This window comes from Haloimpatiens massiliensis (assembly GCF_900184255.1).
Taxonomy (GTDB): Bacteria; Bacillota; Clostridia; order Clostridiales; family Clostridiaceae; genus Haloimpatiens; species Haloimpatiens massiliensis.
On sequence record NZ_LT854640.1, the window covers coordinates 979,878 to 1,037,548 of the forward strand.

At 30.0% G+C, this 57,671-nt stretch carries 54 protein-coding genes (2 of these 54 cut by a window edge); 3 read left to right on the plus strand and 51 right to left on the minus strand.

Annotated features, from left to right (window positions below):
- The 13 genes from C1715_RS12935 to mraZ form a co-directional block, all read right to left on the minus strand.
- Nucleotides 1-308 carry the beginning of a YggS family pyridoxal phosphate-dependent enzyme gene (locus C1715_RS12935; protein WP_102400892.1) on the minus strand. 352 nt of this gene lie to the left of the window's left edge, so the window shows 308 of its 660 coding nt (coding positions 1-308); its start codon is at nt 306-308; its stop codon lies off the left edge, out of view.
- 113 nt (nt 309-421) lie between these two features.
- Complete coding sequence (locus C1715_RS12940; protein ID WP_102400893.1) at nt 422-1,141, minus strand: DUF881 domain-containing protein; 720 nt, start codon at nt 1,139-1,141, stop codon at nt 422-424.
- 10 nt (nt 1,142-1,151) lie between these two features.
- Nucleotides 1,152-1,493, minus strand: coding sequence for a small basic family protein (locus C1715_RS12945; protein WP_102400894.1), 342 nt, complete (start codon nt 1,491-1,493; stop codon nt 1,152-1,154).
- Nucleotides 1,494-1,504: 11 nt separating this feature from the next.
- Nucleotides 1,505-2,224, minus strand: coding sequence for a DUF881 domain-containing protein (locus C1715_RS12950; RefSeq protein WP_102400895.1), 720 nt, complete (start codon nt 2,222-2,224; stop codon nt 1,505-1,507).
- Between the two features lie 11 nt (nt 2,225-2,235).
- Nucleotides 2,236-3,048, minus strand: a complete 813-nt coding sequence (locus C1715_RS12955; RefSeq protein ID WP_102400896.1) for a cell division protein FtsQ/DivIB — start codon at nt 3,046-3,048, stop codon at nt 2,236-2,238.
- Nucleotides 3,049-3,403: 355 nt separating this feature from the next.
- Nucleotides 3,404-4,504, minus strand: coding sequence for a stage V sporulation protein E (gene spoVE, locus C1715_RS12960; protein WP_102400897.1), 1,101 nt, complete (start codon nt 4,502-4,504; stop codon nt 3,404-3,406).
- 22 nt (nt 4,505-4,526) lie between these two features.
- Nucleotides 4,527-5,483: a phospho-N-acetylmuramoyl-pentapeptide-transferase gene (mraY, locus tag C1715_RS12965; protein WP_102400898.1), complete on the minus strand. Its 957-nt coding sequence runs from the start codon at nt 5,481-5,483 to the stop codon at nt 4,527-4,529.
- Nucleotides 5,484-5,496: 13 nt separating this feature from the next.
- Nucleotides 5,497-6,873, minus strand: coding sequence for a UDP-N-acetylmuramoyl-tripeptide--D-alanyl-D-alanine ligase (locus C1715_RS12970; RefSeq protein ID WP_102400899.1), 1,377 nt, complete (start codon nt 6,871-6,873; stop codon nt 5,497-5,499).
- Entirely contained in the window at nt 6,874-8,322 is a 1,449-nt protein-coding gene (locus tag C1715_RS12975; RefSeq protein ID WP_102400900.1) for a UDP-N-acetylmuramoyl-L-alanyl-D-glutamate--2,6-diaminopimelate ligase, read from the minus strand. It lies immediately after the preceding gene.
- Between the two features lie 70 nt (nt 8,323-8,392).
- Nucleotides 8,393-10,570: a stage V sporulation protein D gene (locus tag C1715_RS12980; protein WP_102400901.1), complete on the minus strand. Its 2,178-nt coding sequence runs from the start codon at nt 10,568-10,570 to the stop codon at nt 8,393-8,395.
- A 13-nt stretch (nt 10,571-10,583) separates the two neighbouring features.
- Nucleotides 10,584-11,081 carry a cell division protein FtsL gene (locus tag C1715_RS12985; RefSeq protein WP_102400902.1) on the minus strand — a complete coding sequence of 166 codons (498 nt, stop codon included), beginning with the start codon at nt 11,079-11,081 and terminating at the stop codon, nt 10,584-10,586.
- Between the two features lie 27 nt (nt 11,082-11,108).
- Nucleotides 11,109-12,041 carry a 16S rRNA (cytosine(1402)-N(4))-methyltransferase RsmH gene (gene rsmH, locus C1715_RS12990; RefSeq protein WP_102400903.1) on the minus strand — a complete coding sequence of 311 codons (933 nt, stop codon included), beginning with the start codon at nt 12,039-12,041 and terminating at the stop codon, nt 11,109-11,111.
- A 23-nt stretch (nt 12,042-12,064) separates the two neighbouring features.
- Nucleotides 12,065-12,493 carry a division/cell wall cluster transcriptional repressor MraZ gene (gene mraZ / locus C1715_RS12995; RefSeq protein WP_102400904.1) on the minus strand — a complete coding sequence of 143 codons (429 nt, stop codon included), beginning with the start codon at nt 12,491-12,493 and terminating at the stop codon, nt 12,065-12,067.
- A 337-nt stretch (nt 12,494-12,830) separates the two neighbouring features.
- On the opposite strand from mraZ, the gene ychF reads away from it, so the two are divergent.
- A complete protein-coding gene (gene ychF, locus C1715_RS13000) occupies nt 12,831-13,928 on the plus strand; it encodes a redox-regulated ATPase YchF (protein ID WP_102401944.1) in 1,098 nt (365 codons plus the stop codon).
- 93 nt (nt 13,929-14,021) lie between these two features.
- On the opposite strand, the gene C1715_RS13005 is transcribed toward ychF, so the two are convergent.
- A complete protein-coding gene (locus C1715_RS13005) occupies nt 14,022-16,313 on the minus strand; it encodes an AAA family ATPase (RefSeq protein ID WP_102400905.1) in 2,292 nt (763 codons plus the stop codon).
- A gap of 203 nt (nt 16,314-16,516) precedes the next feature.
- Here C1715_RS13005 and C1715_RS13010 point away from each other — a divergent pair, with 203 nt between their 5' ends.
- A complete protein-coding gene (locus C1715_RS13010) occupies nt 16,517-16,939 on the plus strand; it encodes a hypothetical protein (protein WP_102400906.1) in 423 nt (140 codons plus the stop codon).
- Between the two features lie 16 nt (nt 16,940-16,955).
- Here C1715_RS13010 and C1715_RS13015 read toward each other — a convergent pair whose 3' ends face one another.
- A complete protein-coding gene (locus tag C1715_RS13015; protein WP_102400907.1) occupies nt 16,956-19,514 on the minus strand; it encodes a calcium-translocating P-type ATPase, SERCA-type in 2,559 nt (852 codons plus the stop codon).
- A 174-nt stretch (nt 19,515-19,688) separates the two neighbouring features.
- Here C1715_RS13015 and C1715_RS13020 point away from each other — a divergent pair, with 174 nt between their 5' ends.
- Nucleotides 19,689-21,332 carry a putative manganese-dependent inorganic diphosphatase gene (locus C1715_RS13020; RefSeq protein WP_102400908.1) on the plus strand — a complete coding sequence of 548 codons (1,644 nt, stop codon included), beginning with the start codon at nt 19,689-19,691 and terminating at the stop codon, nt 21,330-21,332.
- A 166-nt stretch (nt 21,333-21,498) separates the two neighbouring features.
- Here C1715_RS13020 and C1715_RS13025 read toward each other — a convergent pair whose 3' ends face one another.
- From C1715_RS13025 to C1715_RS13200, 36 genes are all read right to left on the minus strand, one after another.
- Nucleotides 21,499-22,284 carry a flagellar hook-basal body complex protein gene (locus C1715_RS13025; RefSeq protein WP_102400909.1) on the minus strand — a complete coding sequence of 262 codons (786 nt, stop codon included), beginning with the start codon at nt 22,282-22,284 and terminating at the stop codon, nt 21,499-21,501.
- 155 nt (nt 22,285-22,439) lie between these two features.
- Nucleotides 22,440-23,207 carry a flagellar hook-basal body complex protein gene (locus tag C1715_RS13030; protein ID WP_102400910.1) on the minus strand — a complete coding sequence of 256 codons (768 nt, stop codon included), beginning with the start codon at nt 23,205-23,207 and terminating at the stop codon, nt 22,440-22,442.
- A 1-nt stretch (nt 23,208) separates the two neighbouring features.
- A complete protein-coding gene (locus tag C1715_RS19490; protein ID WP_180964084.1) occupies nt 23,209-23,352 on the minus strand; it encodes a hypothetical protein in 144 nt (47 codons plus the stop codon).
- Nucleotides 23,353-23,408: 56 nt separating this feature from the next.
- Nucleotides 23,409-23,930, minus strand: a complete 522-nt coding sequence (locus tag C1715_RS13035; protein WP_102400911.1) for a hypothetical protein — start codon at nt 23,928-23,930, stop codon at nt 23,409-23,411.
- 52 nt (nt 23,931-23,982) lie between these two features.
- Nucleotides 23,983-24,705, minus strand: coding sequence for a FliA/WhiG family RNA polymerase sigma factor (locus C1715_RS13040; protein ID WP_102400912.1), 723 nt, complete (start codon nt 24,703-24,705; stop codon nt 23,983-23,985).
- A 14-nt stretch (nt 24,706-24,719) separates the two neighbouring features.
- Complete coding sequence (locus tag C1715_RS13045; RefSeq protein WP_102400913.1) at nt 24,720-25,385, minus strand: flagellar brake protein; 666 nt, start codon at nt 25,383-25,385, stop codon at nt 24,720-24,722.
- A gap of 17 nt (nt 25,386-25,402) precedes the next feature.
- Nucleotides 25,403-26,281: a MinD/ParA family protein gene (locus C1715_RS13050; protein WP_102400914.1), complete on the minus strand. Its 879-nt coding sequence runs from the start codon at nt 26,279-26,281 to the stop codon at nt 25,403-25,405.
- Entirely contained in the window at nt 26,275-27,459 is a 1,185-nt protein-coding gene (gene flhF / locus C1715_RS13055) for a flagellar biosynthesis GTPase FlhF (RefSeq protein WP_102400915.1), read from the minus strand. Before flhF ends, C1715_RS13050 begins: the two co-directional genes overlap by 7 nt.
- A complete protein-coding gene (gene flhA / locus C1715_RS13060; RefSeq protein ID WP_242971953.1) occupies nt 27,459-29,528 on the minus strand; it encodes a flagellar biosynthesis protein FlhA in 2,070 nt (689 codons plus the stop codon). Before flhA ends, flhF begins: the two co-directional genes overlap by 1 nt.
- 133 nt (nt 29,529-29,661) lie before the next feature.
- The gene (locus C1715_RS13065) at nt 29,662-31,500 is read right to left on the minus strand and encodes a fused FliR family export protein/FlhB family type III secretion system protein (protein ID WP_102400916.1); all 1,839 of its coding nucleotides are present in this window, start codon (nt 31,498-31,500) and stop codon (nt 29,662-29,664) included.
- A 10-nt stretch (nt 31,501-31,510) separates the two neighbouring features.
- Nucleotides 31,511-31,780: a flagellar biosynthesis protein FliQ gene (fliQ, locus tag C1715_RS13070; protein ID WP_102400917.1), complete on the minus strand. Its 270-nt coding sequence runs from the start codon at nt 31,778-31,780 to the stop codon at nt 31,511-31,513.
- A gap of 10 nt (nt 31,781-31,790) precedes the next feature.
- Nucleotides 31,791-32,567 (minus strand): flagellar type III secretion system pore protein FliP, encoded by a 777-nt coding sequence (gene fliP, locus C1715_RS13075; protein ID WP_102400918.1) that lies wholly within the window; start codon nt 32,565-32,567, stop codon nt 31,791-31,793.
- A gap of 1 nt (nt 32,568) precedes the next feature.
- Nucleotides 32,569-32,913 carry a flagellar biosynthetic protein FliO gene (locus tag C1715_RS13080; protein WP_102400919.1) on the minus strand — a complete coding sequence of 115 codons (345 nt, stop codon included), beginning with the start codon at nt 32,911-32,913 and terminating at the stop codon, nt 32,569-32,571.
- Between the two features lie 12 nt (nt 32,914-32,925).
- Nucleotides 32,926-33,405, minus strand: a complete 480-nt coding sequence (locus tag C1715_RS13085) for a flagellar basal body-associated FliL family protein (protein WP_102400920.1) — start codon at nt 33,403-33,405, stop codon at nt 32,926-32,928.
- A gap of 1 nt (nt 33,406) precedes the next feature.
- Nucleotides 33,407-34,162, minus strand: coding sequence for a flagellar motor protein MotB (locus C1715_RS13090; RefSeq protein WP_102400921.1), 756 nt, complete (start codon nt 34,160-34,162; stop codon nt 33,407-33,409).
- Nucleotides 34,155-34,982, minus strand: coding sequence for a motility protein A (locus tag C1715_RS13095; protein ID WP_102400922.1), 828 nt, complete (start codon nt 34,980-34,982; stop codon nt 34,155-34,157). The genes C1715_RS13090 and C1715_RS13095 overlap by 8 nt, the downstream gene beginning before the upstream one ends.
- Before the next feature lie 11 nt (nt 34,983-34,993).
- A complete protein-coding gene (locus C1715_RS13100) occupies nt 34,994-35,185 on the minus strand; it encodes a flagellar FlbD family protein (RefSeq protein ID WP_102400923.1) in 192 nt (63 codons plus the stop codon).
- Nucleotides 35,186-35,338: 153 nt separating this feature from the next.
- Nucleotides 35,339-36,781, minus strand: a complete 1,443-nt coding sequence (locus tag C1715_RS13105; protein WP_102400924.1) for a flagellar hook protein FlgE — start codon at nt 36,779-36,781, stop codon at nt 35,339-35,341.
- A 140-nt stretch (nt 36,782-36,921) separates the two neighbouring features.
- On the minus strand, nt 36,922-37,314 hold the full coding sequence (locus C1715_RS13110) for a TIGR02530 family flagellar biosynthesis protein (protein WP_102400925.1): 393 nt from the start codon (nt 37,312-37,314) through the stop codon (nt 36,922-36,924).
- Nucleotides 37,315-37,363: 49 nt separating this feature from the next.
- Entirely contained in the window at nt 37,364-38,113 is a 750-nt protein-coding gene (locus tag C1715_RS13115) for a flagellar hook capping FlgD N-terminal domain-containing protein (RefSeq protein WP_102400926.1), read from the minus strand.
- A 59-nt stretch (nt 38,114-38,172) separates the two neighbouring features.
- Nucleotides 38,173-39,546 carry a flagellar hook-length control protein FliK gene (locus tag C1715_RS13120; protein WP_180964085.1) on the minus strand — a complete coding sequence of 458 codons (1,374 nt, stop codon included), beginning with the start codon at nt 39,544-39,546 and terminating at the stop codon, nt 38,173-38,175.
- A gap of 1 nt (nt 39,547) precedes the next feature.
- On the minus strand, nt 39,548-39,994 hold the full coding sequence (fliJ, locus tag C1715_RS13125) for a flagellar export protein FliJ (protein WP_102400928.1): 447 nt from the start codon (nt 39,992-39,994) through the stop codon (nt 39,548-39,550).
- An 18-nt stretch (nt 39,995-40,012) separates the two neighbouring features.
- The gene (gene fliI / locus C1715_RS13130) at nt 40,013-41,326 is read right to left on the minus strand and encodes a flagellar protein export ATPase FliI (RefSeq protein ID WP_102400929.1); all 1,314 of its coding nucleotides are present in this window, start codon (nt 41,324-41,326) and stop codon (nt 40,013-40,015) included.
- Between the two features lie 15 nt (nt 41,327-41,341).
- Entirely contained in the window at nt 41,342-42,094 is a 753-nt protein-coding gene (locus tag C1715_RS13135; RefSeq protein ID WP_102400930.1) for a FliH/SctL family protein, read from the minus strand.
- Nucleotides 42,078-43,094 carry a flagellar motor switch protein FliG gene (gene fliG / locus C1715_RS13140; protein WP_102400931.1) on the minus strand — a complete coding sequence of 339 codons (1,017 nt, stop codon included), beginning with the start codon at nt 43,092-43,094 and terminating at the stop codon, nt 42,078-42,080. Before fliG ends, C1715_RS13135 begins: the two co-directional genes overlap by 17 nt.
- Before the next feature lie 6 nt (nt 43,095-43,100).
- Nucleotides 43,101-44,675, minus strand: a complete 1,575-nt coding sequence (gene fliF / locus C1715_RS13145; RefSeq protein WP_102400932.1) for a flagellar basal-body MS-ring/collar protein FliF — start codon at nt 44,673-44,675, stop codon at nt 43,101-43,103.
- Nucleotides 44,676-44,716: 41 nt separating this feature from the next.
- Nucleotides 44,717-45,013, minus strand: a complete 297-nt coding sequence (gene fliE / locus C1715_RS13150) for a flagellar hook-basal body complex protein FliE (protein WP_102400933.1) — start codon at nt 45,011-45,013, stop codon at nt 44,717-44,719.
- An 8-nt stretch (nt 45,014-45,021) separates the two neighbouring features.
- Complete coding sequence (gene flgC, locus C1715_RS13155; protein WP_102400934.1) at nt 45,022-45,462, minus strand: flagellar basal body rod protein FlgC; 441 nt, start codon at nt 45,460-45,462, stop codon at nt 45,022-45,024.
- 2 nt (nt 45,463-45,464) lie between these two features.
- On the minus strand, nt 45,465-45,857 hold the full coding sequence (gene flgB, locus C1715_RS13160) for a flagellar basal body rod protein FlgB (RefSeq protein ID WP_102400935.1): 393 nt from the start codon (nt 45,855-45,857) through the stop codon (nt 45,465-45,467).
- 273 nt (nt 45,858-46,130) lie between these two features.
- Nucleotides 46,131-46,976: a flagellin N-terminal helical domain-containing protein gene (locus C1715_RS13165; RefSeq protein ID WP_102400936.1), complete on the minus strand. Its 846-nt coding sequence runs from the start codon at nt 46,974-46,976 to the stop codon at nt 46,131-46,133.
- 221 nt (nt 46,977-47,197) lie between these two features.
- Nucleotides 47,198-48,898, minus strand: coding sequence for a methyl-accepting chemotaxis protein (locus tag C1715_RS13170; protein ID WP_180964086.1), 1,701 nt, complete (start codon nt 48,896-48,898; stop codon nt 47,198-47,200).
- A gap of 169 nt (nt 48,899-49,067) precedes the next feature.
- Nucleotides 49,068-49,889 (minus strand): flagellin, encoded by an 822-nt coding sequence (locus C1715_RS13175; protein WP_102400938.1) that lies wholly within the window; start codon nt 49,887-49,889, stop codon nt 49,068-49,070.
- A 168-nt stretch (nt 49,890-50,057) separates the two neighbouring features.
- A complete protein-coding gene (locus C1715_RS13180) occupies nt 50,058-51,944 on the minus strand; it encodes a [Fe-Fe] hydrogenase large subunit C-terminal domain-containing protein (protein ID WP_102400939.1) in 1,887 nt (628 codons plus the stop codon).
- A 256-nt stretch (nt 51,945-52,200) separates the two neighbouring features.
- A complete protein-coding gene (locus C1715_RS13185; protein ID WP_180964087.1) occupies nt 52,201-53,934 on the minus strand; it encodes a flagellinolysin in 1,734 nt (577 codons plus the stop codon).
- Nucleotides 53,935-54,059: 125 nt separating this feature from the next.
- Complete coding sequence (locus tag C1715_RS13195; protein ID WP_423240839.1) at nt 54,060-54,857, minus strand: EFR1 family ferrodoxin; 798 nt, start codon at nt 54,855-54,857, stop codon at nt 54,060-54,062.
- Between the two features lie 271 nt (nt 54,858-55,128).
- A protein-coding gene (locus C1715_RS13200) for a coiled-coil domain-containing protein (RefSeq protein ID WP_102400941.1) crosses the window boundary here: on the minus strand, nt 55,129-57,671 show its 3' portion. Its footprint extends 1,837 nt past the window's final position; the window shows 2,543 of its 4,380 coding nt (coding positions 1,838-4,380); the start codon falls outside the window, past its right edge; it ends in the stop codon at nt 55,129-55,131.

Here is a 57,671-nt window from a genome sequence, read left to right on the forward strand (position 1 = left end):
GCCTTAAACCTCTTCTGTATTTCCTTTAACAGCTTTATGCTGTCTAAAGAATGAATTAAATGAACTTTCCCTACTATATATTTTACCTTGTTTGTCTGAAGGTGACCTATTAAATGCCAACGGACGTCTTGGTGAAATTTATCATACTTATCTACTAATTCCTGTACTTTATTTTCCCCAAAATCCCTTATGCCCATGTCATATGCATGTTCCATTTCCTCTATATTTCTAGTTTTAGAGACGGCAATAAGTGTAGTACCTTCTTTTAATTCATTTAAAACATGTTTAATATTTTCTTCTATAGACAATTCTATCGCTCCCTAACAAAAATTACGTCATAAATGGTAAATTATTTATAATATTCTTCAAAAACACTGAAAATCCTTTCAAAACAGAATAATTTTTAATTAAATTTAATTTATTATTTTATCTTTGGTTTTGCCTTCTTATATTCTTTACTGCCTACATAAGAATTTATCTTTATATTGTCCTGAACCTTCACATCTACATTTATTTTCCTAAGAATCATCAAATACTTTAAATAATTTTCATTCATAAGCATATATTTTTCCATAACATCTTTATTACCTATAGCATTAATATAAAAAGGAGATACTATGGTTATTCCATTTAGTTTAATATTAGTTCCTCCGCAATAATCATAGGTCCCATCTACTATTCTCTGTCCGTTTACCTCAATAGCTTCTGCTCCTGCACTCTTTAAATCATTTATTATAAATATAATATCGTAAAAATGTACTAAATAATCTTCGCTTCCTGTAGTATTATATTCATCTATAGCATCATTAACTGTGATAGTTATTCCTTCTCCCTCCACATCAGTCATACCTAAAATAGCCTTATTTTCTTGTAATTCATCTTGTATATCGGCTATAATTTTATATCTATCCTCTTCGCTATTTTTATACTTAGCAAGCTTTGAATTATACTTTCTGTACTGACTTTTTAAATTACTAATTTCATTGTACAGTTTACTTCTATCTGCATAAGCATTTTGATATTGATCTACTGACAAGAAATTATTAATTTTCTCACTTTTAAAATCTATATTCATAGAAATTAAAATTCCTATAATTATACATGAAATTAATACAAATATATGAGCTTCATTAGTCCTCATTTAATCACCCTCACTGATGTGATTTAGCTTTTTCAATAAGCACTCTTCTTATGGTAGCAAAGTTGTCAAATATTCTACTACCAAAAACTATAACTGCTGCCAAATAAATAGGAACTCCCAATTTATCTCCTAAATAAGCCAATGCTGCTGCAAGAACTGCATTTCCAAAAAAACCAGATATAAATATATCTACTCTAAATTGCTTAGCTAAGCTTGCCTTTAAGGCTCCAAATACAGAATCCAAGCAAGCAAATATCGCAACAGATATATATGGTGAAAACTTATCCGGTATATTTATATTTAAAACAGCACCTAAAATTATTCCTAAAATTAATCCTACTAGAGCTATCATAGTGACTCCCCCTATTTATCCTTTACAGTTTTAGCATAATTAAATTTAAATATTTTATTAGTTTTCTTTATTAATATATTTTTTTCAACATTCCATTTAACATCACAACTTTCAGTTAAGACCGATGGTATGCTACCTGGAAAATTTATAGCTTGCTCCAATGCAGCTTTATCACCTATTGCCTTGATAGTTACTCTTTTTACTGGAGATATTTTATCATTATCTATCCTTATAGCATTACCGCCATTTCTTATACCTGTATTAGAAGTTATTCTAACATCATTTACAGATATAGCTTCTGCACCACCTGCATATAATTCATTTATTATATAAAGAATATCTCTATCATTCATAGGAAAACCCTCAAGCCCTACTTTAAAAAAATCACTTCTAGGGGTAATGTACATAACTATACCTTCTCCCTCCAAATCTGTTTCACCTAAAAAATTTCTTGTATCATCCAATTCTTCTTTTAATTTTTTGGTGGAGTCGTCTCTACCCACAACTTCCGTTTCATATTGCCTTAATTTATACTGTAGGTCATTTATTTTAAACTCCATATCTTTTTTTTCTTTCTTTAATTGTTCTATTTCAACAACTATTTCTGGATCGCTCTTATTACTATCTATACTTTCCTGCCTCTTATTCACAATTTTAAGTTGATATGTAAGCATAAAGCCCAATAGACAACATACTAACGCTATAGAAATTTGTGCTCCTAACTTCTTCATATATAATCCTCCTACTTTTCTATGTGAAATACAGGATTCCCCTTAAAGCTCACATCTACATATCCTTTTCTTTTTTGCAAATTTTGCTTTTTGATTATAGCTACAGCCCTGTTTAATTTATCTTCTAAATTATTATAATCACCCATTTTAACGCACATATTACCATAATAAACTTTTATATCATAAATATTAGTTACATCAACAATACTCATAGTCATCTTTGAAGTATTATTAATTACTAAATCCGTTATGTTTTTTACAGCTTCTGCTTTTCTTTGATCCTTGTAAGGAAGTACTTGTCCTATAACCAAATTATTTTTTTCATATCCTACTAATTTTATTAATTTCATTGTATTAATATTTTTCCTTTTTTCAAGCACAACGGATTCTTTATCTATTATATAATAATTAGAATCCTTTTGAGCATAAAAAGCTGCACTTCTCTCATTAACATCTATTAATATTTTATTAGGTAACCTTCTTTTAATTTGTACTTTTAATATATATGGATTTCTTAATATATCGTCCTTAATGCTTCTAACATTAATACTAAATATATTATTTCCTTTTTTAATTCCCGATAATTTTATTATTTCATCTTTTGTTACATTACTATTATTAATCACAACTATATCTTTTATACTAAAATAAGGTAATTTCAAAAGTAAAGTTAAAGAAATTATTGCAAGTAAAGAAGTTAAAAATAAAAGTTTTATGGCCATTTTTTTTCTTTTTCTTTTTTTTATAAGCTTATCTCTATTTTCAATTATATATTTGCTTTCTTCTAAATAAGTAACATTATTGTTTTTATTGTTTTTCTCCATACTTTCACATCTTTCTAAGCTTAATATAGTTTTTATATTCTAGTCATATACTATCTTTTTTTACAATAATTCAAAATTTAATTATTCAACTTTCGCACGTAATTTTGAAACTCTACATTAAATGAATAAAGAAAATATAAATATAGTTTTTAATTTAAAACAATTCCTCATTAAAGATTCAAATTCGCAAAAATTTCTTTAATTATATTTTATTTAAAGCGCCTAAATGGTTTTTCTGTTAATTTTATAACTGTAAAAATTAAATTAATTATTATTTTAACATAATAACTATGAATTACTAAAGTATCATTAGTATTATTTTAACATAATATAAATTAGCATACCAGTAGGTATGCTAATTTATATTGTTATGTCTAGAAACATTTAAGAGTACTCCCATAGCAGTCATATTAAATAGTAATGCCGACCCTCCATAACTTATGAAAGGTAGTGGTACCCCTGTTACCGGCATAGAACCAGTAGCAACTGCTATATTAATCAAAGCCTGAACACCGACTACAGATGTTATGCCTATAGCTAAAATACTACCATATACATCTTTTGCATTTACAGCTGTTTTTATTCCTCTCCAAACAAATATTACAAATAATGTTATTATGAATATACATCCTATTAACCCTAGTTCTTCACCTATAACTGAAAATATAAAATCATTGTGAGGTTCAGGCATAAAGTTCTTTTGCCTTGATCTAGTAAACCCTACACCTAAAATACCTCCAGAACCTAGTGAAAGCAAGGATTGTATTAATTGATATCCCGTCTTCTTAGGATCTAACCAAGGATTTCTAAAGCTCATAAGTCTCTCCATTCTGTATGATGCCGTTACTGTAAAAAAGACCCCTGCCGCAACTAAAAGGGACCCTAGCCCAATTAAATGTATCATTTTTGCTCCAGAGCAAAATAATATTATAACCGTAACTATCATTATTACAGATGCTATACTAAGGTTTTTTTCCTTTAAAACTAATGCTGCATAAACACCAGACACCAAAAGAAAGGGAAGAATCCCGTAAATCAAACTCTTAACCTTTTCTCCTTTTCTTTCTACGCTTTTAGCCATATAAAGCACCACAGTATATTTAGCTATTTCAGATGGCTGAATAGTTAATGGTCCTAGTCTTATCCATCTTTGAGCGCTATTCACTGGTGGAAATGCAAATACTGCCAATAATAACACTATTGTTATTAACATAATAGCTTCATTATATTTCTTTAATTTATGATAATCTATATTCAGTGCTATTATCATAAAAATAGTGCCTAAAACAGAAAAAATAAATTGTTTCTTTAAAAAGTAATATCCATCTTTTTGGAACCAAAGAGCACTATTGTAACTTGCACTTCCTACTAATATTACTCCTAATGTTACTAAAAGAAGTATTGTAGTGAATAAAACGAAATCAATTTTTCCCTTTTTTAATTTGGGTGTATTCATAATACCTCCTCCTGATTAATTGCTATAAGGTTGGCAAGGATAAGAAGGCTATCAAACACAATATAGTTGTTACTATACTAAATATTGACACTACCTTTGTTTCATGCCATCCACTTAACTCAAAGTGATGGTGAATAGGGCTCATTTTAAAAACCCTCTTCCCTGTAAGTTTAAAGGAAGCAACTTGTATAATTACAGATAAAGCCTCTAATACATATATTCCTCCAACTATTATGACTATCAAAGGCAATTTTAGCATCATAGCTACTGCGGCAACCGCTCCTCCTAATGCCAATGATCCAGTGTCTCCCATGAATATTGCTGCCGGAAAAGCATTATACCTTAAAAATCCTAGTAATGCCCCTACTGTAATTGCACAAAAGATTGCTATTTTATATTCTCCCATAGAAAAACTTACCAATGCAAAGAAAGTCATTACCAAAAGTGTAATTGAAGAAGCTAAACCATCTAATCCATCAGTTAAATTAACAGCATTAGTAGTAGCTGCGAAGTATAAAATTATAAATGGAATATATAAGCTTCCTAAATTCCATGACTTATTTGTAAATGGAATTATTATAGAAGTACCCACATTATTAGCTCCGTAAAAAGCCAATACACCTGATGCTATCAATAGAAGTAACATCTTTTGATAAGCTCTTAATCCCAAATTATTTTTGTGTATTATTTTAAGCATATCATCTAAAAATCCTATGGCACCAAAAGCAATAAACGCGTATAAAATCACCATGGATTTATCTTGAGGATTTCTAATAGCCATAATAATAGTTATGGTCACAGAGACTATAAATATTATTCCTCCCATAGTAGGAGTGCCTGCCTTTTTCATATGACTCTTAGGACCTTCTGCCCTTATGATTTGACCAAATTTTAATCTATGAAGCATAGGAATTAATATAGGTCCTCCAATTAAAGATACTAAAAATGCAACTAATAACCAATATATCATTACTTTCATATTTTCACCTTCTCTAGTAATTTATTATCTGAAGTTTTTCTACTACATCTTCAAATTTCATGTATCTTGAAGCTTTTACCAAAATATAATCATCTTCTTGTAAAAAATCCTTCATATATATTTCCAATTGTTGTAAATTATCAAATTGTTTAAAATTTTCTTCTCCAAAACCACTTTTAAAAGCTTCATGAAATTCGCCCAAAGAAAATAAATAATCTATCCCTTTTTCTTTAGCATATTCAGCTACCTGTTTATGGGCTTCATATGCCATATGCCCTAGTTCTCTCATAGTTCCTAGTATAGCTATCTTTCTATTGCATTTAACATTTACAAGCACATCTACAGCAGCTTTTACAGAATCAGGACTAGAATTATAACAGTCATTTATTATGGTAAACTTTTTACCTCTTATAAAATCCAATCTCATAGAAGTAGCCTCTATATTCTTAAATCCTCTAATTATCTCCTCATAGCTTACCTTTAACCCTCTAGCACAAGCAATGGCTAATAATGAATTATATACATTATGCTTGCCAATCATATCCAAAGTTATCTTTTCACTTAAATCTGAATCTTTTTCTTTAAGCTCATATGAAATTCCATCTTCATTTAATATTATATTTTCAGCCCAGTAGTGGTTATTACTATTTATTCCCACTTTAATTAAATTAAAATTCTTTTTCTCCACTGTAGACAAGAATTCATCATCACCATTTAGTATTAAAGTATTTTCATTTTGGAAAAAATCCACTATTTCCATCTTTGCTTTGAGTATGTTTTCTCTAGTTTTTAAATTTTCTATGTGAGAAATTCCTATATTCGTTATAATAGCTATGTCCGGTTTTGCCACTTCTGCAAGTCTATGAATTTCACCTAAATTACTCATGCCCATTTCTAGTACTGCTACTTCATAGCTATTATCTAGTGACATAAGCATAAGTGGAAGTCCTATTTCATTATTGAAATTACCCTTTGTTTTAAAAACTTTATATTTCCCACTTAGTGCTGCAGCTACTACATCTTTTGTTGATGTCTTTCCTGTAGATCCAGTTATGCCTACAATTTTTAAATTTAATTTCTTTCTATAATATTTACCTAAGTCTAATAGTGCTTTATATGTATTTTCTACTAATATAACAGATGTTTCTTCATTGATATTATCTTTATTAAATTTAACATCACTTACAATACAAAGATTGGCTCCTTTTTCACTAGCTTCTTCTATAAATTCATTAGCATCAAATTTTTCTCCTTTTAAAGCTATAAATATATCTCCCTTTGATAAAGTTCTAGTATCAGTATTTACTCTCGTATATTTCTGACTACTACCCTTTAAAATCACCTCTCCTTTTATAGCAACCTTTATTTCCTCTAAAGTCAATTTTTCCACTTAAAACAGCTCCTTTACTATCTCAGCTATAACTTCTCTTTCGTCAAAGTGAATAGTTCCATTTTTAAGTACTTGATAGTCTTCGTGTCCCTTTCCTGCAACTACAATAACATCACCCTTTTTTGCTATTTCCATAGCTTTTTTAATTCCTTCTCTTCTATCAGTAATAACTATATAATTATCTTTAATTATTCCAGATATTACATCTTCTATTATTTTATTAGGCTCTTCAGTTCTTGGGTTGTCTGAAGTTATTATGGCTATATCACTTAGTTCTGAGCCTATTTTACCCATTATAGGTCTTTTAGCTTTATCCCTATCTCCGCCACATCCAAATACACTTATAAGTCTTCTCTTTGTAAATTCTCTAGCAGTCTCTAGTATGTTTTGTAATCCATCTGGAGTATGTGCATAATCTACTATTACATCAAATGCTAAATTATATTTCTTAGTAACTATTTCACAGCGTCCTGGAACTTGAACCCCATTAAGTCCTCTTATAACCTTCTGTATATCTACCCCTTCATTTAAACATACGGCTGCACTACCTAGTGCATTGTATACATTATAATTTCCAGGTATCTGCAATTCTACATTTTCACAGTTACCTTTATACAAAATTTTAAATTCTACCCCTCTAGGATGCATGCTTATATGCTCTGCTTTTACGTCAGCATCTTCTTTTATTCCATAGCTTATCTTATTATTATTTGCATCTTCTATTACTTGTTTACCATAGGAATCATCTATATTCACAATAGAATTAACACTATTTTTAAACAATTCCAATTTAGCTTTATAGTAATTATCAAAAGTTTTATGAAAATCCAAATGGTCCTGAGTTAAATTTGTAAACATTCCTTGGCAAAATTCTACTCCATATACCCTGTTTAAACTTAAGGAATGTGATGATACCTCCATAACACAATACTCCACTCCATTATCTACCATTTTTTTAAATAGTTCATGTAGCTCTAATGATTCCGGTGTAGTTCTTTCAGAATGAAGTTTTTCATTTCCTATATAATTGGCTATAGTTCCTATTAATCCAACCTTATAACCTGCCTCTTCTAATATACTTTTTATCATAAAAGCAGAAGTAGTTTTTCCATTGGTACCAGTTATGCCTATTATTCTCATTTTTTCAGCAGGCCTACCATAAAAATTTGCAGAACATAAAGCTAATGCCTTTCTTCCATCTTTAACTTTTATAATAGTAGTGTCGGCTTCGTATCCTACTACATCATCTTCACACACAATAGCACTGGCACCCTTTTTAAGTACAGAGGAAATAAATTTATGTCCATCTACATTAAATCCCTTAATACAGAAGAATACATCACCTTTCTGTATCTTTCTAGAATCATACTGAATATTATTAATTTCTACACTATCATTTCCTTGCAATACGCTGTAATCTAATCCCTCTAGTAATTTTTTTAAATTCATAAAAACACTCCATTTCACTAGCAATACAAATGCTGTTGACAAACATAATAATTTTGTCAACAGCTTACTATTAATCGCCTATCACATTAAGATGTAAATTTATTAAAGTTCCCTTGGATACTTTTTGACCAGGTTTTATACTTTGCTCAGATACCAATCCCTGCCCAGTATACTGAACTTTTAAGCCTAATTCTCTTAAAATTTTAGAAGCACTTTCCTGAGTACATCCAAATAAATTAGGAACTACTACTTCCTTATTATAATTTCCACCGTTTCCACTGTAAAGTATAATTTTAGAGTTTTCTTTTATTGTATAACCTGGTTTAGGATTTATATCTTGTATATACTCTCCATCTCCCTCAATATCAGCATTTAATCCATTTTCTTTTAATACCTTTAAAGCTTCACTTTTTTTCATACCTCTTATTTCAGGAACTACTACATCCTTTAATAAGCTTTTAGCTATGTCTTCTCCAGCAGCATCTGGTTTAAATGCTAAATAATTAAAAGTATCATAAAAAACTTGCTTAGCTACTATTGTAGCTATTTGTCCTGCATAATAATTATGTGGATCTGGCTCATCTATAGATACCATAATAGATATTTTAGGATCATTAGCTGGAGCCATTCCTCCAAAAGACGATATATATTTATTATTTGCATATTTTCCATCTATAACCTTTTGTGCTGTTCCCGTTTTACCAGCTATGTGGTATCCATCTATAAAAGCTTTTCTTCCTCCCCCTTCGGAAATTACTTTTTCAAGATATCCTCTTAACTGATCTGCAACTTTCTTATCTATTATTTGATTCTCATCATATTTATCATATTCCTTATAAACTACTTCTTTGCCATCAATATTTCTAGATATTCTATTCAGCATATGAGGTCTTATCCATTTTCCACCATTAGCAATGGCATTAAAAGCTGTTAAATACTGAATACAAGACAAAGTATTTGTTTGGCCAAAAGATATGGTAGCTAAATCTGTATTTGTTATTTTTTCAGTAGCTTTTATAATTCCCAAAGCTTCTCCATTTAAATCTATACCTGTTTTTTTACCAAATCCAAAAGCCTTTATATATTTATTTAATTTTTCCGCTCCTATTTTTTCTCCTACATCCATGAACCCTACGTTACAAGAGTTTTTTAATATATCTACAAATCCTTGAGTTCCGTGACCTGTAGTTTTCCAGCAACGTATAGTCTCTTTTCCAATTCTTCTAGAACCATTACATACCACACTATAAGTACTAGGGTCAATTATATTTTCACTTAATGCAGCAGTGGCAGTAACTACTTTAAATATGGATCCTGGCTCAAAAGTATCACTTACAATTCTATTTCTCCACTTCTTTTGGAGTTCATCGTAAGAAAGATTTTCCTCCCATGGATTATTAGGATTATAATCTGGCTTATTAACCATAGCAAGTACTTCACCATTATTAGGATTCATTACTAATATTGAAACTGCCTTTGCTTTATTTACTCTTAAAGCCTCATCTGCAGCTTTTTCAGCAAAATGTTGTATCATTTGATCTATAGTTAATACTATGTCATATCCATCTATAGGTTTTTCATACTTAGATATAGAATAAGGCAAATCTTTTCTTCTACTATCTGTTTCAGAAATCTTTTTCCCTTTTGTACCCCTTAAATATTCATCATATACAAGCTCTATACCTGTCAAACCTTTTCCATCAGAATTAGTATGTCCCATAGCATGAGCTAAAAAGTTTCCATTAGGGTAATACCTTTTAGTGTCTCCTGAAATAACAACCCCTTCAATATCTAAATTTCTTACTTTATCTGCTTTCTCCTTTTCAATTCTCCTAGCTAATATAGCAGCTCCTATTTTTTTGCCATTTATGGTTTTCTTTATGGTTTTTAATACCTCTAATTCATCCATATCTAGTGCTTCTGCTAATTTTTTACTTACTTCCACCTCAGATACTTTTTTATCTTTCATATAGGCTCTTAATGTATTTAAATCCAAATCTACTCTGTATACATTGGCACTTATGGCTAATTCATTGCCATATCTATCCAATATATCTCCCCTTTTTGGGTCTATTTGCACAATGCTAGTCCATTGTGATACTGCCTTTTTTTTGTATTCTGGAGATTTATATACCATTAAATAGCAAAGTCTAGAAACTAATGCAAAAAAAACCAAAACGAAAATTAAGAACACCACTACCATTCTCTTTCGCATTATTCCTCTATCTTTATAAATTCTTTTTGCCAAACTACTACCTCCATTAGAATAACTTACTCTTAATAAATTCTATAAAAGATAATTTTTTTCCTTTGTTAATACTATCAGCTTTAGTATTTTCTTTAAAATATTTAGTTCCTAAATCACAGTAGACTGCATTACCTAAATTCGGTCTTTCCATATTTAGTTTTTCCGTAGCAATTTTTTCAATATATTTTATATTGTCGTATTTTAATAACTCAACTTTTAAATTTTCATTTTCTTTACCTATATTTGTTATTTGATTTTGTGTATCTATAACTTGTTGTCTCAAATTGCAAATATAAGCAAAACGTAACACTAAAATCATACCTATAGAAAATACCATTCCAATACCAAGTATAATTTTAAATTTGTTCTTAAGGGATTTTTCTTTTGTTTTATTTAATAATTCCAGTTCTTTTTTCTGTTGTTTTTTCCGTTCTTCTTCGTAATTTATCTCTTCTCTTTTAGGTACTAATGCCGTGCTACCATCTATATTGTTTTTATTCATCAATATCACTTTATTCACCCCTATCACATTTTAGAACTATACTTTTTTTCCAATTCTTAATTTTGCACTTCTACTTCTAGGATTATCTTCTAACTCTTCTTCTGACGCAACTATAGGTTTCCTACTTATAACTTTTAACTTAGATGTTTTACCACAAACACATATTGGAAAATCTTTAGGGCAAGTACAAGGATTCTGTAATTGATTAAATTTATTTTTTACAATTCTATCCTCCAAAGAGTGGAAAGTTATTATAGTAATTCTACCACCTTTATTTAGCCTATTTACCCCATCTTCTATTGCTTTATCCAGTATGTATAACTCTCTATTAACTTCTATTCTTATGGCTTGAAAAGTTCTTTTGGCTGGATGATGTCCTTCCCTCCTAAATTTTGCCGGAATAGACCTTTTTATAATATCCACCAATTGAAGAGTAGTTTCTATGGGCTTTTCATTTCTATTTTTTACTATATTAAAAGCAATTCTTTTTGCGAACTTTTCTTCACCATACTCTTTTATTACTCTATATAATTCTTTTTCTTCATATTCATTTATCACATTATAAGCTGAAAAATCGCTTTCTCTGTTCATTCTCATATCCAAAGGAGCATCCTGCATATAGCTAAAACCTCTTTCCCCTTCATCCAATTGATGGGAGGAAACTCCAAGATCCATTAGAATGCCATCCACTTTTTCTATGTTTAAGCTTTTAAGTATTTCTTCTATATTATAAAAATTATCATGTACATATATAACATTTTTAAAATTCTTTAGTTTCTCTCCTGCCGCCTTTAAGGCATTAGTGTCCTGATCAATACCTATAAGCTTTCCTTTTTCAGACAACCTCTTTAGTATTTCTATAGAGTGTCCACCACCTCCCAATGTACAATCCACATATATTCCATCAGGTTTAATGTCTAGCCCGTCTATTACCTCATCCAATAATACTGATATGTGTTTGAAATTCATATTTATTCTCCTTAAAATTAAATTTATATGCCAAGTTCACTCATTTGTTCCGCTATAGAATCAAAATCTATATTAGAGTTATTATATTCATCCCAATTTTCCTTGCTCCAAATTTCAATTCTAGTAGCCACACCTATACTTACTATTTCCTTATTTATCTTCCCATATTCGCATAAACTTTGGGGAATTAAAACTCTTCCTTGTTTATCAGGTGTAACTTCATTAGCTCCAGAAAAGAAAAATCTCACAAAGGTTCTAGCATTTTTATTAGTTAAAGGAAGATTTTTTAATTTTTCCTCTAACTTAGTCCATTCGTCCATAGGATATGCATAAATACACCCATCTAATCCTTTGGTGAGCACAAACTTATCCCCTAATCCTTCTCTTAACTTAGAGGGCACTATCATTCTATTTTTATTATCTATAGCATGTTGATACTCCCCTATGAACATATCCATACCTCCATGGACTACTTTACACCACTTTACTCCACTTTAAACCACTAAATATTTTATTCTATATAAAAACTTAAATTCCTTCAACTAATATAAATATTTTTTAATATTTCTTTTAGAATTATTAAAATTCTCATTACAATAAATGTTACTTTTTTTCTTCTCACAAATAGCCTCAATTCTGTTTTCCTTGAAATGAAATAAATTCTAGAGTATAATTTTACTTGACTTGTAAAGATAAAACTGTAATTAATTTAAAATTTAGAATTGTAAATTAAGAATAATTAAGATTTAATTATTCTTATATTAATGTAGGAAAGGAATGTACATAGATATGAAATTAGGAATTGTAGGATTACCAAACATAGGTAAAAGCACCTTGTTTAATGCTATTACTAAAGCCGGAGCAGAATCTGCTAACTACCCATTTTGTACCATTGAACCAAATGTAGGAGTAGTAGCAGTTCCAGATAAAAGACTTGATGTGTTAGAAGAAATGTATACTGCCAAAAAGAAAACTCATACTAGCATTGAATTCTATGATATAGCTGGTCTTGTAAAAGGTGCTAGTAAAGGCGAAGGACTTGGGAATAAATTTTTATCTCACATAAGAGAAGTTTCTTCCATAGTACATGTTGTTAGATGTTTTGAAGATGACAATATAGTACACGTAGATGGTTCTGTGGACCCTATAAGAGATATAGAAACTATAAATTTGGAGTTAATATTCGCAGATATCGAAGTTCTAGAAAGAAGACTAGATAAAGCTGTTAAATTAGCTCGTTCTGGTGATAAGAAAGCTAAAACTGAACTAGCTTTAATGGAAAGATTAAAATCTCATCTAGAGGATAATAAACCTGTGAGAACTTTAGAGTTAACTGATGATGAAAAACTCTTCGTAGATGGATTATTTCTTTTAACTTCAAAACCAGTGTTATATGTAGCTAATATATGCGAAGATGATTTAATGGAAGGAAATTTAGAAACTCCTTTAGTTAAAAAAGTTAAAGAATACGCTCAAAAGGAAAATTCTGAAGTAGTAACTATTTGTGCTCGTCTTGAAGAAGAGCTTTCAACTTTAGAGGATGAAGAAAAAATCGAAATGCTTGAAGAATATGGGCTTAAGGAACCAGGACTAAATAAATTAATTCATGCCAGCTACAAACTTCTAGGTCTTATAAGTTTCTTAACTGCTGGAGAAAAAGAAGTAAGAGCTTGGACTATAGTAAAAGGCACTAAAGCTCCAGGGGCTGCAGGCAAAATACACTCTGATATGGAAAGAGGATTTATAAGAGCTGAGATAGTGTCTTACGATAAATTAATCCAATGTGGTTCTGAAACCGCAGCCAAAGAAAAAGGTTACTACAGATTAGAAGGAAAAGATTATGTAATGCAGGATGGAGACGTAGTAGTATTTAGATTTAATGTGTAAAAAATTTAGCCTGTGAAAAAATTCTGTAAATTTCAGATAGTAAAAATCTGCCGCTCTTAAGCGGCAGATTTTTATTTCTACTTAACATATTTTTTACTCTTTCTTTTTTCCTTTTGAATATTTTTTAATTTCCTTTTGAATAGTACTTAGTATAAATTCTTTATCCCTTTCTAAAAGTATGTCTGTTGCGTCAAATATATTTTCTATACTGTATATAGAAAAATCCCCACTACTTACAGCCTCTTCAATTTCTCCTTTCAAAACTAAATTATCTACATTAGTACTAGGTATAATTACACCTTTTCCCTTTATACAATCCACTTCTTTACATACATTGAAAAATCCTTCGATTTTTTCATTAATTCCACCTACTGGTTGAACTTTTCCAAACTGATCTATTGAACCTGTCACTGCTATACTTTGTTTTATAGGTATTCTACATATGGAAGATATAATCCCAACACCTTCTGCTACAGAAGCGCTATCACCTTCTAAATACCCATATAACTGTTCAAAGCTTAAATGAAAATCTACAGGCAAAGAATCGTATCCACCTAATAAATTATTTATGAGCCCTTTTAATATATTTATAGATTTTCTGTGTATGTTGCCGCTTAACTCACTTTCTTTTTGTACGTCAAATATATTTCCATTTCCCTTGTAGCAACTACAAGTAATCCTTACAGGTTTTCCAATTTTAAAATATTCCCCATCTATAACAGATAACCCATTAATTTGACCTATTTCGCTTTCATTTAAGTATATAAGTTGCTTTTTTTCCTTATAACTCTTCAATATATTTTTTTCTATTATTTCTTCCTTATAAACTGCTTCCAACACATCATCTCTATCTATAAATTCCTTTTCTTTTTCTTCTGCTCTATAATTTGATAAAATTACTATTTTTTTAATTTCATCCTTATCTAAATATATTTTTTTATTATTTTCAACTATCCTAGAAAGACACTTAAAAATTTCTTCTACCGCATCATTTTTTAAATTAAGAATTTCTTCATCTTTGCATATATTTTTTATATTTTTTATTACTATACCTATGGACTGATCATCTATATCTCCTATAGGATAATATTCTCCCTTAATCTTAAACAGTTTTTTAAAATCTTCATCATAACTATACAATAAATCATAGGTTTCATAATCTCCTATTAATATAACTTTGCTATTAATTGGTATGGGTTCAGGGTTTAATCCACTTAAAGATAAAATTTCTAAATATCCTCTATTATAATTAAAATCAACCTTTCCCGTAATAAGTGCCTTTTTTAAATAATAATAAGAAGCTGCATTGCTAAGCAAACTTTTTATCCTCATTATTATACAGCCTTCATTTGTTTTTAATAACGTTCCCGCTCTTATTAAATTTATATCTGTAATATAAGTTCCGTTTTTATTTTCAAATTCAATACCACCTATTAAATTTTGTACACTAGGATCTTCTTCAAATATACATTTAGGTTTTTCATTATAAGTATTATCCACTAATACATTTACAGCAAATTTCTCTAATGTTCCATTTATAATAGATTCATCATCACTATAATTTGCAGAATAATTCTCCAATACATTTTCTTCAATATCATCGCACATTTTTTCTAAAAATTTCAAAGTTTCTTCTTGTTCTTTAAATGTTCTTCTATACTTCCTTTTAATTTCATAACTTTTTTCACCATAATATAAATTGAGTATTACTTTAATTTTATCTATACTATTTTCTTCTAATTTTTTTAGTTCATCTAGTACTTCTCTAGATTTTTCTTTTAACTCTGCTATATTTTCTAATATTTCTTTTTTCCTTTCCTCATTTAATTCATCATACTCATTTTCTGTCATTTCTTTTCCATCATCTAAAGGTATAAAAGTAAAACCATTATGGACGGCCTTCATATGAAATCCCTTTTCTTTAGATATTAAAATAAGCCTTTCCACTGCATGATTTCTTTTCTCATCTATTAAATCCATAATTTCTTCTTTTTCTTTACTAGACGAATTGTTATAAAAATCAAAAGTTATATTAAAATAGAAATTTTTAATTTCTTCTACAGTTTCTTTAAGTAAACTTCCCATACCTGAACTTAAAAATATAGATTTAGGACACTTATCTATACCATCTGAAAGATAACATATATCCCTTGGTGCCTTTTTATTTTCATAAATTTCTTCAATATAACTAATTATATTTTTGACTCTTTCCTTTGAAAAATCATCTATTATATATAAGTTATATCCTTCCTTGTTTATACTAAGAGCTGTTTTTATAACCTTAAGTACATCTTTATAATCCAGATTCTTTTCTATTTCTCTTATATTTAACAAATCCAAATTTAGATTATAAACAACTTCTTTAGGAGTTAACTTTCTATACATGCTTCTTCCCCCTTAATGAACTTCTTTAGTATAATAGTATTCTTCAAAGTTTATTTTAGGAACAAAAAGGCAAAAAAAGTCTTATAAATACTTTTTTATCATAACCCTATACAAATGTACTTTTTAATATTATAATTTATAATGAAGTTGTAGCACTTATTTGCTAGTATTTTACTAAATCATTTGAAAAGGAGTAATATATTATGAGTTTTAAAGAAAAATTTGCTAAATATTATAGTGAAGCCTATTTAAAAAAGTATGGAGATAGAATTACGCAAGTTCAAGGTAATGTACTTTCTGTAAAAATATATGAAAAAAGCATACTATGGATTTTCCACAAGTTAACTGTTTCTTTAGTAGTAAAACTTGATGGCAATAGAGCTGTTGCTAAATGTACTTATAATAAAAAACGTTGGTTTAAAAAACCTGAGTTTATGAAACTATCTCAAGGTAATTCTGTAATCGTTCAAGGACTTAAGGGTAAAAAAAGTAAAAAGAATAAAAACACTAACGATAGCCTACAAGTAATAAATATTCTTAATCTTTCAACTAGACAAAGCCTTATGCCTATTGAAGGCGGAATGCCTAAGGTTCAAAAAGTAAGGAAAACAAATAGAATGAGATAAAAATAAAAAAATGGGCTTAACGCCCATTTTTTTTAGTATTACCTATAAAAATATATAGGCTGTTTATGAAAGATATTATTCCCGAGAAAAAAATCACAATAAGCCATTGACCTAAATTTAAAGCTTTAGTGTGAAATATATTTTGTAAAAAAGGTACATAAATCACAAATAATAACATAACTATAGAAATTACAACAGCTCCCAATAAATATAAATTTGTAAACAAATTTATTTCAAAAATAGAATGTTTTTCAGATCTGCATTCAAATACATGTATAAGTTGTGACATTATAAGAGTACTTAATGCCAAAGTTCTTGAAGCATCTATCCCCATACCATAATATTTACCTGCTACAAAAGAAAAGACTGTACATATACCAATTAAAGCTCCTCTTATTATTATTTTTTCACTTAATCCCCTAGAGAAAATATTTTCACCCTTTCTTCTTGGTTTTTCCATCATTATATCTTCATCTTTTGGATCTACTCCTAAAGCTATAGCCGGAAGCCCATCTGTAGCTAAATTTACAAAGAGAATTTGAATAGGTAAGAGAGGATTTTCTAAATAAAATAATGATGATAAAAACATAGTTAAAACCTCTCCTAAATTGCAGGATAAAAGATATCTTATAAACTTTCTTATATTATTATAAATAACTCTACCTTCTTCTACAGCAGCAACTATAGTGGCAAAATTATCATCTAAAAGTATCATAGCTGATGCCTCTTTGGTTACATCTGTACCTGAAATGCCCATAGATATTCCAATATCCGCTTCTTTTACTGCTGGAGCATCATTTACTCCATCTCCAGTCATAGCAACAATATGTGCTCTTTTCTTAAAAGCTCTTACTATCCTAAGCTTGTGCTTTGGAGTTACTCTAGCAAATACAGTGTATTTTTCTATACTTTTCTCTAATTCATTATCTTTTAAATTATCCAATTCTCTACCTGTTATAACCTGATCCATACTTTTACATATATCCACTTGTTTCCCTATAGCATAAGCTGTATTCTTATGATCTCCAGTAATCATAACAGGTTTAATTCCTGCAATTCTACATTTTAAGACTGCATCCTTTATTTCTCTTCTAGGTGGATCTATCATGCCTGCTATTCCAATGAATGTTAAGTCTTTTTCCATATCATTTTTACTAGAAGCTTTCTCTTTATAAGCTCCAGCTACACATCTTAAAGCTTTATAAGACATACGATCTAGTGCCTCTAAAACCTCTTTTTTATATAAATCAGTAAATACTCTTACTTCCCCATTTATCCATATATATTTACATCTATCTATTATTTTTTCAGGGGCTCCTTTTACATAGGAATTGTATTTGACCCCCTCCTTAACCAGTACTGACATCATTTTTCTATCAGAATCAAATGGTATTTCCTGTACTTTATCTACCTGCGTTAAGAACTCCTTAACTTCTTTCAAATCTCTAAAATAAGCTTCTATAAGCGCATATTCTGTGGGGCTACCCAAAACGCCATCTTTTAACCGTTCATTTCTAAAATTAAAATTACAGTCATTACAATATGTAAAAGCCTTTTTAAGCTGACTGTTTTTAGGTATATCCTCTTCATCTAAATTATATATTTTTCCATTAAAAAATACAGCTTTTACAGTCATTTTATTTTCTGTTAAAGTCCCAGTTTTATCACTACATATGACAGAAGTACATCCTAATGTCTCTACTGCAGGTAGTTTTCTTATTAATGCTTTTCTCTTTAGCATTTTAGAAACTCCTAAAGCCAGTGACACTGTAACTATAGCTGGCAACCCCTCTGGTATAGCTGCCACCGCAAGACTAACGCCTAATAAAAACATTCCATAAGCATCTTGCCCTCTTAAGATTCCCATTATAGTAACCACTGCACATACTACAATGCATATAACAACTAATATTTTTCCTAAATGAGCGAGTTTTTCCTTTAAAGGCGATTTTTCTCCTTCTATATCATCTAGCATATTAGCTATTTTACCCATTTCTGTAACCATACCTGTACATATTACTTTAGCTAATGCTTTTCCTGTTAAAACTATAGTACCCATATATAAATTTTTATTTTTACCACTGTCACTTTTTTCAACTCCAACAGATTCTCCCGTTAAAAGTGATTCATCTATCATTACATTATTACTATTTATAAGTTCACAGTCTGCCGGAATTCTATCTCCACTTTCTAAAATAATAATATCCCCTGGCACTAACTCTTCTGCATTTATAACCTTAAGCTTTCCATTTCTTTTAACCTTAGCTGTAGGCGCTGCTAATTTTTTTAATGCTTCTAAAGACTTTTCAGTCTTATACTCTTGTATGAAACCTAATATTGCATTCATAACTACAATTATTAATATAGTTATAGCATCTGCTTTTTCATTCATAAATCCTGAAATAATCGTTGCACCTATAAGAACCCATATTATAAAATCATTAAACTGCTCTAAAAATATTTTTATTGCTGAAACTTTTTTACCATTACTTAATCTATTTAAACCGTATTTTTTCACCCTTCTACTTGCTTCTTCTTCTGTAAGTCCTTCCAGCACTCTCGTTTCATTTACCATACCTCATACCTCCTTAGCCGCCCTGAACTTTATTAAATATTTAATCAGCTTTTTCTATAGTAATTATATGTGGACAACTCTTTATATAGAACATTTTTATTCTAAGTTGACAATGCTCTAAATAGGTGAGTATAATATATCATTATACAAACTAAAGATATGGAGGTTATACCCATGAAAGATGCAGTTTACATAACTGGTCATAAAAATCCAGATAGCGATTCTATTTGTTCTGCTATAGCTTATGCAGAATTTAAGAATAAAACCAGTTCACTTAAAGCAATTCCTGTAAGGCTAGGTGAATTAAATAGAGAAACTAAATTTATAATGAACTATTTTAATATGGAAATTCCTGAACTTATTGAAACTGTCAAAACTCAAGTGTCTGACTTAGATATAGACAATACAGTTCCTATCTCTCCTGACACTTCTCTAAAAATGGCTTGGAATATGATGAAAAAATATGGAGTAAAAACGCTTCCTGTAGTAGATGAGAACGATTCGCTATTAGGTATAGTTTCTCTTTCTAACTTAACTTCTAACTATATGGACGTATGGGATAATTACATATTATCTAAAAGTGGAACTAAAATACAAAATATATTAGACACCCTTTGTGCAAAACAAGTTTATATGCATAATGAAAACCCAAAATTAAAGGGCAAAATAATAGTTGCAGCTCTAGATGCAACTGAAATAAAAAATCTAGTAGAAACTGGTGATATAGTTATTTGTGGCAATAGAGAAGACTCTCAGCTAAGTGCCATCGAAAACGGTGCTTCCATACTAATTATAACTGGTAATCATTCAGTTAAAGAAAATATTATACAAATGGCTAAAAACAAAAAAACATCTATAATATCAACCCCATTTGACACTTTCACAGCATCTAGACTTATAATTCAAAGTATACCTGTTAAGCATGTTATGACATCTGAAAAAATAACAGGATTTAGTACAGATGACTTTGTAGATGAAATAAGAGAAATAATGTTAGAAACTAGATATAGAAGTTATCCTGTAACAAATAAAAATAATAAAGTTATAGGTACCATATCAAGGTATCATTTAATATCTAAAAACAGAAAAAAAGTAATCATAATGGATCATAATGAAAAATCTCAATCTGTTCACGGACTTGAAGATGCTGAAGTTTTAGAAATAATAGATCATCATAGAATTGCAGACATACAAACAGGTCTTCCTATATATTTTAGAAATGAACCTGTAGGAAGCACTTCTACTATTGTAGCTTCAATGTTTTTTGAAAATGGCATAAGACCTTCTAAAAAGGTAGCTGGTATTTTATGTGCTGCTATAATATCTGACACACTACTATTGAAATCCCCTACTTCCACCTCCATAGATAAACTCATGTTAAACCGTTTATCAGATATAGCTAATATAGATATAGAGGATTTTGCAAAAGAAATGTTTAAGGCAGGAACTTCACTAGAAGGAAAAACTCCTAAAGAAATATTTAGTCAAGATTTTAAAGTATTTTCTATAAAAGATTACAAAATAGGCGTTTCTCAAGTAGGTACCATGTATATGGAAAGTTTTTTACCTGTAAAAGATGATATACTAGCACTAATGAATAATGTATGCAAAGATAAAAACTTTAATTTAGTTATATTAATGGTTACTGATATTTTAAATGGTGGCTCAGAACTTCTAGTAGTAGGCGAAGACAGTGATATAGTTGAACGGGCCTTTAATGTAAAATTAGACGGTCCATCTATATATCTTCCAGATGTGCTATCTAGAAAAAAACAAATTATACCCCCTTTAACATCAGCTATAAATTCACTTAAATAGTTGATGTTGTAGCATTCAATTACAAAAGCTTATTCTAGTATAATAATTCCATACCAAAAATATAGAACCTAGCACTAATAACATGGTGCTAGGTCTTATATAATAATTCTCATTATATTAGCAAAACTATTTGCTTTTAAACAGCTTTCTAAACTATAAACCATATCTATCTTTTAAGATTATTCGCCATTCCCCACATTTCATCTGCAGTTCTTAGTGCACTAGAATTCAATTGAAATGCCCTTTGAGTCATAATAAGATCACTCATTTCTTCTTCCATTCTAACATTAGAAAATTCTAAATACCCCTGAAGTAAATCACAGTCGTTACTTTTTAAAATTTCTACATTTCCGTCAGAAGGTACATATAAATTTTCTCCTACAGATTTAAATGCATCATCTCCAACAGCATAATAAACACCTATATTACCTATCTTTGTGCTTTTTCCGTCTTCAAGATTTACATACACTTCACCCTTTTCATTTACAGCAAAATTATCTCTTGTAAATCTTATATTTCCATTTATTTCTCTTCCATTTTCATCTGTTATACTAACTAAGTTTCCACTTCCATCCACTAGTTTTCCCTCAGTATTTACTTGAAAACTACCATTTCTAGTGTAAGCAACAGAATTATCTTGCAAATATACTTTGAAGAACCCTTGTCCATCTATAGCAAAATCTGTTTTATTACCCGTTTGATTTAATACGCCTTGCCTTTTACTCCTAATTATACCTGTATTTCTTACCCCTGTACCTACCTGTAAATTTCTACTACCTGTTGACACTGGATATCCTTTTCTATCTAAAGACTCTTGCAATAAGTCCTGAAAACCTACATCTACCTTTTTATAACCTACAGTATTTACATTTGTCATATTATTAGATATTATTTCTAATTTATTTTGCATAGAATTCATAGCTGTTCTAGAATTCCAAAACATTCTAAGCATAAAAATCCCCTCCATAAACTAAACTAGTCTCCAACCACTAATACGCAATTCACAATTTTTATTAATTTTTAATTTACACTACGTACTAGGACTTGATAAAACAGTAATGGCTTGGTATCTATTCTTAATTCTAATTCTCAACTATAAACTCTAAATTATCTAACTTCTCCAACTCCACTTATAAGTTTTCCTAAAGTATCGTCCATAGTTTGTACTACTTTTTGATTTGACTCAAAGTTTCTCATAACCGTCATCATATCTATCATTTCATTTATAATATTAACATTTGATTTCTCAACGCATTCCTGTTTTACATGAGTATTTATAAATGTAGGATTTTTATCTGATGAATAAAGATTATCTCCTATCTTCTTTATTTCACCCTCATTAAATCCTGCAAAGGCAAATCTATAAGCATTCCTTTCATTTAACTTTATATTTCCTAGTGAATCACATGCAATTTTATCATTTCCAACTTTAATAGGTTCTAAATTATTATTTTCATTGAAGCCCAAAACCTTATATCCATTAGAATTAACTAAATTTCCTTGTATATCTACTCTAAAGCTACCATCTCTAGTGTACAACACCTTTCCCTTTTCATCTTGTACTGCAAAAAATCCTTGTCCATCTATAGCAAAATCTGTTTTATTGTTAGTTTCTACAATAGTTCCTTGGGTAAATTTTACTATTACATCGTCTATTTTACTTCCTAGAGATAAATTACCCAATTTTTGTTTAACATTCCTACCATTTATGACTTTGTCATAATTTATCATTGCTGCTTCCTTAAAATCTTTAAACCTAAGATCTTCTTTTTTATATCCATTAGTATTTGCATTAGCTAAATTATTTGTAATTGATTGTTGTTTAGCTTCTTCAGTTATAAGTCCCGATACTGCAGTGTATAATCCTCTAATCATGTTACTTACTTCCTTTCTTATTATTTATAACTCTCATCTCTTCTGGATATTCCATTCCCATACTTCTCGCTTTTTGTTCTATAATTGATTTCTCATAACTTGTATTTTTTCTTCCTCCAACCATTAAAAGAGTAGATATGATCATTCCTATACCAATTCCAATAAGCAGTTTTCTATCACATAAAAAATTTAAAATACTCTTTATTTTATATATAAATCTTTTATTAATAGTGCTTCCCCCTTACTTATATTTAATTTCTGTGCCACCTGATCTATGGTAAATCCCTTCCTTAGAAGTTCCTCCATTTCTAAAACTCTTATGCTTTTATTTCTATTGTTTGTTTCTTTTTCCTCTTTTTTTTCAAAATTATTCTCTGCTTTATTGCCCTCAATTACAACTTCACTTACATTATCTATTTTTGCTTTAAGTTTTGACTTAGAATTCTTTGCTTTTTCTTTATAATATTTCATGTGAGGGCCAATATTTTCTATACTAACACTATTATTATATTCGAGTTTTTTTCTTAATTCTTCAATATCTTTTTCTAATTTATCTATTTCTTCTTTAAATTCACTTCTCAATCTAAATAATTCTACTTCATATTCTTTAGTATTATTTTCTTTCTTTAAAAGTATATTATCAAAACTATTTTTTTCTTTCTTCATGGCACCTAAATTTAAAACTATTAACATTACTCCTATTAAAATTAAAAACAACCACATAAGATCACTCCAAATATTATAGTTCTATTTTCTTTAAATTAAAAATATATATTCAAATACAGTACTTAAGTTTTTTTAACATATTTCTTATGTTTAAAATTGCTCTACTATGTAATTGGCACACTCTAGATTCAGAAACTCCCAAAATCTCTCCGATTTGTTTTAATGTAAGTCTTTCATAATAATAAAGTGATATAATAGTCTTATCTTTCTCTCCTAGCATTGTTATGGCTTTAGTTAAATACTGTATTTGTTCCTTTTTTTCAAAACTATCTATTGGATTGGGGCTATTTTCATCTTCTATAGCATTTTTTAGAGGAATTTCATCCTCCTTTGAAAATATAAGTTCCTCTAAAGATACCAATGATATGTAATTTATATAATTTTCTATTTCACCTAGTTCTTTTAAAGATAGATTAAGTTCTTTGCTTATTTCCTCTTTACTAGGTTCCCTACAATAATTATTTTGTAATTTTTCCACTGCCGAATTATATCTATTTAGCTTGTCCATAGCACCTTTAGATATAGGACTGTTTCTTCTTATTTCATCAATCATTGACCCTCTTATCCTAATAGATGCATAAGTAGAAAATTTCATTCCTTTGGTTTCATCAAATTTTTTCATAGCATCCATAAGACCTAACAGACCATAACTCACTAAGTCTTCATATTCTATATACTTAGTTTTTCCAATTATAACCCTCGAAGCTATGTATTTCACTAGAGGAATATATTTTTTTATTATTTCTTCTCTATTATTAGTGGCTATAGCCATTTCATTGTCCTCCTTTATCTTTTCAATGCTCTTTTCCTCTGCTGTCTCATTATTTCGAAAACATATTTTATTAACTTTTCTCTGGAAGATTCTTGAACATAAGAAAAAGAAACCCCATATACATATAAATTATTTTCCTTTTCATCTTCTCTAACCACTTTACAAATTAAATTCATTTCTTCCCCATATATAGGCAATCTCAAAAATACCTTATTGCCATACTCTAATTTCTCATTTACTTTTAATTTACAACCTCCGCCACTTAAATCAGCTATAATTGCTTTTTGTAATTTATCTTTATTATTTATAAAAAATATTTCTAAATCATTATTTTTAGGTTCTTTTTCCACTAAAGTATAATAGGCATCTAATACATGTTCTATTCTTACATAATTTCTTCTTTGAATTTTTTCATAATATGCTGGTTTTTCTATAACTATAATAGGTACCTTTCCAGTTTCTCGTCTTAAAACTTTACTTTTAAAATAGTACAGTTCCTTTTCATTGTAGTACACTGCCTCTATAAAATCCTCTTCTCTTAAAAATAAATATGAACCTTGTCTTACAGGAATACTTATAGAAATACAATCATCACTTACATCTTGCACATTACTAGAGTAATCGCCATCCTCACCTATTATTTTAATTTTATTATTTAGCTTAATCTCTAGTTTCTTCATTCGCCTACCTCCCAACTTTAAGAAAAAATATTAAAAATCTTCTTAAACAGTCCTTGAATACCTATAGAATTTGGTTTATTTACTTCTCCAGTTAATTTACATGCTATATTTTTTATATCTCTACTGACTTCACTATCGGGATAATTAACTATAAACGGTTTTTGCTCTCTCACAGATTGAATTAAAGCCCTGTCCTCTGAAACCTTTCCAAGATACTCTACATCTATATTCAAAAACTTTTTTACAGCGTTGTCAAACTTTCCAAAGGTTATTTCTCCTTCTCTTTCCTTTATAACTCTATTTACTATAATATTTCCTTTAGGTTTCAACTGAAACTTAGCTATAGCTTTCATTAAACTATAAGCATCAGTTAAGGCTGTAGGTTCCGGAGTAGTTATCACTATAAGCTCATCACACACCGCCACAAATCCTAAAACAGTCCTATTAATACCTGCTCCTGTATCCATAAGTATGTAATCAAATCCATTTAATGAGCTTATTTTGTTTAACAATTCTTCTCTTTGATAATTTGTAAGCTCCTCTATCTTAGATATGCCAGTTCCTCCTGGAAGAAGTTTTACTCCATAAGGTCCTTCTATTAAAATATCTTCTATTTCTACATCATCAAATATGGTATCAAACACAGTATACTTAGGTAAAAAACCCATTAATATATCGTCATTTCCCATTCCTATATCTGCATCTAAAATAAGCACTTTTTTTCCCATCTTTTGAAGAGCTATGGATAAGTTCACCACTATATTACTTTTACCCACTCCGCCTTTTCCAGAAGTTATAGTTATTATTCTAGTTTTCTCCATAGTACTATTTTCCCTATCATTTTCTTTATTTTTCATTAATGTCATTTGTCGCAGTCTCTCAGCTTGGTCTAACATACACTATCCTCTCCTAATACTAGTCTACATATGGAAGGCGAATCTAATTTTTTTATGTCATCTGGTACATTTTGACCGGTAGTTACAAAATTTATATCTTTATTTCCATGATAAAGTATACTTAAAATAGAGCCATAGGAAATTGTTTCATCTAATTTAGTTATTATAATATGATTAAAATTCAGCTTTTTGTATCCTTCTACTATAGTAGAAATATCTTTATTTTTAGTAGTAGCGCTTATAACTAGATTTATACTTTCCGTATTTACCTTATCAACAAACGCTCTAAGCTGAGAAATTTGCATAGAATTTTTACTACTTCTTCCTGTAGTGTCTATAAGTATAACATCACAGTCTTTCATGGAATTCACTGTTTCCTCCATGTCATTTATATCAAAAACTACTTTGAAAGGTATATCCATAATTTCAGCATAAGTCTTAAGCTGTTCTACTGCACCTATTCTATAAGTATCTACAGTTATTAAACCTACTTTTTTATTTTCAACTAAAGAAAGTCTTCCTGCTAACTTAGCTATAGTAGTAGTTTTTCCTACTCCTGTAGGTCCCACAAAAACTATTGGCCCATTCATATCCACCTGAGAAACTTTAATCTTCTTCTCTAAAACTTTTTTAAGTTTTTCTTCTAAGGAAAGATCTTCTTCCATTATATTAACTTCTTCCATTATATCCTCTATAAGTGCTGGTTCTAAATCTAAATCCTCTAGCTTTTCATATAGCGGATCTTTCTTATATTCATCTTTACTATTACTTACTAAACTATTTAATAAACTTTTCATCTGACCCATTTCATCTAAAAGTTTATTAGTTTCTAACTGTTCTTTTACATTCTCTTTTTTTTCATATACACCAGACTGTTTTATTGGGATTTCCATTTTTTCTGTGTAATCTTTTTTTTCCTCTACATTAGCATCATTAACTGCTCTTTTTATGGCCTCCAAGCTATTTATCAAAACATCATCATTAGAAAACGAATTATTTTTTTCTTTTTCGCTATCTACAGCTGCAGTAACCTGAATCAACTTTTTAGAAAAAAAGCCCTTGATACCGGGCTGTCTCACTTTAATTTGGTTTATTATTACTGCCCCTTCACCTAATTCATATCGTATTTTTGAAACTGCCTCATTCATATCTTTTACAATGAACTTTTTTACTTTCATTATAGAGTCACAACCCCTTCTGTTCTAATCTCCACATCATTAGGTATTTCATTTAAAGATAAAATAGTTATGTTTGGAAAAACTAATTCTGTAAGTCTTCTAAACGCTGGCCTAATTTTAGGTGATACTAGAAATACTGGCTGATTATCGTTAAAATAAACATTGTCTAAAATATTTTTCATAGAATTAAATATTTTTTGAGTAATTTCAGGTTCCACTGCTGGGAAAGAACCCTGCACAGATTTTTGTATGCTGTTTCCTATCAAATCCTCTATTTTTGGGTCCAATGTAGCTACAATTATTGATCTATTTTCATCCAATAAAGGATTGCATATACTTCTACCTAAAGCCATTCTCACATACTCTGTTAAAACTTCTATATCTTTAGTATTAATTGAATAATCTGCTAAAGTTTCTAATATAGTTACCATATCTCTTATAGTAACCTTTTCTCTAAGTAAATTTTGAAGAATCTTCTGAACTTCACCTAATGTCATTAGATCCGGTATTAATTCCTCTACTACCGCATTATATTTTTCTTTTAGTGAATCTACTATCATCTTAGTTTCTTGTCTTCCTAAAAGCTCATACGCATGAGTTTTTATAGTTTCCGTTAAATGTGTAACCATCACAGTGGTAGGATCCACCACTGTGAATCCATTTATTTCTGCATCTTCCTTTTGATCTTTATTTATCCAAACTGCTGGGAGTCCAAAAGTAGGCTCAACAGTTCTTATACCTGGCAAATCTATACTTTCACTGGTAGGATCCATACATAATAGCATACTAGGCATTACTTCACCTTTTGCTATGACTGTACCCCTTATTTTAACAGTGTACTCATCTGTATTTATCTGAAGATTATCTCTTATTCTTATAGGTTGTACCACTATTCCCATTTCTATAGCACATTGTCTTCTCACAGAAGCTATTCTTTGAAGCAAATCCCCTCCTGTGGCTTCATCTGCTAAAGGAATAAGTCCATATCCTATTTCTATCTCCATAGGTTCCACTTGTATTAATGTGGATACATTTTCCGGTTCTCTATTTTCAGTTTCTATAATTTCTTGCTGCTCTGTTTCTATTTGCTGAACCATTTTTTCCTTTTCATCTTTATAAAGGAAATATGCACCAGCAGCTAAACATATAGCTAGAATCAAGAAAGGAAGCCAAGGCATTCCTGGTACAAAAGCTAAAAATAACATTACAGCAGAAGCTATTGCAAGTACCTTAGGAAATTTAGTAAGCTGTGATGTAACTAGCGAACCAAAGTTTGTATCACTAGCTGATCTGGTTACTAATATACCAGAAGCAGTAGATATTAAAATGGAAGGAATTTGGCTTACAAGACCATCACCAACAGTTAACCTAACATAAGTTTTGGCAGCTTCTCCTGCAGCCATGTTTTCTACCAAAACTCCTATTATTATTCCAACTATTATGTTTATTATTGTAATAACTATACCTGCTATAGCATCACCTTTTACAAATTTAGAAGCACCATCCATAGCTCCATAAAAATCTGCTTCCATTTGAAGCTTTTTTCTTCTTTCCTTTGCCTGTGCTTCTGTGATAAGACCAGCATTTAAATCTGCATCTACGCTCATTTGCTTTCCTGGCATAGCATCTAATGTAAATCTAGCTGAAACTTCTGATACTCTTCCTGCACCATTAGTAATTACTACAAATTGAATTATTATAAGTATTAGAAATATAGTTATTCCAACTATATAGTTATTTCCTGTTACAAAACTTCCAAAAGCTTCTATTATCTTACCTGCATCATGCTGGCTAAGTATTAACCTTGTAGAGGATATATTAAGTCCTAACCTAAATAAAGTTGTCACAAGAAGCAATGTTGGAAAAGATGAAAATTGAAGCACTTCTGTGGTAAACATAGTCAAAAGTATTATTACTGAAGCAATAGTTATATTAACAGCTATGAGTATATCCAAAACCCAAGTGGGCAAAGGTATTATCATCATAAGCACTATAGCCATAACTCCAAATGCTACGATTACATCTATATTCTTTTTTAAATTACCATTTAATAATCTTCGCTGCTCCAAACCGCTACACCCTTTCTTTTAATCCACAGTCTACACTCTCTAATTCTAAATATTATTAGATTAAAGAATGGAAATATCAAATTTTAAATATTAAACATTTCTTATGTCTCATTTGATATTTAATATTTCTTCCTTAATATTTATTTTTTTGCTTTTTTAGTTTATATACAATAGCTAATACTTCTGCTACTCCTTCATACATTTCTACGGGAATTTGTGAATCTATCTCAACCTCCTTATACATAAGTCTTGCTAGAGGTTTATTTTCAACAATAGGTATTTCATATTCTCTTGCAATTTCTTTTATTTTTGCAGCTACCTCACCTTGACCTTTTGCTACTACTACTGGAGCACTTTGTCCTTCTTCATATTTCAAAGCCACTGATATATGCGTTGGATTTGTGACTATAACAGTAGCATCTGGTACGCTTTGCATCATTCTTTTAGAAGCCATCTCTCTTTGCATCTGCTTAATTTTTCCTTTTATTTGAGGATCTCCTTCATCTTGCTTAAACTCCTCTTTTATCTCCTGCTTAGTCATTCTTAATTCTTTATTGTACTGACGCTTTTGATATATAAAGTCCATAAGTGAAATAGCAATCATTACTAAAGTTACTTTCTGAAAAATTTCTACCACCAATTTTTTTATAGCGGGTGGAATGTAATTGATTCCTGAATAACCTAAATTCAAGATATAACCATAATTTTTCATTAAATACTTGTAACCCACAAAGGCTACTACAAAAATCATAGCTAAATCTTTAAAAAGTTCTACTAAAGTTCTCATGGAAAATATTCTTTTTAAACCACTGAGAGGGTTCAATTTTTTCAAATCTGGTTTTATGGTTTCTTTTGTAAAAAGAAAACCACTCTGTATAAAATTAGCTATAATTCCCATTATTGCAATAGGTATTGCTACAGGTAATATAACTAAAGCCGCTCTTACCATTACAGTAAGTAAAATAAATTGCATATTATTAGAATCTATATGCATATTAATATAGTTATTTAAAAAAGCTACCATATCTTCTCTTAAACTATTTAATATAAAATCTCCTAATGCGACCAATACTATGGTAGATGCTAATAGTGTAAATGTTAAACCTAGTTCTTTACTCTTTGCTACTTGTCCTTTTTTTCTAGCATCTTTTTTCTTTTTAGGAGTAGCTTCTTCCGTTTTATCCTCTGAGGTAAATATTACAATTACAGGCGCTATGCTTATAATTCTTCGCATTATCAACGGTATTTTATCAAAAGACTCTACTATAAAATGAATTAAAGTAGGTATAGCTATGGATATGGCCATTAATCCCACCAATATTTTTATAGGTAGTCCTAATATCATAACGTTTAATTGAGGAACTGTTCTTCCTACTAAAGCTAGTGTTAAGTCTGTAATAATTATAACGAGTATAATAGGGAGAGCGATTTTAAATCCTATAGTAAAAAAGTCTATAAAACCTTTTATAACCATCATGGAAGACTCATCTGTAAGTAAGAGTTTGCCTAAACTCCCTACAGTAAAACTTTCTGATAGAGTTCTTATTAATATGTGGTGACCATCCACTAAAAAAAACAATATTACAGAAAGCCAATACATTAAATTACTAAGCACTGTTACATTACTTCCTGTTTGAGGATCAAACATATTCATCATAGCAAAACCTATTTGAACATCTATAAGTTGTCCCGCAAAGCTAATACTAAAAAAACAAAATCTAACTATGTATCCTAGCATTAATCCTGTTAAAATTTCATTTAAGCAATAAAACATAAGAGTTGCCCCACTGTCTACCCCTGCTAAAGCGGAATAATTTACTGTGGAAACAAGAACATAAGCTAATATAGCACAAAATCCTATAGTTAAAGCTTTAGGTGCACCCTTAGGGAAAAAAATAGGTGATGCTATAAATAACGATGTAATCCTTAAAAATATAAGTAAAAATGCTGTAAAATATGCTACGTTTAACAAAATGCCTCACCTACTGAATTAAATTTGCAATAATATCAAAAATTCTTCTAGTAAATCCATTCATTACATGCATCATCCAAGGAGCTGTTATAAGTCCTACTATTGCCACTGCAATTAGTTTAGGTACAAAAGTTAAAGTTTGCTCTTGTACTTGAGTAGTTGCCTGTAAAATACTAACAAATAGCCCTACCAGTATTCCTGTAATTAAAATAGGTGCTGATAAAGTTAATGCTGTTGAAATAGCATCCTTCATAACTGAAATAACCATATTCTCTGTCAATTAACTCACCTCATCTAAAACTTAATATTAATGATTTTACAATTAGATACCATCCATCTACCATTACAAAAAGTAATAACTTAAAGGGCATTGATATCATAACTGGTGGTAACATAAACATTCCCATTGACATAAGTATACTTGCCACTACTAAATCTATTATCAAAAATGGTATGTACAATAGAAAACCTATTTCAAAGGCTCTTTTTAACTCACTTATAGTAAAAGCAGGTATTATAGCATGTAAAGGTAAATCTTTAAGTTCCACTTTTTCATCAATTTTTGCTGTTTCTTTAAATAATTGTAAATCCTTTTTTCTAGTCTGTTTTAACATGAAATCTTTTAAGGGTTTTGTTCCTTTGTCCATAGCTTCCTGCTGGGTAATACTGCCCTTTAAATAGGGCTGTATAGCTTCTGAATTTATCTTTCCTACAGTAGGTGCCATTATAAATACAGTTAAAAACAGCGCTAATCCTATAATAACTTGGCTAGGTATAGATTGCTGAGCTCCTAAAGCACTCTTTAAGAAGGAAAAAACCACTACTATTCTTACAAAACTAGTCATCATTATTATAAAAGAAGGCAATAATGTAAGAATTGTAAACATTATTAGTATCTTAATATTGTCTACATATTCCTTAGGCGTGTCAGCTCCATCTACAGAAAAGTTCACCTTAGGCACTGGAATATTGGTATTAGATGCTGCATATGCCCTGCTTCCAGAAAAAATCCACAAGCATGTTATAAATAAAATCACAAATGTGATAATTTTAGTATTTTTTTTCATATCATTCTTTCCTCTTCTTAAATCTTCCGTAAAATTCTTTTAAGTCTTTATATTGAGGTATTTTTTTGCCTTTCTCAATCTCTAAAAGTTCTTCCTCTGAAACAGGCATAAGTATTTCTATACCTTTATTAGTATTAGAAATAACATACCCTTTTTGTCCAATTTTCACCACCAAGATACTGTTATCTTTAGATAGTTGAACTCTTTCAAAAATCTTTATGTATTTGCCATTTTGCATATTTCCGATTTTACTTCCACCATATTTTAAAACTAAATATATGCTTAAAAGTATAAAAGGGAAAAAACATATAAGCTTTATTATCATCATGAAAAATTCTTTGTCCATTTTGAATCTTCCTTACTGAATTATTATGTTATCAAAATTAACATTCATTATTTCACCCTTGTACAATTTAGAGTTAATTTTATCTAAAAGCTCTTTTTTTAATTTTTCTACTCCCTTAACATCTAGTTCTGTACTTTTTTTACTCATCAACTCTAAATTAACTGCATCTCTTAAGGTAGATTTTCTTTCTTCAACTTCTTTAGCTAATTTCTTATTTTTCTTAGGATAGGATATATAAATATTTAACTTTATATAACTTTTTGAATTTTCATCAGCTAAATTCACTGTAAATTCTCCTAATTGAAAGAAACTCTCTTCAACCAAAGGAGCCTTTTTTGTTTCTCCGGTATTTACTGCCATAGATGCGGAAGCATTTTTAGTGGCAATATAATAGCCTCCAAAAGCAAAACCTCCTGCAACTATTAAAAATAAAATAACAATAATAAACTTCTTTCCCTTACCAGTACCTTTATCTTTTTCTTTATCTTTCATTTTATTTTGCCTCTCCTTTTTTACTATCAGTAGTTGTTGTATCTTCTATAATTATATTTACTCTTCTATTTTTTGCTCTGTTTCCATCATTATTATTAGGCACTATAGGCCTGTACTCCCCATATCCTGCAGCAGTAAATCTATCAGGGTCCATTTTACTTACTTCCACAAAATATTTAAGTACATTTACAGCTCTAGCAGTAGACAATTCCCAGTTACTTGGATACCTATAATTGCTTATAGGCATATTGTCCGTATGCCCTTCCACAATAACATGACTTTTAGGAAACTTTTGCAAAATAGTACTTATCATATTTAATACTTCTGAACTATTTTCTTTTACTTCACCTTTTCCTATATCAAATAATACATTTTCCCTAAGTCTTAAAACTACTCCCTTTGGATCCTTAAGAACTTCAATTTTATCTTTCATTTTATTTTCTTTTACATATTTAGATACTTCTTCATACATAGATTTTTTATTAGCAGATTCATTTTGCCCATCAGATACCATAGGTTCACCAACTATAGGTACTTCACCTGATGAACTTTGATAATCCAAAATGGAATTACTTCCTGTACCAGAAAGAACACTTTGCAAAGAGCTAGCTATTTGTCTGAATTTGTTTGCATCTACAGTAGACATAGAATATAAAAGAACAAAGAAAGTAAGTAAAAGGGTAATAGTATCTGAATAGGTAGTTAACCATTCCTCTCCTGTTAACCCTGAACCTCCATTTTTCTTTTTTCTAGACATTTGACAATACCTCATCTCCTGAAACTTGAGTTTCATTAAACTTTATTCTTTCCTCTGGTGATAAATAAGAAACTAATTTTTCTTGTACAATTCTTGGGTTTACACCAGATTGAATAGCTAAAACACCTTCAAGCATCATTTCTCTGCTTGCAACTTCTATGTCTGTTTTATAATTTAAATTAGCTGCTATAGGATTAAAAATTAAATTAGCCATTATAGAACCATAAAATGTAGTAATAAGGGCCTTAGACATGCCTGAAGCTAGTGAAGATGAATCACTTAAATTAGCAAGCATCTGTATAAGACCTATTAATGTTCCTATCATACCAAAAGCTGGTGCATAAGCTGCCCATGCCTTAAACATATCTGCTCCTTGCCTATGTCTTCTTTCCATTTCATCTATTTCTAATTCCATAACTTCTCTTATAGTTTCTGGCTCTATACCATCTATAACCATTTGAAGACCTTTTTTTAAGAAATTATCATCTATCTCTGTAATTCCATCCTCCAATGATAAAAGACCTTCTCTTCTAGCCTTTCTAGATAAATTTATAAATTCTCCTATAATCTCGCCACTCTCCATAGTATGTTCTTTATAGGCCTCTGTGTTTACTTTAATCATCTTTTTTAATTGTGCAATGGGATAGTTAATTAATAAAGCTGCAAAAGAACCTCCTAATGTTATAAATATAGAACCTGCATCAAAGAAAGTCATCATCTTTTTAGCTAAAGAACCACTTCCACCTGTAATCATTCCAAAAAGAACACATAGAACACCTGCTAACATACCTATGCCTGTCATTATGTCTTGCTTCTTCATAATAATGCCTCCTACAAATCACCTGAAAATATCTTTCTTTTGTATTTTATTACTTCATTAACAACAGAATCCACACTTTCTAATACAATATACTTCTTACCATTAATAAGGGTAATAAGAGTCTCTGGAACTTCTTCTATTTCTTGAATATGTTCCGCATTTAATATAAATTTCTTATGGGTCATTTTTGTAAGTTGAATCATTAAAACACACCCCCTTTTTTTTAGTGGACTAGGGGGCTAGAGGGCTAGTGGGCTAAGATTAGTTTGCTAATCAAACTAATCCCAAATCCCCAATGGCTAATCCCTGCTCCCTAGCAACCTAAACTAATTAAAATACTTTTTATTTTAGTATTATTATCTCTTTAAATTAATAATATCTTGTAGTATCTCATCTCCTGTAGTTATCATTTTACCACTGGCTTGAAAAGCTCTACTAGCTACTATCATATCTGTAAATTGTTCTGCTAAGTCTATATTTGACATTTCTAACATTCCCTGCATCATATCTCCATAGCCATCACTATTATCTATCATTGGATTACTGCCTATTCCACTTCTTATATTAGGTTCTCCAGAGTTAGCAGTATTTTGATACATATTTTTACCTAATTTTTTTAACCCACTTGTATTTCTAAAGCTAGCCATGGCTATTTGTCCAAGAGCTGAAACCTTACCATCATCAAGAGTAGCTTTTATGACACCATCTTTTTCTATAGAGAAACTAGTTACTTTTTTGTCTCCTTCTGATGATAAAACATATGACCAACTATATTTCTTTTGTTCATCAGTTATTGCTGGAGTTGATGTATCTGATGGTAATTTACTTACATCTATATTTAATTTAGTATCTCCCAGTATTTTACACAATCCTTCATCTTTTGCAGCATTTGTTATATCTGTTTTATTATTAAACTCTTCTGCTTTCCCATAATTTTTTCCATTTACAAATACATTAAAGGTACCTTTTGAAGGATCTGCAGAATCCTTTACCCATTTAATCTCTATTTTTGCATCTTGTGTCCCTTTATACTTGTTATCCCCACTATCTATACCTATAGTAGGAAATTTGTCCTTATCTAAAGTAGCATCTACGGTGCCTGTGTAATTTAATTTTGTATTTTTAGTAGCATCAGCATTATTATTTAGTACTTCAGCTTTTACATATATAGCCTCTGGTATTCTAAGTGGTACTAATGTATCTGTAGCTTTTATCCCATTTTCCGAATCCACATCTACAAAATTACAAACTCCATTAGCACTATACTCTATACTATTTGCTCCCATATTATTTCCATTGGCATCTTTAAGGGTTACTGCATACCCCATAATTCTATATCCATCTGAAGTTAATAAATTCCCTCTATGGTCTAGTGTGAAGGAACCATCTCTTGTAAAGCTAACTTGCATTCCATTACCATTCATTGTATGTTCATTTGGATCTACTTTTATACCTGAAGCATTAGTTTCTGGAATAGGACCTCTTCCTACTATAAAATATCCCTCTCCATCAACTCCTACATCAAGAATTCTTCCTGTAGGCTGCATCATTCCTTGACTCATCAAAGTGTCTATTCCTGCTAGTTGAACTCCAAGACCAACTTGTCTAGGGTTAACACCTCCCTGATTTCTTCCAGGTCCTATTGCTTCACTCATACTTTGACTTAACATATCTTGAAATCTAACCCTAGAACCTTTAAATGCTGTAGTTCCAACATTAGCTATATTATTACCTGTAACATCAAGCTTGGTTTGATTAACTCTCATTCCGCTAATACCTGAATACATTGATCTTAACATTTATATTCCTCCTAAAATTAATTTTAATCATTACTTTTCAATGTAGCTCCCCTTTTAAACTCTAGACAGCTAGCAAACTAATCCTCTCTTTGCTTCCGTCAATCCACAAAGATTGAGCTTCCTTTCGGTCCAGCTCTTTTTTATATTAGTACTACAGTATCTAAATTTGTAAATACGCTCATTTCTTCCTTAGGCACTGCTGTTATTATTGTTCTGTTTTTTATATTAGTTATTAGAGCAGTGTCTTTGTACAATATTAAACATTCTCTTCCATCTTTTTCACAAGCTTTATTTATAGCATTGTTTATCTTCTCCATATCCTTTTCAGAAAATTTTATTTTTCTACTCTCCAATCTTTTAGATGCATGATTAGATATAGTAAATCCATTTTCTCTATCTATGGCTTTTTCTAATATTTGCTTAAAATTTACATCTACTTTTCTCTTATCGTTATAACAACTTTTGCTGCCATTGAAAGGAGCGTTCAAATTTTCTACGGGATATAGCTTTCCATTTACTACTCTGTATCCCATACTATCAATATCCTTTCTGTATAAATCTATTTTTGCTTAAAATATTTGTTTATTTCTTTTCACTATCTCCATCTTCATCAGAAGACATGCCAACTTTAGTAACTGCGTCATAAGGGATAGTTTTTTCTTTAATTTTTCCATCTTCTTCCACTAAAACTGTTAAGTTAATTCCACTTGAATTCCTAGAAATTCCCTTCACTATACCAGAATAAGTTTTTTCTACTTTTTTTCCACTTTCATCCACTTCATTCATTACCGCTTCAATTCTTTTATCCATCATATTTGAAGCTAGTAAAAATCCAACATTTGAGTTGATATAATCCAGTCTATCATCATTTAAATGAATTACATCCTGTACTGCGGAAAAATTGTAGTCTTTATACTTAATTTCACCATTTTCAACCACTTGGACAGTTAATTTAACTTCATCTCCATTTTTATTCACACTAACTACTTGTCCACCATATTGTACCCCTCTGCTGTCATAATCATTTAAAGCTACTACTTTACCTACAAGAGACTGCGCACTGGAAAATGTCATGGTAGTATTCAAATTAGTCATCTGTTCTAAAGATGAAAATTGTGCTAATTGAGATACAAACTGTGTAGAATCCTTAGCGTTAGTTGGATCTTGATTTGATAACTCAGCTGTAAGTATCTTTAAAAAAGAATTTTTATCAAGTTCCTGCCCTTTTTTTACAATTCTTGTACCTCGTTTTGTAGCTCTGGAAGTTTCATAATTCCCTGAAATTCCACTATAAATCCCAGTGCCATTTGAAGTCTGTGCTTTTACAGGCATATAAAATACCTCCTATTCATTTTAAGTGTTTCTTAAAAACTTTGTTTTTCATTTAAAAATTAAACTTTAGTATTTAAGTTTCCATTGTAATTTTCATCTACAACCATGGTTTCTTGTTCATCACCGGCTGCCACATTATCATTGGAGTGAGTTGAATTATACTTTGTCCCTTCATTTCCTTCTCTTTGATTATCTCCCATGAACTGTCCACTGAAGAATGTAGTATCACCATTATAAACATTTATTTCTGCCGGTTGTATTTTTAAATTAGCAGTGGTTAATTTTTCACTAATTTCTCCTAAATTAGAATTTAATAAGCTGTATGTTTCTTTGTTTGTAGCATTTAACGCTAATTTTATTTTTCCTGATTCCATAGTTAGTCTTATAACTATTTCTCCTAATTCCTTAGGCATAACTTTAACAGTTAAATTTTTCAAATTATTATTTTCCATGTACTTTATACTTTTAACCATATCTTGCACTATATTTGCTTTTGCAACCATTTTGTTTTCATTTACTTCAACAGATACATTTTTATCTATTGAACTAAATTTATTTACTTCTCCCAAGTTAGTTAGTTTTGTTAGTTCCACATCTTTATTTTTAGGTTCGTTATGCTTTTCTCCATGCTCAATTAAATTCTTTAAGAAACTTTCTTCCCTAGATAAGGTATTATTTTGTAATTTAGTATTTGTTATATTGTTTCTATTTGTTATGTATTCTGCAACATCTATATTTTTCTGAACTGGTTCATTACTTTTTATTTCTTTTTCCAATTCTTCACTTATAAATTTAATTAAATCTTTTACGTTTAAATTCTCCTTGTCTGTAGGCACTTGCTTATTAATTTCCCTTTGGATTTTTCCAATTAACTTTTCTATTGCATTTTGAGAAACTAAAACAGGCTCACCATTTTCAAGAAGAAGCTTTAACTTTGCAATATCTTTGCTGTCATTTTCATTTACCTTTGTAGATTGATGCAAAAGATTATCAAAAGTCTTACTAATCATATCATTTATTTTTTCTTTTTTATCCAAATTTACTTGATCCTTAAACTGTTCAGTATTATCTAAACAATTCTTTTCATGTAAAAGTTGGTAAAGAATTTCTAATATGCTCATTAAATTTTGACTATCTTCTGATAAAAGTTCTTTTTCATCTTTATCTTCAGAAATAGACTTCTTTGTTTCCTCTTCTAATCCTAATTTAGAATTTATACTTTCTTCTCTTTCTGATGAAACTTCAGTATTTAAACACTTTTCTTCACAGTTTATTTTACCTTTGGAATTACTATCTACTTTTTCTCTTAATTTTTCTTTAAAGAAATTTTTTTCCTCAGTCTTAGGTAATTCTTTACAATTTCCTCTATCATTAGATAGATTTTTTACTGGAATTTCTATGGAACTAGACGTAGTATTCGTTATTCCTACCATTTTATATTTCACCTCCTTTCGCATTATTTCTTATATATGCATAAAGAGCAAATTCATCATTGTTCTTTTGTTCAATTAAATTTTGCTCTTTTATGAACTGCTGTTTTTTCTTATCTTTTAAAGTTCCCACAATTTTTTTATCTATTTGCTTTTGTTTTAGTTCTTCTCTTTTCACGTTTACTTCTTTTTCCTTAATGTTCAAAAGAGATTCTGTTTCTTTTATAGATATATTTAATGAATTAAGATAATTTTGCTGTATCTTCTTTTCTATTGTAGAATTGTTAAAATCTATAATTCTATGTTTATGATAATTCTGTTTTAAATTTAGTAATTTATTCTCTACTTTATTCTTTTCATTTTGTACTTTTTTAAATTCTATTTTACACTGTTCTTCCATATTTTCTCTTATATCCAATAATTTTTGAAGTTTAAAATTAAAAGATTGCAACTTTTGTACCCCCTAAATTTAATTAGTGGAAAAAATACTTTTTAGTTTTTCTATACTTTCATTAAATTCACTTTTCTCGTTTATACCTTGCTTAAGATAATCTTCTAAAAAATCATTATATTGTATAGCAAGATCTAGTTTTTTATTAGTTCCTTTTACATAAGCACCTATATTTATTAAATCTTCTGATTCTTTATAAGTGGCTAACATATCTCTACCTATAGAAGCTGCTTTTTTATGATCATCTTCCACTATCTCTGACATAAGTCTGCTTACACTATTCAACACATCAATAGCTGGATAGTGATTTTTCGCTGCTAATGCTCTAGATAATACTATATGCCCATCTAAAATACCCCTTACAGCATCTGCAATGGGTTCATTAAAATCATCGCCATCTACTAGAACAGTATAAAAAGCTGTTATGGAACCTTTTTGAGACATTCCTGCTCTTTCCATAAGTCTTGGAAGCTTTGCAAATACTGAGGGAGTATATCCTTTAGTCGCAGGTGGTTCACCTATAGCTAATCCTATTTCTCTTTGAGCCATAGCAAATCTAGTTACAGAATCCATCATTAATATAACTTTTTTACCCTCATCCCTAAAATATTCTGCTATTGCTGTAGCTGTAAAAGCTCCTTTTAGCCTAACTAAGGCTGGTTTATCTGAAGTAGCACAAACTATGACAGATTTTTTCATTCCTTCTTCTCCTAAATCCTTTTCGATGAAGTCTAAAACTTCTCTTCCTCTTTCTCCAATTAGTGCTATAACATTCACATCAGCCTTAGCTTCTCTAGCTATCATGCCTAAAGTAGTACTTTTTCCCACTCCACTTCCTGCAAATATACCAATTCTTTGGCCTTCTCCGCAGGTTAGAAATCCATCTATAGCTCTCACTCCAGTGGGAATAACATCTTTAATTCTCCTTCTATTAAGAGGATCTGGTGGTTCTGTATCTAATGGATACATATAGCCTTGGGTTAATTCCTCCGAATTCAGAGGTGTTCCAATACCATCTAAAACCATTCCCAAAAGTTTATCAGAACATTTAACACTTAGAGGTCTACCTCCAGGCACTACTCTGCATCCTGGCGATATACCCACCAGTTCTCCAAGTGGCATTAATATTACATTTTCTTCTTTAAATCCAACTACTTCGCAATTTATGGGATAATTTTTTTCATTATATATTTTACATACTTCCCCTATAAAAGCCTTTATTCCTTGAACTTCTATAGTTAAACCTATTACATTTTTAACTTTTCCTTCTTCATAGTTAAAATTTGTATCCTTAACTTCTTTTAATATTTTTTCAAAATCTATATTAATCAAGAAGTCTCATTCCTTTCAAGAATTTAAAATTATGTCTTTGATTTTTTCTATAGAATCTTCTATATGTATTTCTACTTTTCCATTGTCTTTCTCTATAATAACCTGAGCTTTTTCTAAGAAATCATCAGCCACTATAAAAATTTCTCCTTTAATCCCCAAAGATAATTTCCATAAGTCCACTTTATTCTTTAATTCTTGCTCATGAATGCTATTACATTTAATTATGAAAGTTTCTACATTTCTAGATTCTTTTATAGTTTCTTTTATCAAATTAGCCACTGTATCTTCACATTCTATTTCTTTTTTTAGTATATTGGAAACTATTTCTGCCACAAGTTCTTTTATAATTTCAGTTTTTTCTTCCAAATAATTTTCATATTGCCTTTTAGCATCCTTTATTATATTGTTAGCATCTTCTTTTATAGCAGAAGCTTCATCGTAAGCCTCTGCTAAAGCTTTTTTATAGCCTTCTTCATAACCTTTTGCATATCCATTATCATATCCATTTTTGTATCCCTGCTCTTCAGCTTTCATCTGAGCTTTTGCTACTTCTTCATAGGCATTTCTTATTATTTCATCACTTTTGCCTCTAGCTGTTTCCAATATAGATGCTGCAAGTCTATTATAAGGTTCATTTTCCGCATTATTTTTTACGTCATTTTTTAAGTTTATACTTATATTTTTTTTAGGTACATAATCTACGATTATTTCCTTTTCACCTAAGGCTTTTGCATTTTCATTTTTAATTACGTTAAACGATGATTGCATCTTCTCCACCTCTTGAAATCACTATCTCTCCAGCGTCATCTAATCTTCTTATTACAGCTACTATTTTTTGTTGTGACTTTTCTACATCCATAAGCCTTACTGGTCCTAAGAATTCTATATCTTCTTTTAATGAAGCTGAAGCTCTCTTAGACTGATTTCTAAATACTACATTTGAAACTTCTTCCGAAGCACCCTTTAAAGCTAGTGCCAATTCTTTTATGTCCACTTCTCTTAAAATTCTTTGTATTGATACATCATCCAATGAAATAATATCTTCAAATACAAACATAGATTGTCTTATCTTTTCTGCTAATTCTTCATTTTCTCTCTCTAGACCTTCAGTTATATTCTTCTCAGTTGTTCTATCCACTCTATTTAAAATGTCAACAAGAGTTTGAACACCACCCATGGTTGTAGCATCTGAGCGAACTACCGAAGATAATTTTCCGTCAAGAACCTTCTCTATTTCCTTTATTACCATAGGAGACGTATTACTTAAAGTAGCTATTCTGTATGCTACATCACTCTGCATATCCTCTGGCAAAGCTGATATTATTTGACCAGCCTTTTCTGCCTGCATATAGCAAAGTATAAGTGCGATAGTCTGAGGATGCTCATTTGCTATTACATTCAAAAGCTGATGAGCATCTGCTTTTCTAGCTATAGCAAATGGTCTATACTGCTGAGTGGCTTCTGTAACCTTATTAAGTATATCCATAGCCCTTTGAGGCCCCAATGCTTTAGATAATACATCTCTGGCATACTCTATACCGCCCTCTTTTATGTAATCTTTAGCTTTATTTATTTCTATAAATTCATTTAATATTTCCATTCTTTGTTCTGATTTCACAGTGGTTATATTTGCTATTTCATAGGTTATTTTCTGTATATCTGTTTCTGGAAGCTTTTTCACTATTTTAGCTGCAGCCTCCGGCCCTAAAGTTATAAACAATATAGCTGCCTTTTGAACCCCATTTAGTTTTTCTATACTTCTAGCCAATTAAAATCACCTCTCATCTTCCGTAAGCCATGATTTTACTATTTCTGCTACTTGCTCTGGCTTCTCTGTTGCGTAATTCTGTATTTCTCTCTCTAAATGAGTTTTTGCGTTGTCTTCTTCAAAATTAATTGATTCAAAAGCTTCTTTAGGTTCTACATTATCTCCTATAACCACATCAATTCCACTAACTTCATCATCTATTTCTTCTTCTTTTCTCTTCTTCCTATTTTTTACTATTAAAGCTATTATTAAAGCTACTAACAGTGCTACTCCTATTACGCTATACATTATTATCTTCTTTAATCTTTCCTTTTCTTTAAGTTTTTCCATAGCCTCTATATCTTTTTGGGCTTTATTTTCAAGACTCTTATCAAAATTCATTCCTTCAACACTTATGGTGTCTCCTCTTTTTTCATCATACCCTATAGCTCCTGTAACTAAATTGTTAATGGAAGATTTAGTCATTGTATCTATATTTCCATTTAATAGTACAGAAGTAGATATTTTGTTCACGGCACCTGGTGCTTTTATTATCTTTTTCTCATTTTTAGATATTTCATAGTTTTTCTTTTCTTCTTTATGCGTAATATTAGAATTTCCTTTAGTAATTTCTTCTCTAGCCGCCATATTATCATCTACTGGACTATTAGTGTTAGCAGTATCACCATTGTTGTTACTATCCTGGATAATATGCTCACTTACTACTGTACCCTTTGGAGCAAATTCTGTACTATTTTGCTGTATAGCATCAAAATTCAAATCTGCATTTACTTTTACAACAATATTATTCTTTCCGTAAACTTTTTCAAGCATAGACTGTATCTTGGATTCCAAACTTTTCTCTAGCGAATTTTTCATTTTTTCTTGTTCCTGGGTATTACCTATGTATTCTTTATCCTCCTCATTAAATAAATCTGGAGTTGTTAAAAGGGCTGTTCCGTATTCACCTGCAGCAATTACCTCTACATTCTTTTTATCTAAGTTTTTTACGCTACCACAAAGTAATGCTACAATAGCTTTAACCTGATCTTTTTTTAATTCTTTTCCAGATTTTAAGCGTAAGGTTAGAGAAGCACTGGACGGAGTATCTTGTTTTATAAAAACACTATCCTCTGACATAACTAAATGTACCTTTGCATCATCCACCTCAGGAAGACCTTTTATAGTTCTTTCAAGCTCCCCTTCTAGTGCTCTTTGATATTTAATTTTCATTTCTTCATCTGTGGCTCCAAATTTGCTTTCATCAAAAATTTCAAAACCAACACTACCGTTAGTCAAAGGAACTTCTGAAGCTAGCTCTAATCTTAAAACATCAACTTTGTCTTTTGGAACTTTTATAGCTTTTCCTTCTACCTTATATTCCACTTTCTTTTCTTTCAACTTAGATAAAATAGCTCCTAAGTCTTTATCATTCATATTAGAAAATAACACACCATATTTTTGTGAATTCATAGTAATAACTAGAACTATGATTGCACATATAATCCCAATAGGTATAATGGTAAAAGTTATTTTCTTTCCTTTTGTAAGTGTTGACCACTTATCTTTAATTTTTTTAGTAAATTCCTTAAGTTTGTCCATTCCTATTGCTCCTTACAACCTTGCTATTAATTAAATACAGATTAAACCTGCATTCTATTTAACTCTTGGTATGCTTCAACTATTTTATTTCTAACCTCTATGGCCATATCTAATGATAATTTTGCCTCTGCAGTATTGACCATAACATTATGTATATTTTTTTCTTCGCCAGTTATAAAGTTCTGTGTAGTTTCTTCAGCTTTTATCTGCTTTTCATTTACACTGTCTAATTTTTCTTTAAGAAAATTTTCAAAATTCAAGTTATCTTGTTCCTTATATTTTTCATCTTGGGAAAATTCAAAAATTTTTGTGTCTGGAGTAAAATTATTAATTCTCATTTAAATACCTACCTTCCTATTTGCAATGCCTTTGAAAACATAGTTTTTTCTGAATTTATAGCTGAAATGTTTGCTTCATATGCTCTAGAAGAAGCTATCATGTCTGCCATCTCATTTAATACATTTACATTTGGCATTTCTACATATCCATTTTCATCCGCATCTGGATTAGCAGGATCGTATACCTTTCTAAGAGGAGAATTATCTTCCTTTATACCTATGCTCTTTACCCCTAAGAGTTCATTACCTTGATTTTTTTCTAAATTCTCGATGCTATTTGATAAATTTTCTTGAAAAACAGCTATTTTTCTTCTATATGCTTTTTTGTTTCCCTCACTGTCTCTAGTAGTTTGATAATTAGTAATATTAGAAGCTATAGTATCCATTCTTAATCTTTCCGCTGAAAGTCCACTAGCACTTATACGCATAGTACTAAAAACACCTGTCATATCTATCTACCCCCCTTTATTACACTTCTTCTCATTAGAATTCTATTATTTAGTTCTACTGTAAGAGCATCATACATTAAAGTATTAGCTGATTGATTTACTATTTCGCTATCAATATCCACATTATTTCCATCCTGTCTCATAGAAGTTTTCGTATCCTTTTTTACTTCCATGCTGCCCCAAACCTGTCCTATATCCATATGTTTTTGGGAAGTTTTTTTCATTATTATATCATCTTCAGCATTTTTCAAGCTATCTTCAAAAGTAACATATCTCCTTTTATAACCCTTAGTATTTATGTTAACCAAATTATTGGATATAACCTTACTTCTTAAAGCTGATGCATCTAATGACTTTTTCAACAAATTATACGAGTTTACATTTTCTACCGGCATTTTTTTCACATCCTTTCTATATTTCTATACTATTAAACACTTATAATGAATTTTCCTGCATAAAACGTAAAACTTAACAAATATTTTTTTGTTTCTGGCGAATTTTATAATAATTTACTTGAATACAATTAAAATTCACATTAAACAATTGCTCTAGTATTATTTTAGCATATTTTGTATATAGATTTCAAATATTTGTGTAAAAAAGTTAAACATTCTAAAAAAATTATAATATTCTACAAAATAAAAAAACCTCTTGTATATACAAAAGGTTTATTTACTTCTAACATTCTCCAAAATCTTTAACACATCCTGAGGAAATTTGTTACTTTGAACCATCATAGCATTAGAAGCTTCAATTAATATATTATCTCTAGCGACTGATAACGCCTCCTCGGCTATATCCGTATCTCTTATTTCACTTTCAGCGCCTTGCACTCTATCCTTTATTTCCACTAACCTATCCATAGTGCTTCCAAGTCTATTTTCCAAAGCACCATATTGACTCCTAGCTTTTACAAGTGTATCTATAGAATAATCTAAAATTTCTATAGACTTATTAGAATCTATATTTTTATCATATATCTCTTTTAAATCTTCCAGCTTAATATCTCCATTTTTTATACTACCGCTTCTTAAATCTTTCAATTCTATTTTTAAATTTTCTCCACATTCTGATCCAATAGTTGTTTCAATAGTTTCTGTACGGGATAAAAGCTTTTTACCATTGAATTCTGTATTTTCACATATGCCGTCATAAGCATTTATTAGCTCATTTATTTCTTCTTGAATAATAGATTTATCATTGTTACTATTAGTGCCATTATTGTATTTAACCGTTAACTCTCTAACCCTTTGAAGAATGGACGTCATATTTTCCATTCCACCTTCTGCCGTTTGAAGCATACTGACACCATCCTGAGCATTTCTAGATGCTATATTAAGACCCCGTATGCTCATTCTCATCCTTTCACTCTTTGCTAAATCATTAGCTTCTTCCTTAGCTCCATTTATTTTATATCCTGAAGATATTTTACCCATAGACACACTCTGTCTTTCTAGTGTTCTAGAATAATTTCTATAGATATTCAAAGAAGCCAAATTGTGCATAAGCCTCATAAAATCAATCCTTTCATACTATTTAATTAATTAAGCTTATTCCCTCACATATATACATCGGTGATTTCAAAAAAATATTTATATGTAAAACTAAAATTTATATTTGAATATAAAAAACTTTACTTGATATAGACTCGTATATATTTTAAATTTTTTCCTTTACTCTATATAAATTCATAAAAATAGCAACTCAATTATGAGCTGCTAAAAATATATTTTAGTTACATTAGTTTAAATTTGTTTATTTCCTCAAGAGTTTCTACTGCCACCGCAGAAAGAGTTTCTGCACTAGTTGCTACCTCTTCGGATGATGCATTCATTTCATGTGAAGAAGCTGAAATTTCCTCTGCAGAAGCTGAATTTTCTTCCGAAACAGCTGAAGCATTTTCAACTTTACTTATAATCTGATTTTTTTCTCCATTTATTCTATCTATCTCTAAGTTTACATTTTCAATCAAAGGTATAATTTTATTAATTTCATCTATAATATCCTTAAAAGATAATATAGAATTGTTTATAACCTCTACTTGCTTTATAAATTCTACATTAACATTTTCGGTATTTTCAATAACTTCTTCGGTTTCTCCCGAAATAACTGAAACATGATTATTTATCTCTCCTAAAGAATCTTTACTTTGCTCTGCAAGTTTTCTAATTTCTTCCGCAACTACCGCAAAACCTTTCCCAGCTTCTCCTGCTCTTGCTGCTTCAATAGCTGCATTTAGTGCAAGTAAATTTGTTTGATCTGTTATATCATTTATCATAGTTGTAATCTCATTGATTTGTTTTACACTATGCCCAAGGGAAGCAATCTTATTACTAACTTCATTAAAAGATTCTTTCATTACATTTGATGATTGAATAAGCTCTGAAAGATTGGAATTACTTGTCTTAGCTAAGCCATTTATATTTTTAGCATTTCCATCTACATTTTTTATAGCTGCAACTATATTGTCCATAGATTCCCCAAAATCATTTACAAGGGTTGATGTCTGTATAAGATCATTAGCTTGAGCTACAGAACCATTTGCTATACCTTCTATGGAATTAGCCACCTCCTGTGTAGTTGCAGACATTTCTTCTGACACCGAGGATAGAGCTATTGAATTATCGCTTATTTTTTCCATATCATTTTTTATAGTTTTAAGTATATTAGATATAGAATTAACAGTATATGCCAATTCTTTTTTCATAATTCCAAATTCATTTTTTTCATCCGTTTCTATAGAAATTGTAAAATCACCTGAAGATAATTTCTTAAGGAATTGTGTAAATTTCTTTATAGAACCTTTTATAAAAGTAGACATTATAAAAAGTATTAATGAAACTAAAATTACTGCCACAACGAATAATATTATGAATATACTATTTATAAGTTTTGCTTGCTTACTAGAATCCTCATATACTTTTTCTGCCACTTCTTTATTATAATCCATGGATTCTTTGATAATCTTTGATACATTTCCTCCAAATTTGCCATACTCCTGCGCATAACTTGTTTCTATATTTTGTCCTTCTTTTCTTTTATTTATTATTTCTTCTGCTCCTCTCATGTATTCTTCATAATTGCTCTTCATCTTTTTTAAAATTTCTTCTTCACTTGCATCTTTCTTTAAACTATCCATTTGTTTAAAATTTTCTCTTATATATTTATCATTTTCTCTTATTATATTTACTTCTTCTTCATTATAAGGTCTATCAATAACTTTAGTAAGGGAATTTCTAAGCACTCCCAGTTCTCCATTAATATATCCAAGATTTTTTATATTGGTTAATCTATTCTCATATATATTCTTCATATTGTTAGTAGATTTCATCATTCCAAAAAAGCCTACAAAAGCCACAATAAAAGTGCTTAAAAGCGCTATGATACCTAAAGTAATAACACCACTAGTTATTTTAATATTTTTCATCGATTTCATACTGCTCTTCCTCCTATATAATATTTTCATAAATACAATAATTTTTACATCATTTAGTAATATTTCCTGCTATTTTCAAAATTTTCTGAATATTATACTTCTACTTCAAGCACTTTAAATTTTGCCAAGGATTCCCAAGTAACAGTTACTTAGGAATCCCCTACTTATTTTATGAAAGCCACTTATTTAAAACCACATTCACATTGTCATTATTTTGTCTTGCTGCTGTCAACATAGATTCATTGCAGTCTAGCATAACTCTTTCTTTTACTGATCTCATAAGGGCTGTAGCCATATTTATATCTTCAATTCCAGAAAGAGCTGCTGTTAAGTTGCTCCCTGAATTGCTAGCATCACTGAAAGAATGCTGAAGATTATTTAAATCACTGCCCAAACTAGTTCTAAATCCAGTAATTTTATTCAAAGCTTCATCAACTTTAAAATTAGCTTTTTGAGCCTTTTGACCAAGAGCTACACTTATATCCTCTATGCCTAAAGCTCCAGTAGTTACATTAAATAATTGTAACTCATAAGTAGTATAAGGGCTATCTTTTACCTGCAGGGTAAGCACCCTGTCCTCCTTTAAAATTTTGATACCATTAAATTCTGTCTCTGATGCTATGGTATCTATATTATGTTTCAGTTGAGTAAGCTCATCCTCTAAGTTTCCTCTGTCCTTATCTGTCAAAGTATCATTAGAAGCTTGTACAGAAAGTTCCTTCATCCTATGAAGGTTTTTAGTTATTTCACCCATAGCTCCATCAGCTACTTGAATAAGTGAAATTCCATCTTGAATATTTTTTTCTGCCATAGACATACCCCTAACCTGAGCCTTTATACTCTCACTTATAGAAAGACCTGCCGCATCATCAGCTGCCCTATTTATCCTTTTTCCAGAGGATATCTTCTCTACTAATTCATTTTTGGCACCTTTATTCTTAGTAACTTTATTAAAAGAATTAAGTACTGCCACATTGCTGCTAACTATCACATTTTCACCTCCCTGTAGTTTTATTAGAATTCCTTTCCTAACATTAATCTTATCGTATAGATTCTTATAAAACTTTATACATTGAATCAACCTTATTACAAGGTTAGGTTTCCATATAAAAGTTTAACAATCTATGCTATATTTTTTTGAAATTATTGCAAGTAACAGTTATCTTAAAAGATTCATGGCTGTAGAAGAAATTTCCTGCTCCTTAGCAGTAGTTTCCTCTATAACAGCAGATATGTTGTCTATAGCCTCCTTTAATTTTCCACTCTTAAACTTTAATTCGTCAGATACTTTAGAAATTTCACTTATTTTATAAAACATCTCTTTTTGATCATTTACCGTAGATGCTGCCATTTCACTGCTCATTTGTGAGAGCTTTTTAACCTCTGAAGCTACCACCGAAAATCCTTTTCCTGCATCCCCTGCTCTAGCTGCCTCTATGGATGCATTTAAAGATAATAGATTAGTTTGGGAAGATATATTAACTATTTCATTGGAAGATTGTACAAATAATTCTACCTTCTCCTTCATGTCATTTACACTATTTTCTAAAGATTCAGCAACATCATTCATATTCTGTATTTCACGAGTTATATTCTCCACTTGATTTAAATTTTCCATGTTTCCATCGGATATCTCTTGAAGTGATTTTATTATTTCGTTTACACTCTCTTTTAAATTTTCCGCATCTTCCAATCTTTGCTGACTTAAACTTTCCACTTCTTTTATTGCTCTTTGAACTTCTAAATTCTTTTGTTCTACTGCACCTTTTTCTTGTAATATCAAACTTTTATTATAATCCATGCAATTTTCTTTTATGTTTAATCCATTGTACATAGCTAAAGCCATTTGTTTGCATGTACTATAACCACAAGCAGAACAATTTATTTGCCTTGTGGCTTCTGTATCCTTAAGTAATTCATTAAATATAGTATTGTACTGTTCTTCCGTAGGTTCTTCTATTTTTGAAAATTTTTCAACGCTATAACTTCTATAGAAATCCTTTACATCAAGTTTCTTGCTAAATAATTTATATCTTTTAACTAATTCCTTAGAATGTCTAGCTTTCTTCATAAAATTAAATTTATAATCCACATCATCTATGGATACATCATCATATTCAGTACCAGTACCAACATTACACCCAAATTCACAATTTAAAGCATCTACAACGTTGGGAACCACATGACCCTTTTGAACTCTTTCTCCATAATTATCCAAATAATCGTATACAAGTTTTTGTCCCTCTATTTGCCTAATCCATAAATTTTCATCATAAGCTTGTATATTTTCCTTAAGCCCCCCTGGCCTACTAAATAAAAATCCAAGAGTACTTTCATCTTTAAAGTTTTCCTCATTATAGGAACTTAAATTCACTTTATTTTTTTCTATATATTCTTTAAATTTTCTATAGGTTATATTGTATTTTACATATCCATTAGTATTTTTATCATCAATTTCATCCTTTTTAGCTATACAAGGAGATAAAAAGGCCAGTTCATCATTACAACCTTCATATTCTTTAACATATATAGCTGCACATATAAGCGGGCTTTGAATTGGCATGAGATTTTTCATAAGATCTGAATTGTTCTTTTCTATGTAATTTACAATAGCTGGGCAAGGTTGAGATATAAAATTCTTATCTTTATTTTTCCTTATATATTCCAAATAAGCCCAAACGGTTATGTCTGCTCCAAAAGACACATCATAAAAATCATTAGCTCCTAATGATTTTAGATATCCAAAAAGCTTGTTATAATTAGAAAAGTTAGTTCTTATGGCTGGAGCCGCCAGAATAGATATTTTCTTTCCAGCTTTCAAATCTTTAAAAAATTTTTCAGTATCATCATTATAATCTCTAGCCTGATGTTCGCATACATCTATACATTTTCCACAATGTATACATTTATCTGGATTTATTCTAACTTTACTTTCTCCATTTACTGTGTAAGCAGCATTTGCTTCAAATACTGGACAATATCTTATACATTGATTGCATCCCACACAATTTTCTTCTAAAGTATAAATCAAGCCCTCATTATGCATAAAATCATTTCCCTTCTCTGTCGTATAATTTATTTATTAACTATAATTTATATTTTTTAATTTTAATTTATATTCTTATCGTTACTTTTATAAGAAACTTTAAAAAATGAATATTTTTCCTAAACACTCGTAAGCATACTAAATAATAGTTACTTTATTAAAAAAACACCAGAACTACTGGTGTTTTTTATTCATTCATTATTTTATCATTCTATTTTATAACCTTAAAATTAATTTAATACGAGCAATTATTATCCTATCTTAACAATTGTAATACTCCCTGAGGTTGTCCATTAGCTTGTGTAAGCATGGCTTGAGCCGCTTGAGCTAAAATATTGTTTTTACTGAACATCATCATTTCTTTTGCCATGTCAACATCTCTAATACGTGATTCTGAAGCTGTTAAATTTTCTGAAGTATTATTTAAATTAGAAATAGTATGTTCTAATCTATTTTGTATTGCCCCTAAAGCTGATCTAAAGCTAGAAACTTTTGCAATGGCATTGTCACACTTTGTTATAGATTCAGAAGCTTTTTTACTATCTGAAACATCTATAGAATTTACACCAAGAGCTGCTGCTCTCATATCTTGTAATTTAATAGCTGCAGTTTGACCTGAATTAGCTCCTATTTGCATAATTAATTCAGAATTAGATGCCTCCTCTTCCTCTGGCCATATTACAGCAAATTTCTGCATAGGTTGTCCATCTGTCTTATCCATAGCCGCTCCTTCATCCAAAACATCCTCTGCTTTCATTGCAGCTCCTCCAGTAGTACTACCACCAATAGCTCCAACATCTGTTTCATCTGTTCCCCAATTAAGCTGATTAGTTGTTATATTATTCATAAATGCAGCAGCATCTGCATCAAATTTAGTTTTTAAATTAGCTATAGAATCTATACCATTAGTAGTACCATGAACTCCTAATGCATTACCTAAAGCAGTAGCTCCATCAGATGAAGCCTCACCCTTTATAGCAGTCATTAAATTACTCATATTATTAGAAGTATTTAATTTAGAACTTAAATACTTAACTATAATATATCCTGCTGAATAGTCCTTATCATCACCATTCCAAGCTGCTCCTCCAAGCAAAGAAGAAGCTCTATTTATAAGTTCTGTAACTTTTCCTGCGTCTGCTCCTGTTCCACTTACATCTTTAATTAAATTTTTAACCCTTTCATCTGCTCCTGCTATAAATTCCGCAGTACCTTCAACGAACCAAGTAGGCATTGTGTTCATTTTATTTGCACCAAGTGCATCATCCATAATAGCATGAGTCATTTCATGAGCTATAATACGATCATTATAAAGTTTTTCAAGATGATTATTTCCATCATCACCAGTACCAGGTGCAAAATCTGACATATCTATGTGAAGCTCAAGCAGTGCTGAATTACCTCCAACATGTGCAAGCTCCCCATAAGGAGTTCCTGACTCTAATATAATCTTAAGACTTGTAGTTCCCTTACCTTCCAATCCATACTGACTTTTTACTCTCTTCTCAGCCATCTCAAGCCAGCCTTCTTTAAGACCTTTTATTATATTCTTAGCTGTTTCACTACTTTCTCCACCTGACTTTAAAAGCTTTATGGTATTAAATTCTGTAGTATTCCCTATTCTATCAATTTCAGCTGTTAATTGACTAATTTCCTTTTGAATTTTATCCCTGTCTTCTTTAGTATTAGTGTCATTAGCAGCTTGTACAGATAACTCCCTCATCCTTTGTATAATAGAGTGGGTTTCATTTAATCCACCTTCTGCAGTTTGAATTAATGATATTCCATCTTGGGCATTTCGGGACGCTTGCTCTAATCCCCTAATCTGCCCCCTCATCTTTTCAGATATAGCTAGTCCAGCAGCATCATCTCCAGCTCTATTTACTCTAAAGCCAGAAGATAATTTTTCCATGGACTTTCCTGAGTCAACAGTGTTCTTAGCCATATTTCTATGGGCATTCATAGCATTTAAGTTATGATTGATTATCATTAGTGATTTCCTCCTTGAAAAATTAGTGAAATTCCTTTTTCACTTAGAGTTAGAATACATTTTTATAATTTTATTTTTCGTATAATTCATAAATAACTTAAGCATTTTTTCCAAGTAATAATTACCTAAATAAATAACTCTGGTTCTTTCCTATAATGAAATTTAATTTCCAACTCCTGTTTATGTCTCAAATATACCGTATTGTCAAAACATTTCGCCTGCACAGGACATTTTTTGATGCATGCACAACATTTAATGCAAATTCCATTTAACTTAGTTACATTTTGATAATCAATAGACCCCATGGGACAAACTGATACACAAAGCTTACAATTTATACAGTCATTATTTGTTTTTGGTTTAACTTTTCTTATATCAAAAGGATTTCCATATTCATCTTTAGGCATATAGTATTTTCTATAGGGTTTATTTCCTTTTACAACTACAGTTTCTATAGGGTTCTCATATATAATTTTATTATAGATTTTATTAGCAAGCTCATTTACCACATGCATATCTTTTTCGTCAGGTCTATTTTTACCTAAATCATTGGAAAAAGAATGTTCTCCTATAAAAGCAGCTCCCGCAATAACTCTAAATCCATCTGATTCCAGTATATCTCTTAGTTCTATCAATGCATCATCATAATTTCTATTCCCATAAACCACCACCGAAATTGCTAACGCCCCATTACCTACGATAGAATTCAAATATTTTAAAAGTACATTAGGTACTCTTCCTGCGTAAACTGGAACACCTATGATAATAATGTCATCTTTTGAAAAAGATATTACTTTTTTTCTTTCCTCCGGTAATGTAAAATCAATTATATTTACATTTTCTTTTAAACCAATATTATGCCGAAGTTCTTTTGCTATACCTAATACTATTTTTTTAGTTGTATCTGTAGCACTAAAATACATTGTATTTATTCTATAAGACAAAATCTATCATCCCCCTTTTTAAGTAACATCTACCTAAAAAACACTAGTAACTTTTTACTTTCAAGCCCAGCAAAAAACTTGGGAAGAATAAAAAACTATCACCAAAACACCCTGGTGTTATTAAAAATTTAGTTGAACATGCTCTTAAAGAACAAACCATCCAAAATCCCAATGAAAACACAATTACTCAATTTTAGTGGAATTTCATACCAAGGATTAACCAACAACCACCAGATATCAGGTAACTTATCTAAAACAATTTAATTTGTTCTTCTATTTTAAATCTTGATGCTACAATGACTTCTTCCTCTCCCTTTGTATGTTCACTTCTTAAATACTTAACACCACTTTTAAGCTTAGATGGTATAAGATTTAACACATAAATATTATCAAATCTATTGTATATAGAATCTCCACCAAGCCCTGTTAAACATATAAGCTGAGTATTACTCTTTTTAGCAATATCAATTAATGGTTTTAAAAGATGAGCTGAACTTGTTTGAGCAAAAGGGTTATCCATTATAAGCACCTTACCACTTTCTTTTCTGCTGAATATATCACTTTCATCCTTCCTCATATAAGATAACAAACTTGATAGTATTACAAAGGCTGATAAAAATCCTTCTCCTCCTGAGTTCTTTGAAACTTCATCCCAAGTAATCTGCCTTTGCCTATCTTCTTCAATTTTGTACAACCTAATATTTACTGATCCAATCCCAACAACTTCATCATAAAGCTTATTTATATTGATATTATTACTAATAATATCCTCTATATCTTCGTTCTGCTCTAAAGCCTTTATGCTTTGCCCTCTTACCTGCTCGATATATTCCTTTAATCTGATCTTATAAAGCTCTTTATTTTCATTCCAATCAGAAACCTTTATACTTAGCATCTTTAGCCTTTTGGTTCCAATGGTAATAGATGAATTCTCATCTATCTTTTCAATATTTTCATGAACATCTTCTATATACTCTAATATGCTCTCTAGTATTTTGCCCTCTTCTTTTTCAATAAGCTCAATATCTGCCAATAGCTTTTCCATAATCAGTTCATAAGAATTAGTAATTAAATTCAATTGTTTCTTAAACTCTTTAGGCTTGCTTTTTAAGGCTTTAAGTGTTTGAATTGGCTCTTTAAATAAGCTTTCATGTTTAAATTCATCTTTTATTTCAATATCAACAACTAAATTAGTTAGATTTTTTTCCTTATTAATTTCTTCATCTTTAATATTATTAAAATCTCTTTTAAGCCTTCCTATGAAACTATCTAATTGATTTAAGTCTATGTCTACAACCACTTTTTCTATAACATTTAAGTCATTAAATTCATTCAAGCTAGTTATATTATTTTCTATTTTAGCTTTTAACTTATTAACCTGAACTTTTTTATTGTTACTTTCATGAATCATTAATTTAAGCTTTTCAATTTCCAGCTTAAAATCCTTTTCTACTAATAAACTCTTATTTTTAGCATCTTCTCTATCAAATTTATTTTTTAAAAAGCTATATAAATCATCTAACTTACTTTTTGCAATATTAATACCACTATTGAGCTTATTATATTCCTTAAGTAAACTGCTATAGCTATTACTTTCTTTATCCAATTCGTCTTTTATTTCAAACTCTTTATGAATATCATAAGTTTCATTAATATAATCACTTTCACTTACTTTATATTTATCAGCTTTTAAATTAAGTTCTCTTTCAACCTCATTAAACTTCTCAGAAAGAACCTTTATTTTATCTCGCAATTCTTTTTCTGTACTTGTAATGTCTTTAGTTAAAGCATAGTATTCAGATAATAAATCTTCTATATCTTTTTCAATTTCAGTTCCAGATCTATAAATATTAAAGTTAGAAAGCTCCCTCAAAGCTTTTTCTTCTTTATTATTATAATGATTAATTGAGATGCTGCACTCATTTATTTCATTTTCTATCTGATTTTTTCTGTTTTCTCCTTTATCTATTTCATTCTGTATTATCTTTTGTCTTTCCTGAACTCTTTCTAAAGAAATTTTATCCTTTTTATATTGTTCATAAGCTTCTATAAGCCCTTTAAAAGCTTTTGCCTTAGCATTGTTGCTTTCAATATTTTTCTCTAAAAGCTTTCCCTTTTCTTTATTATTCTTTATTTCATCCTCAAGGCTTAAGATATTCTTTTCTAAATCAATTTCAATTTCTCTTAATTTTTGCTCTTCTTCCTCTAATAGTTTTATTTGTCTTTTTAATTTCTCATAACCTTCAAGGGTTAATTCTGAATACTTAACTAGATTTCTTTTTTCCTCATAGAAAGCAATATTCTCTTTCTTTTCACTTATCTTAGACTGTACAGCTTCTGCCTCTTTTTCTTTAGCCCCTATCAATATTAATAGTTCACTTTTATTTAGCAGCTTATTATTAAAGGAAATAAAAAAGCTAACTCCCTTTAAATTCACAATACCTGCATTGATATTGTCAATTCCCTTCTCAAGGTCCTTTCTGTTAAGAATCGATATGGGGAAAGATGTAAAAATATCTAAGCATTCTTTTTCTAGGCTTTCCAATTCTTTATCATCCATTACTAAAGAATACGGAATAAATGGATTAGCCTCTACAAGCTTTTTATTCTTATCTAGCGAATACCCATTTTTCTTCAACCACTCCATTCCATAAGTTATACTAATATCCTTCTGTCTAAGCTTTTCTTCAACATCCTTAGGAAGCTCTAGAACTTTTCCAGTTTTAAGCTTTTCAATTTCACTTACTATACTCTCAAATTGCCTTTTTAACTTTGTTTCATCTTCCTTTAAGA

Coding starts and splice junctions, on each gene's coding strand:
- fliP (WP_102400918.1), bottom strand. CDS start 32,567: ATGAAAAAAAATACTAAAATTATCACATTTGTGATTTTATTTATAACA.
- rsmH (WP_102400903.1), bottom strand. CDS start 12,041: ATGAATTTCAAACACATATCAGTATTATTGGATGAGGTAATAGACGGG.
- C1715_RS13005 (WP_102400905.1), bottom strand. CDS start 16,313: ATGTATAGAAAGTTAACTCCTAAAGAAGTTGTTTATAATCTAAATTTG.
- C1715_RS13195 (WP_423240839.1), bottom strand. CDS start 54,857: ATGTATTTTAGTGCTACAGATACAACTAAAAAAATAGTATTAGGTATA.
- C1715_RS13030 (WP_102400910.1), bottom strand. CDS start 23,207: ATGATTAGAGGATTATACACTGCAGTATCGGGACTTATAACTGAAGAA.
- C1715_RS12945 (WP_102400894.1), bottom strand. CDS start 1,493: ATGATAGCTCTAGTAGGATTAATTTTAGGAATAATTTTAGGTGCTGTT.
- flhF (WP_102400915.1), bottom strand. CDS start 27,459: ATGAAAGTAAAAAAGTTCATTGTAAAAGATATGAATGAGGCAGTTTCA.
- C1715_RS13180 (WP_102400939.1), bottom strand. CDS start 51,944: ATGCATAATGAGGGCTTGATTTATACTTTAGAAGAAAATTGTGTGGGA.
- C1715_RS13040 (WP_102400912.1), bottom strand. CDS start 24,705: ATGGCTATAGCCACTAATAATAGAGAAGAAATAATAAAAAAATATATT.
- C1715_RS13015 (WP_102400907.1), bottom strand. CDS start 19,514: ATGGTAAATGAAACGAGAGTGCTGGAAGGACTTACAGAAGAAGAAGCA.
- C1715_RS13035 (WP_102400911.1), bottom strand. CDS start 23,930: ATGTGGTTGTTTTTAATTTTAATAGGAGTAATGTTAATAGTTTTAAAT.
- C1715_RS13165 (WP_102400936.1), bottom strand. CDS start 46,976: ATGAGGCTTATGCACAATTTGGCTTCTTTGAATATCTATAGAAATTAT.
- C1715_RS13080 (WP_102400919.1), bottom strand. CDS start 32,913: ATGGACAAAGAATTTTTCATGATGATAATAAAGCTTATATGTTTTTTC.
- fliE (WP_102400933.1), bottom strand. CDS start 45,013: ATGAGAATTAATAATTTTACTCCAGACACAAAAATTTTTGAATTTTCC.
- mraY (WP_102400898.1), bottom strand. CDS start 5,483: ATGAAAGTAATGATATATTGGTTATTAGTTGCATTTTTAGTATCTTTA.
- C1715_RS13105 (WP_102400924.1), bottom strand. CDS start 36,781: ATGTTAAGATCAATGTATTCAGGTATTAGCGGAATGAGAGTTAATCAA.
- C1715_RS13095 (WP_102400922.1), bottom strand. CDS start 34,982: ATGAAGAAGCAAGACATAATGACAGGCATAGGTATGTTAGCAGGTGTT.
- C1715_RS13115 (WP_102400926.1), bottom strand. CDS start 38,113: ATGCCTGTAAAAGCACAGACTTCAAATGGCACTGGGATTTATAGTGGA.
- C1715_RS13100 (WP_102400923.1), bottom strand. CDS start 35,185: ATGATTCAACTTACAAAAATGACCCATAAGAAATTTATATTAAATGCG.
- ychF (WP_102401944.1), top strand. CDS start 12,831: ATGAAATTAGGAATTGTAGGATTACCAAACATAGGTAAAAGCACCTTG.
- C1715_RS13110 (WP_102400925.1), bottom strand. CDS start 37,314: ATGGGATACAGAGTAGTAAATGGAAAGCTATATCCCGTAGAAAATTTG.
- C1715_RS13120 (WP_180964085.1), bottom strand. CDS start 39,546: ATGGTAGGAATAACGAATACTACGTCTAGTTCCATAGAAATTCCAGTA.
- C1715_RS12975 (WP_102400900.1), bottom strand. CDS start 8,322: ATGAATTTAAAAAAATTACTAGAGGGATTAGATTACAGCGTATTGCAA.
- C1715_RS13045 (WP_102400913.1), bottom strand. CDS start 25,385: ATGAAGAAACTAGAGATTAAGCTAAATAATAAAATTAAAATAATAGGT.
- C1715_RS13085 (WP_102400920.1), bottom strand. CDS start 33,405: ATGAAAGATAAAGAAAAAGATAAAGGTACTGGTAAGGGAAAGAAGTTT.
- C1715_RS13025 (WP_102400909.1), bottom strand. CDS start 22,284: ATGCTTAGAATGTTTTGGAATTCTAGAACAGCTATGAATTCTATGCAA.
- flgC (WP_102400934.1), bottom strand. CDS start 45,462: ATGACAGGTGTTTTTAGTACTATGCGTATAAGTGCTAGTGGACTTTCA.
- C1715_RS19490 (WP_180964084.1), bottom strand. CDS start 23,352: ATGATCATATCTACTCTTTTAATGGTTGGAGGAAGAAAAAATACAAGT.
- C1715_RS13050 (WP_102400914.1), bottom strand. CDS start 26,281: ATGTTAGACCAAGCTGAGAGACTGCGACAAATGACATTAATGAAAAAT.
- mraZ (WP_102400904.1), bottom strand. CDS start 12,493: ATGTTCATAGGGGAGTATCAACATGCTATAGATAATAAAAATAGAATG.
- flgB (WP_102400935.1), bottom strand. CDS start 45,857: ATGCCGGTAGAAAATGTAAACTCGTATAATTTGTTGAAAAAGTCATTA.
- C1715_RS13135 (WP_102400930.1), bottom strand. CDS start 42,094: ATGCAATCATCGTTTAACGTAATTAAAAATGAAAATGCAAAAGCCTTA.
- C1715_RS13020 (WP_102400908.1), top strand. CDS start 19,689: ATGAAAGATGCAGTTTACATAACTGGTCATAAAAATCCAGATAGCGAT.
- C1715_RS13010 (WP_102400906.1), top strand. CDS start 16,517: ATGAGTTTTAAAGAAAAATTTGCTAAATATTATAGTGAAGCCTATTTA.
- C1715_RS13185 (WP_180964087.1), bottom strand. CDS start 53,934: ATGATAATCAATCATAACTTAAATGCTATGAATGCCCATAGAAATATG.
- fliF (WP_102400932.1), bottom strand. CDS start 44,675: ATGGACAAACTTAAGGAATTTACTAAAAAAATTAAAGATAAGTGGTCA.
- C1715_RS12955 (WP_102400896.1), bottom strand. CDS start 3,048: ATGGAGAAAAACAATAAAAACAATAATGTTACTTATTTAGAAGAAAGC.
- C1715_RS13170 (WP_180964086.1), bottom strand. CDS start 48,898: ATGAAATCGATGAAAAATATTAAAATAACTAGTGGTGTTATTACTTTA.
- C1715_RS13090 (WP_102400921.1), bottom strand. CDS start 34,162: ATGTCTAGAAAAAAGAAAAATGGAGGTTCAGGGTTAACAGGAGAGGAA.
- spoVE (WP_102400897.1), bottom strand. CDS start 4,504: ATGAATACACCCAAATTAAAAAAGGGAAAAATTGATTTCGTTTTATTC.
- C1715_RS12950 (WP_102400895.1), bottom strand. CDS start 2,224: ATGAAGAAGTTAGGAGCACAAATTTCTATAGCGTTAGTATGTTGTCTA.
- C1715_RS12940 (WP_102400893.1), bottom strand. CDS start 1,141: ATGAGGACTAATGAAGCTCATATATTTGTATTAATTTCATGTATAATT.